Here is a 56,926-nt window from a genome sequence, read left to right as displayed (position 1 = left end):
GGTCGCCCGCGACATCGCCGTCTTCCTGCTCGACGCCGGGCTGTTGTTCGAGGGCTTCTTCCAGCAGGCGGCCCGGCTGGTGCTGCCGGCCTTCGCCTTCCTGACTTTCTATTCCCTGTGCATCATCATGTTCGGCGCCTTCTACACCATCCTCGACCGCTTCATGGTGGAGCCGAACTTCATCATCGACGGCGTGCGCCGCGACCTGACCTTTCCGGAGGGGCTGTACTTTTCGCTGGTCACCTTCGCCACGGTCGGCTACGGCGACATCCACCCGGTGACGGGGGCGGTGCGGCTGATCTGCGGGATCGAGATCGTGATGGGCGTCCTGCTCCTGCTGTTCGGCTTCAGCGCCATCATCGGCCACGCGCCGCCTCGGGACCGCCGCGACCGCGATCGCGACGGTCCCCTCTGAACCGCGTCACGGAGCCAGGAACACCGTCTCGGCGTGATGGACCGTGCCGTCCGACAGGCGGGTCAGGGTGAGGGTCAACGGCATGGAGCCGGCCACCGCGGCCCCCGCCGGGGCGCGGACATGGACGCGGTGGGTCTGCACCGTGTCGGGCTCGGCGCCCAGCACCGGCGCCGCGCCGTCGGCCCCCGCACCGCCGGCCGCCGTCACCGTGGCGCCGCGGGGGCCGGAGACGGTCAGGCGGTAGCTCTGCGGAGCGCGGGTCATGTTGGAGATCTTGACCGTGTAGCTGTTCTGGATCGCGCCGTCGGACAGGGTGACGTAGAGCGGCGCCCGGTCGCGCAGGACGGAGACGTCCACCGTCGGCTCCAGCAGCACGCCCAGCGTCATCATCCCGCCGACCACCAGCATCACCAGCGAGTAGATGATGGTGCGCGGGCGGACCAGCCGGTAGGGCTCCGGCTTGCGGGCCACCGCCTTGGCCTCCTGGGCGGACTGGGTGTCGTAGCGGATCAGCCCGCCGGGGCGCCCGATGCGGCCCATCACGTCGTCGCAGGCGTCGATGCACAGGCCGCAGCTGATGCAGTCCATCTGGAGGCCGTCGCGGATGTCGATGCCGGTCGGGCAGACCTGGACGCAGGCCCTGCAGTCAATGCAGTCGCCCAACCCTTCGGCGGAGCGCTCCGCCCAGCTCTGCTCCTTGCGCAGCGGTGCCCGGCCGTCGCCGCGCCAGTCCTGATAGGTGACGGTCAGGCTCTCGTCGTCGAGCAGGGCGGCCTGGATGCGCGGCCAGGGGCAGACATAGACGCACATCTGCTCGCGCATGAAGCCGGCCATGGCGTAGGTGCAGGCGGTCATGAACAGGATCCAGCCGGTCGCCACCGGCCCCGGCTGGAAGCGCAGCAGGTCCGTGACGTAGCCCGGCGCGTCCACGAAGTAGAAGAGGGCCGAGGCCCCGGTCGCCAGGGCGATCAGCAGCCAGACCGCGTGCTTGGCCGTCTTCTTGGCCAGCCAGCCGGCGTCGCGCGGGCCCTTGTCCAGCCGGATGCGGGCACCGCGGTCGCCCTCGATCCATTCCTCCACCTTGACGTAGAGGTCCGTCCACACCGTCTGCGGGCAGGTGTAGCCGCACCAGACGCGGCCGGCGAGTGCGGTCGCCAGGAACAGGCCGACCGCCGCCAGGATCATCGCGCCCGTCAGGTAGTAGATGTGCTGCGGCCAGAGTTCGAGGGCGAACAGGTAGAAGCGCTGGCTGTCGAGATCGAACAGGATCGCCTGGTTGGGCAGGCCGGCCCCGCGATCCCAGCGCAGCCAGGGCAGCAGCATGAACAGCGCCAGCAGGCCCACCATCAGCGCCGACTTGATGCGGCGGAACCGGCCGCGCGCCGCCTTCGGATAGATCTTCTGGTGCGAAGCGTAGAACGGAGCCGGGGTCGAGGAAGCCGGGCTGGACGGGGCCGTAGGAGAGTGGGCCGGAGCGGAGGGCGGCGGGGGAAGGCTGGACGAGCGGGCGAGATTCTGCATGGCGTGCCTCTGCGCAAACATCCGCACCACCCGAGCGGTGGCTTGCGGCATGGCGCCGACTGTATGCCTTCAATCGCCGACTCTGCAAGCGCGATTGAATGCATTCAATAAAGGCCGTGTATGGAAATCCTTGATTCTTCAGGGGGCGATCCCAGCAATGCGACACTCTGAAGCAGGCTTTGATGGGCCTCAGATGATCACGCCGGCGGTGGCGGGGGGCAGGACCAGGGCGTCGGCCAGGATCTCCAGCGCGCGGCGGGTCTCGTCGCGGTCGAGCGGGGCGCCCAGGCAGAAGCGCAGGGCCGCGGGCACGTCCGGCGTGGTGGCGAAGGCCTCCGCGGCCACCGCCGAGATGCCCCGGCTGCGCAGATGGGCGGTGAACTCCCCGCCGGCCCAGCCGTCCGGCAGGGTGAGCCAGAGGTGGAAGGCCTCGCGCTTGGTGACGATCCGCTCCGCCGGCAGGAGCGATTCGGCGAGCGCCCGGCGGGCCATGGCCTCCGCCCGGATGGCGTCGCGCACGGCTTCGGCGGTGCCGTCGGCGATCCACAGCCGGGCGATGGCGGCGGACAGCGGGGCGGCGATCAGCGTGGTCGCCCGCTGCGCCACCGCCACCCGGCGGGCCTGCCGGGCGTCGGGCGCCGCCACATAGGCGATGCGCAGCGCCGGGGACACGCATTTGGCAAGCCCGGCGACGTGGTAGGCCAGCTCCGGCGCGAAGGCGGCGAGCGGCGGCGGCGCCGATTCCGGCAACGGGCCGTAGATGTCGTCCTCGATCACCGGAACGCCGTGCTCGCGCAACGCCGCGACGACCGCCCGCCGCCGCTCCTCCGGCATGGTCGCGGTGGTCGGGTTGTGGAAAGTCGGGATGCAGTAGAGCGCCTTGGGCCGGTGCTCGGCCAGCGCGGCGCGCAGCGCGTCGGGGTCGATGCCGTCCGCGTCCATCGGGACGCCGACCACCCGCAGCCCGAGCTGGGCCGCGGCGGCGCGGAAGCCGGGATAGGTCAGCGCCTCCGCGCAGACCGTATCGCCGGGGCGGGCCAGGGCGGAGAGCAGGGCGAGCAGGGCGGCCTGCGTGCCGGGCGCCACCAGCACCCGCTCCGCCGTCAGGCCGGGCAGGCGGTGGCGCAGCCAGCGCACCGCCGCTTCGCGGTCGTCCGGGCTGTCGGCCCCGTCCGGGTAACGCAGCAGGTCCGGCAAGCCCAGAGCCGCCGTGGCCGCAGCGACCCCGCGGGTCATGCGGGCGGTGAGGGAGGCGGAGTCCTCCGGCTGCGGCGGCTGGTTCATCGCCATGCTGACGGCCAGCGGCACGGTGCCCGCGGTGGTGTGCGGCTCCGCGGCGAAGGGCGGGGGAACATGGCTGGTCTTGCGCACGAAGGTGCCCTGCCCGACCCGCGCGTCGACCAGCCCGCGGTGGCGCGCCTCCCCATAGGCGCGGCTGACGGTGGTGAAGTCGATGCCCAGCCGGTCGGCCAGGATCCGCTGCGGCGGCAGCCGGTCGCCGGGCCTCAGCCGCCCCGCCCCGATGTCCGCCGCGATGGCGTCCGCGATGGCGATGTAGACGGGCCGGCTGCGGTCCTCCAGGGACGGCGCCCAATCGACGGCCTGGGCGGCGGGGAGGGAGGAGGTTTGGGGGGTGGAAAACGGTGGCATGGCGATCCTTGCAGGGAGACGGGGCACTCCCTTCCAGACATTACACCCCGCATTGTATGGATTGTCAATGTGCGCGACACGGCAACGCGCCCGCCGAGTCCAGCGCCGCATTGGTGCGGACGGCCTTGATCAGGTCACGCGTCAACGTTCGGTGCGGGCGTGGAGCGGAAGGCCGCGCCGGTTGCGGCGCCCTTCCGTGTGAGGCGCTCCGGTTCGTAAACCATGCCGGCCGCCTCCTCGCCCATCACACGGATGGCCTTGCGGAGCATGAGGCGGGTTTCGACGATGTCGGAGTCGTGGCGCTCGCGGCGGTTCATCACGAAGCGGCAGCCCTCCGACAGCGGGGCAAACGTGCCGTCCGGTCTGGAGTCGCGCGGCATCGGATGCATGGGACCTCCTTTCCTCCCATCACGATAACAGGCTCCACAGCCAAAGCGTGCACAGAAAAAAGGCCACCGGGGTGGTCCCCGATGGCCTTCGAGTCTAGGGAGGAAACGTCCAGGACGTCGCACCAGCCGCCGCAACGGCGGCCCACAACGCTTGAACACAAGAAGAAACATACTAGTATATTACTACGAACGCAAGTGCGAAATCGGGGATGGCAACCCTTTTCCCCGTGCATTTTCGGTGGCGCCCTCCCGATGCGCCACACCACACCATCCCGCCGGAGCGACGGGATGGCGCGGTGCTCGCGGGATCAGCCGCTGTTGCGCAGGCCGGCGGCGACGCCGTTGATCGACATCAGGATGCCGCGCCGCACCCGCTCGTCGCTGCTGCCGGCGCGGTGGCGCCGCAGAAGCTCGACCTGGACGTGGTTCAGCGGGTCCATGTAGGGGAAGCGGTTGCGGATCGACCGCGCCAGCAGCGGGTTCTCGCCCAGCAGCTCGTCATGGCCGGCGATGGCCAGCAGATGACGGCGGGTGCGCTGCCACTCCTCGCGGATGCGGCCGAAGATGCGCTCGCGCAGCTCAACGTCCTCCACCAGCTCGGCGTAGCGCGAAGCGATGGCGAGGTCGCTCTTGGCCAGCACCATGTCCATGTTGGACAGCAGCGACTTGAAGAAGGGCCAGGCGCGGTTCATGCGCTGGAGCAGGGCCAGCCCGTCCGGCTCCTCCTTCAGCCACGCCTCCACGGCGCTGCCGAAGCCGTACCAGCCCGGCAGCATCAAACGGCATTGCGCCCAGGAGAAGACCCAGGGAATGGCGCGCAGGTCCTCGATGCGGTCCGACTTGGTGCGCGAGGCCGGGCGGCTGCCGATGTTCAGCGTGGCGATTTCCGAGATCGGCGTCGCCGTGCGGAAATACTGGGTGAAGCCCGGCGTCTCGTAGACCAGCCCGCGGTAGGCGCCGAAGGCCAGCTCCGACAGCCGCTCCATCGCCGCGTAGAAGGACTCCGCCGGCTCGACGCGGTTCTCCAGGTCGAGCAGCGTGGCCTCCAGCGTCGCCGCGGTCAGGACTTCCAGGTTGCGCTGCCCGACCTCGGGGCGCCCGTACTTCGACGCGATGACCTCGCCCTGCTCGGTGATGCGGATCTGGCCCGACACCGCGCCGGTCGGCTGGGCCAGGATGGCCTGATAGCTGGGGCCGCCGCCGCGGCCGACCGAGCCGCCGCGGCCGTGGAACAGCCGCATGCGCACGCCGTGGCGGTCGAACAGCTTCGCCAGCTCGATCTCCGCCTTGTACAGCTCCCAGCCGGAGGTCAGGAAGCCGCCGTCCTTGTTGCTGTCCGAATAGCCGAGCATCACCTCCTGCTCGTCCCCGCGCGAGGTGACCAGGGCGCGGTAGGCGGGCAGGGTGAACAGCCGCTCCATCGTCGCCGGGGCCTGCCGGAGATCCTCGATGGTCTCGAACAGCGGGACGATGTTGAGGCCGAGCGCCGGCTCGCCGCCCGCCTCCGGGCGCAGCAGGCCGGATTCCTTGAGAAGCAGCGCGACCTCCAGCAGGTCGGACGCGCCGTCCGTCTTGGAGATGATGCTGTTCGGCAGGGCGGCGGGTCCGTAGGTCTCGCGCAGCTGGCGGGCGGCGAAGAAGATCGCCAGCTCGCCCGCCGTCTCCTCCGAATAGGCGTGGTAGGGCGAGTGGAGCGGGCGCGGGCTCTGGATTTCCTCGGCCAGCAGGGCGATGCGCTCGTCCTCCGACAAGGCGGCGTAGTCGGCGCAGCGCCCGGCGACGGCCAGCAGCTCCGCCACCGTGCGCTGGTGGACGTCGGAGTTCTGGCGCAGGTCGATGGGCGCCAGATGGAAGCCGAAGGTCTTCACCGCGATGATCAGGCGGCGCAGCCGCCCGGCGGCCAGACGGCCCGCCCCGTGGGCCTTCAGCGAGGCGGCCAGCACCTCCAGGTCGGCCAGCAGCTCGGCGCTGGTGGCATAGGGATCGCCCTTGCCGACCGCGTTGCGCAGCGCCTCATGCTGGTCGAGCGTGCGCGAGGTCGCCGCCAGACGGGCGTAGATGCCGGTCAGGGCGCGGCGGAACGGTTCGTCGGCGCGGTGCGGCGAATGGTCGGGCGAGCGCTTGGCCAGGTCCTCCAGCTCCGGAGAGGTGCCGAGCAGCAGCTCGGACAGCGGCAGTTCGCCGCCCAGCTCGTGGATCTCGGTCAGATAGTGGTCGAGCGCGGCGGTCGATTGCAGGCGCATCGCCTCCCGCAGGATCGGTGCCGTGACGAAGGGGTTGCCGTCGCGGTCGCCGCCGATCCAGGAACCGATGCGGAAATAGGGCGGCAGCGACCACTCCCGCTCGGGGAAGCGCTTGGCCAGCAGATCCTCGAAGCGGCAGAACAGCTTCGGCAGCTCGGAGAAGAAGGTGTCGGTGTAGTAGGAGATGCCGTTCTTCACCTCGTCGATCACGGCGAGGCGCTGAGGGCGCAGCATGCGGGTGCGCCACAGGGTCAGGATGGCCTCCTGCAGCGCGTCCATGTTGGCCTCCGCCTCCTCCGGCGTCAGGCGGGACCGGTCGCGGGTGTCGAGCAGGGACGCCACCTTGTGCTCCAGCGCCAGGATGCTCTTGCGCTGGACCTCGGTCGGGTGGGCGGTCAGCACCGGGCTGACCTGGGCGATGTCCAGCATGCCGGCCAGCCGGTCCGGGTCGACGCCGGCGGCCTCCAGCCGCTCCAGCGCGTAGGGCAGGGTGCCTTCGCGCGCCGGCGAGCCGGCGATGGCGTGGTCGCGGGTGCGCCGGATGTGGTGCTGGTCCTCGGCGATGTTGGCGAGGTGCAGGAAGTAGGAGAAGGCGCGCACCACCGACATCATCGTGTCGCGCGGCAGGCCGTTCAGGATCTCGGCCATCTCGCGGCGGGCGGAGTCGTCGTCGTCGCGGTTGAAGCGCACCGAGGCCTGGCGCACGCTCTCGATGACGCCGTAGACGCCGTCGCCTTCCTGCTCGCGCACCGTGTCGCCGAGCAGGCGGCCGAGCAGGCGGATGTCCTCGCGCAGCGGGAAATCCTTGTCGTCGATGCCGGTGTCGGTGCCGGTATCGATGGTGTTGGCCGGAGCGTCGGGACGGAGGGCGGCGTCGGTGGTCATCGTGGGTCGCTCCGGCTGTGCGAAGGTGGAACCGTCGAAAGGATCGGCGTGCAACTGTAAAGCAGTTTGCTGCACCCGCTAAAGCCCTTTTTCCCTTGTGGGAGAACGGCTTCGGCACGGTTGCGGACGCCGCCGCCCGGGGGCGACGGTTGCGCTGCGGCGTACGCACAGATCTATCACTTGGCGGAAGGGCCCGCCACGATGGCGCGCGATCCTTCCGCCATGCGGTGACGGCTGCTGGTCAGCGTCGCATTTATACTAGTATATCAAATCCGCTGGCAAGGCTCGAGCCTGGGACCGGCGGCGTGTTCAGGGCACGCCGAACCGACCCGCCGGCAGCCCGGCGACTCCGGGCGTGCAGGCGAACAGCCCGCCGGCCAGCGGTTCCCCGGCCGGCGCGTCCTGGCTGGTGGCAGCGGCGGTGGTGATGAACAGCCGGTCCAGCCCCGGCCCGCCGAAGGCGCAGGAGGTCACGTTGGACACCGGCAGCCGCACCACCCGGTCCAGCGTCCCATCGGGCCGGAAGCGGCTGACCCGCCCGCCGCTCCAGTGGGCGACCCAGAGATAGCCCTCGGCGTCGCAGGTCATGCCGTCGGGATAACCATCGTCCTCGCCGAAGCGGATGTGGGCGCGCTTGTCGGACAGTGAACCGTCCCCGGCCAGGGTGAAGGCGAAGATGGTCCGGGACGGGCTGTCGGTGTGGTAGAGCGTCCGGCCGTCCGGGGACAGGGCCGGGCCGTTGCTGACCGTGTAGCCCTCGTCCACCCGCGCCACGGAACCGTCATCCGGCCCGACGCGGTAGAGGGCGCCGGAGGCTTCCTGTTCCGCGTCGTCCATGCTGCCCACCCACAGCCGGCCCGCCGCGTCGGCCATGGCGTCGTTCAGCCGGTTGCCGGGCCTGTCCTCCTCCAGCCGCAGCAACTCGGCTCCGACCGAGAGCCGGTCGCCGTCGAGCGTCAGGCCGACCAGCCGGCGGGAGCGCAGCCCGGCGACGAAGCCGGCGCCGTCCGCCCGCTCGACCAGCCAGCAGGCGGCCTCCTCCAGCGGCCAGGAGCGCCCCTGGCCGTCGGCGGGGGTGTAGCGCAGCAGGCGCGACCCGCGGATGTCCACGGCGAACAGGGCGGCGCGCGAGGGCGACCAGACCGGCCCCTCGCCGAGCTGCGCGCCCGCCTCCCAGACACAGTGAGCGTCCATGGTCCGGTCTCCTTGCTGTTGCTGTCCCGCGCGGTGCCGCGGGTCTTTTCGTCACAGGTCCAGGGTGGCTTTCGCGGCAAGTCTTTTGCAGCGTTCCGGCGCGGGAAGTGGCAAAAAGAGCGCGTGGCGTTCGCCGGTCCCATGCCCATATGGGGCTTGGCCGAACGATCGAACCGACGTTTGAACCAAAGTTTCAAGGCAGTATTTTTCCGAGGGAGGAATTCACCCATGTCTGCCCCGACCCGACTGAAGCCCGGCGTCGTGACCGGAGAGGACTACCGCGCGCTGATCGCCGCCTGCCAGGACGGCGGTTACGCTCTGCCGGCGGTCAACGTGGTCGGCACCAACGGCATCAACGCCGTCCTCGAGGCGGCGGCGAAGAACCGCTCCGACGTGATCGTGCAGCTCTCCAACGGCGGCGCCCGCTTCTACGCCGGCGAGGGCATGAAGGACGCGCTCCAGGCGCGCATCCTCGGCGCCGTGTCGGCGGCCCAGCACGTCCATCTGCTGGCCGAGCAGTATGGCGTCTGCGTCGTCCTGCACACCGACCACGCCAACAAGGGCCTGATCCCCTGGGTCGAGGGCATGATCGACCACGGCGAGGAGCATTTCCGCCGCACCGGCCGCCCGCTGTTCAGCTCGCACATGCTCGACCTGTCGGAGGAGTCGCTGGACTTCAACCTGTCGGAATGCGCCCGCGTCCTCAAGCGCCTCGCCCCGCTGGGCATGAGCCTGGAGATCGAACTGGGCGTGACCGGCGGCGAGGAGGACGGCATCGGGTCGGAGGACCTGGACGCCGCCAACAACGCCCACCTCTACACCCAGCCGGAAGACGTGCTGCGCGCCTATGAGGAGCTGTCGCCCATCGGCCACTTCTCGGTCGCGGCCTCCTTCGGCAACGTGCACGGCGTCTACGCGCCGGGCAACGTCAAGCTGCGTCCGGAGATTCTCGGCGCCTCGCAGGCGCTGGTGGCGGAGCGTCACGGCGGCGGCGCCAAGCCGCTGGCCCTGGTGTTCCACGGCGGTTCGGGGTCGGAGAAGGAGAAGATCGCCCAGGCGGTCGGCTTCGGCGTGTTCAAGATGAACATCGACACCGACACCCAGTTCGCCTTCGCCGAGTCCATCGGCGGCTTCGTGCTGGAGAACGAGGCGGCCTTCCGCCATCAGATCGACCCGCAGTCGGGCAAGCCGCTGAAGAAGCTGTACGACCCGCGCAAGTGGCTGCGCCTGGGCGAGCAGGGCATGGTCCGCCGCCTGGACGAGGCCTTCGCCGATCTGGGCGCTTCCGGCAAGTCGCTGGCCGGCTGATCCGTCGGGGATTGGGGGTGGGGGGCCGTCATGGCCGCCCCCCCCCTACGCCGACGGCACCACCCCGATCACCGGCTCCGGCGGCGTCGTGACCGCCGCCGGAGCCGGGGTTGGAGTCAGAACCGGCGTCGGTGGCGCCGCGAAATCCACGGCCAGCTGATCGACCGTCATCGATCCGGCGCCCGCCGCGACCTCGGCGCCGAACTGGAAGCCAAGAACCCAGTCCGTCTCGCTGACGATGCCACGGGTCTGAAGCTCGTCCAGCAGCCCGTCCAGGTCCAGCGTTCCGGCCAGCCGGTCGTCGCCGTATTGCAGGACCGTGTATTCCCAGTCGATCGGGTTGCCGTCGACCCCGCCGCTGAACACCGGCTTGTTCCACAGCGTGGCGTCCCCCTGCGCGTCGGTCAGCGTCGCGACCGGCTCCCCGGCGGGGGTGAAATAGCCGCTGTGCAGCCACACCATCACCTCGTCGGTCACCCCCTCGATCCCCTTGTTCGGGTCGTCGCCGATCCACAGGCTGACGGCAACGTTGTAGAGGTTCGGGGGACCGGTCAGGCCGACCTTGTAGGTCACGTCGAAATTCGGCAGGTCGGCGATCCGCGCCGGCAGGACCGTGCTGGTGGACGGCGCGCCGTTCCACGGATTGATCCCGTGGGTCAGCTCCGGGTAGGCCCGCACCGGGTAATTCTCGTAGGTCAGGGCGCGCCGGCTGTCGTAGGGCCAGTTCCAACTGATCACCGTCCCGTTCGGGAAGGTCGCCTCATCGATGGCGATGGACTGGGTGAAGTCCTTGCCGTTGCGGTAGCCGCCCGGATTCCAGACGTTGCTGCTGGCCGCCCAGCCGCCCGCCTCCAGGCGGTCGGCGCTTCCCGTCAGCGTCGTGGTCATGGTGGGTCCCCGCTCCGTCCTGTTCTGTCCGGCGTCGGGGCTTCAACACGGGCGGGCGGCGATGATCGCGGTGGCGGTCAGCCCCCCAGGGACAGCCGGCGGTCAATGTCGCGGGCGAGCCGATCCATAGGGCTCGTCGGCTCGATAACGTCGCGCCACTTGTTGTGCCAATGGAAGCAGAAGGCGCCGGGGAAGAAGCTGTCGAGGTCGAAGGCGACCGGCGACGCCCTCATGAAATCCTTGAAGTGCAGAACGGGATTATCGATCCACCCGGCGTCGAACCAGGGGCACGGCAGCACGAGGATGTCCAACGGCGTGTCGTAGACCAGGCCGGCCTGCTGGAAGCCCCAGCCGCGGCCGCGGTTCCGGATGAACGCGATGTTGCCCTTCATCGCCTCCGACCGCGGCGTCGGGGAGATGTAGAGCGCGCCGTTGGGATAGCTCTGCCGCTCCCAGCGGTAGGCCAGGATCTTGCCGGGAAACTGGTTCAGGAGGGGTGTGACGCTCCGCAGGAACAGGCAGTCGAGGTCGAACCACACGCCGCCGTGTTTGTAGAGCAGGATGTAGCGGACGATGTCGGAATAGAAGGACGCGTCGAGCGACCGCCCGAAATCATAGCCTTCAAGAAAGGTCCCGCGGCATTCGTCGCGCTCGGAGAAGGCACGGATCTCCGCGTATTTTGCGATTTCATTCCGATACGCGTTGTCGACGCCGTTCTGCGTCCAGACGATGATCCTGTTTGCCTTGCCGCGCACATTGAACAGATGGCAGCTTTTCACCGAAATCAGGTGCTTCTCGTTCAGCGCGCCGTCCCAATAGGCATGGAAGGTGAGCGGTTCGGCCGGAGGCGTTTCGTCCTTGATGAGCTTGGCGACTTCGAGCGAGAGAAGTTCGTCGGAGAAGTCCTCCGGCGCGAATCGCAGCACTTCCATCGATGGACCCTTCACGACGCCGTTCGCGGGGGAGGTTCCCGGCGAACGCCGTTATGCACCAGGTCCGGCGCTCCAGGCAACCGGCCCCCCGGGCGGAAGGAGGGCGCCCGGGGGACCGGACACCCGCCTCGCCGCCGAAGCGGTCACTTGCCCTTGCGGGTCAGCAGGAAGGCGAAGACGCCGATGGTCACGACGAACACGCTGAGGGCGCCGACCAGGGCGATGTAGGTGGTGGTGTCGAAGTTCATGGCACGCTCTCCTTGGTGGACGAGGAAGAGGGGATCAGGGACCGAGGAAGACGGTCTCGTGCTGGACGGTCAGCCCGTCCGGCTGGCGGGTGACGACGAAGGCCGTTGGGGTCGAGGGCTGGCGCAGCGCCCCCTGCGGCACGCGGACCAGCACGCGGTGGGTCGCCACGCTGTCGGGATCGGCCTGGACCAGGACGGAGCCCTCCGCCGCCTCGCCCTCGCCGCCGGCCACCGACAGGACGGCGCCGGGAAGCCCGCTGAAGGACAGGCGGTAGGTCTGGGCCTCCCGAGTCATGTTCAGAACCTTGACCGTGTAGGCGTTCTGGACGTCGCCGTTGGACAGGGTGACGAACAGCGGCGCGCGGTCGCGCAGGATGTTCACGTCCACCTTCGGCGTCAGCACCAGCCCGGCGGCCATCATCCCGCCGACGACGGTCAGCAGCAGCGCGTAGATGATGGTGCGCGGGCGGATCGGCTTGAAGGCCGGCTTGGCGCCGTTGGCCCGCGCGATCTGGGCGTTCAGGGAATCGAAGCGGACCAGATCGCCGGGCCGCCCGATCTTCGCCATCACGTCGTTGCAGGCGTCCACGCACAGGCCGCAGCCGATGCAGGCGAGCTGCGGGCCGTTGCGGATGTCCACCCCGGTCGGGCAGACATGGACGCAGGCCCCGCAGTCGATGCAGTCGCCCAGCCCCGCCGCCCGGCGCTCCTCCCAGCTTTGCGAGCGCTTCAGGTGGCCGCGGCCCTCGCCGCGCCAGTCCTCATAGGTGACGGTCAGGCTCTCCTCGTCCTGCATCGCCGCCTGGAAGCGCGGCCAGGGGCACATGTAGATGCACACCTGCTCGCGCGCGTGGCCGGCCAGCAGATAGGTGGTCGCGGTGAACAGCCCGATGAACAGCAGCACGCTTGAGGACGCCTCGAACCGCAGCATCTCCAGCGCCAGGGTCGGGGCGTCGTTGAAGTAGAAGACCCAGGCGCCGCCGGTCAGCAGCGCGATCAGCAGCCACGCGGCGTGCTTGGCCGCCTTCCTGCCCAGCTTGGCCGGCGACCAGGGGGCGTTGTCGAGGCGGATGCGGTCGCCGCGGTCGCCCTCGATCCGGCGCTCCACCCACAGGAACAGGTCGCTCCACACCGTCTGCGGGCAGGCGTAGCCGCACCAGACGCGGCCGGCCAGTGCGGTCGCCAGGAACAGGCCGATGGCCCCCAGGATCAGCGCGCCGGTCAGGTAATAGACCTGCTGCGGCCACAGCTCGATGAAGAAGAAGTACAGGCGGCGGCCCGGCATATCCACCAGCACTGCCTGGTCCGGCGCGTTGGGGCCGCGATCCCAGCGAATCCAGGGGGTGACGTAGTAAAGGCCGAGCAGAAGGATCAGCGTCAGCCATTTCAGCCGGCGGAAGGCGCCGGCGACCGACTTCGGGTAGATCTTGTTGTGCTTGGCGTAGAGGCCGCCCTTGCGCGCGGGGTCCGCGGGGTGCGTGGCGGTCTGCCGGTCGGTGGTGGAAACGCTCATCATGCTCGTCCGTGGTTCGGCCCGTCCCCGCAGGCTAGCGGGACGGTGCGGCGGCGCCTTTGCGAATCCGCAAACGGCTGGGAGAGGGGCGTTCCATCACGGTATGGCTGCCGCGCCAAGATGCCGAAAAGTGGTTTTGCATTTGGCGCGAATGCCCATAGGATTTGCCGCTCGGAACGGTTTCCCGCAGAAGGCGGTGGTTGCATGGCGGATTTGCGCGTTCAGATGTCGGGGGATGGGCTGCTGTGCGTCGACGCCGCCCCCGGCGGCCGCACCGTGGTCCGGCCCTTCGGACCGGCGGGCCTCGCCCGGTTGACCGGCTGGTCGCGCGCCTACGGCACGCTGGTGCGGACGCGCGACCCGGACGGGCTGCCGGCTATCGGTCGGGAGATCGCCGCCTTTTTGAACGGCGGCGACCGTTGGCTGGACGCATGCATCGAGGGCAGCACCGGCCCGGTCACGCTGGAGGTCCTCGCCTCCGGCGCGCCGGACGAGGGCGCCCGGGCGTTGCTCGACGTGCCGTGGGAGTTGCTGACCCACCAGGGCTTCTTCCTGGCGGAGGACGCGCGGCGGCTGTTCCTCGTCGCCCGCCGGCTGGGCGGCGCGGCGGTGGCGGGGAGCGGAGATCCCCCGGCGTTCGGCGACATCGCCGCCCTGTTCATGGCGGCGGAGGTCGAGGGGCAGAAGGTTCTCGATTACGAGCGGGAGGAGCTGGCCTTCCTGGAGGCCACGCAGGGGCTTGGCGCCCATCTGTCGGTGGAGGAGAGCGGCAGTCTGGAGGGGTTGCGGCGGCGCCTGCGGCAATCGGCCCGCTGGGACGTGCTTCACCTCACCGGCCACGGCGACGTGGGGGAAGCGGAGCCGTTCCTGGCGCTGGAAACCCCGGAGGGCGGGCTGCACCGGGTGTCCCCCGGCGACCTGTGCGGAATCCTGGGCGATTCGCGGCACCGCCCGAAGCTGGTCTTCCTGTCGGCTTGCCGCACCGCGGAGCAGGCGGCGGGCGGCGCCGGGTCCTTCGTTCAGGCGCTGGTGCAGAGCGGGGTGCCCAACGCGCTGGGGTGGGATGGCTCGGTCCACGATCTGGACGCCACCCGCTTCGCCGCCCTGTTCTACGGCGAACTGGCCGGCGGGCAGAGCGTTGTCCACGCCGCCGCCGTGGCCCGGCGCGGCGTGCTGGCCGACCATCGGAGGGACCGGACCCAGGGCAGCCACTGGCATCTGGCGCGCGTCTGGCTCGGGCCGGGCGGCGGCGGGGCGCTGTGCGATCCCGCCCTGGACACGCGGGCCTTTCCGGAACGCAAGGCCGGCGCCTATCTCGACAAGGAGGAGCGGGTCAAGGTCGCGACCCCGGAGCAGTTCGTCGGCCGCCGCCGCTCCATCCAGGCGGCGTTCCGGGCCTGGGCGGGCGGCGCCACCGGCCTGCTGATCCAGGGCATGGGCAACCTCGGCAAGTCGAGCCTCGCGGAGCGCATCGCCGACCGGCTGAAGGACACCCACGCGGTGGCCGTCCTGTTCGAACGCTACGACGCCCACGCGGTGCTCCGCGCGCTGGTCGACGCCCTGCCGGAGGACGCCCAGCAAGGCGTTCTGGACGCCCATGAGGCGGACATCCTCCGCTCGCCCGCCGCGCTGAAGCCGGTCATCCGGAAACTGTTGAAGAATGACTTTAGCGGGCATGGCGGAACGCGCCCGGTGCTGCTGATCGTGGACGATCTGGAGCGATGCCTCGCCGACCCCCGGACGGACGAGGCCGCGACGCCCTTCCGCACGCCGGAGGCGGCGGCGGTCATGGCGGCCATCGTCGGCGCCTTCCGCGAGACCGGGCGGGCCACCAAATCGCGGTTGCTGATCACCAGCCGCTACAGTTTCGCTCTGGGCGACGCGACCGGCAAGGATCTGGCGGCGAGCCTGACGGCGGTCCCGCTGCCGCCGATGGACGAGGCGCAGCGCACCAAGCAGATGCGCGCCGCCGTCCGCATCAGGCACAAGGAGCGCCCCGCCGGGAAGGACCCCGCGCTGGACGCGCTGGAACAGCGGATTCGCGCGGTGGCGGGCGGCAATCCGGGATTGCAGGAAATCCTGACCCGCCCGCTGCTGGACATCGCCGACCCTGCCGCCGCCCGGGCCGCGGCGGAGCGGGCGGTGGCGGCGGTGGAGGGCTATCTGGACAGCGGCGCCGTGCCGGAGGGGGACAGCGCCGCCAAGGAGTTCTTCGACCGCGTGTCGCTGGGCGCCTGCCGCGCCATGCTGACCCCGAGCGAAGCCCGCCAGTTCGCCGCCGCGGCGCTGTTCGAGCGTCCGGTCCCCCGCACGGTCCTGGAGGCGGCGGGCACCGCCGCCACGGTCGCCAACCCGCGCGCGGCGGTGGAGCGGCTGCACGGGCTGGGGCTGCTCGACCGCTATGGCGGGGCGGGGGCGGACAGCGCGGTCAACCCGCTGGCCCGCCCGCTGGCGCCCGGGCTGTCGGAGGGGGATCAGGCGCATCTCGCGGCGGCGGTGGTGGGGCCGCTGCACGCGGCCTGGGTCGATGGGGATGGCGATCTGCCGTTCGATCCGCGCGCCGTGGAATTGGCCCGGCTGGCGTTGCTCGCGGGTGGGCCAGCGGGCATCCTGGACACGGCGGCTCATGAGGGGGGGCGGTACCTGTTCAACGGGATTCGCGAGGCAGAGCAGGCGTGGCAGTTGGTCGAGCAGGCGATCGGGCAACTGGACCACATGGGAGCCCCACCCAGCCTGCCGCTGCTGCGGCTCGGCGTGGAGTGCGCCGAACGTCTCGGAAAAGTTGAATATCAAGAAAATTTTCTCGCGCGGGCGACGGGGATGGCCGGCGCCGACCCGCGCACGGATGCGATGGTGTTGGTTAATTGGGCGAACCGCCTGATTCAGACCGGGCATGTGGAGAAAGCGGAGGGTCTGCTTCGGGACGCCGTGCAGCGCTTCGGATCGCTGGACGATGCGCGGTCGCGCGCTGCCATCATGGGCCGGATCGCCGACATCCTGACTGACCGTGGCGAAGTGGACGAGGCTTTGCGCATCCGGCGTGAGGTAGAGTTACCGGTATTCGAACGTTTGGGCGACGTACGGTCGCGCGCTGTCACCATGGGCCGGATCGCTGACGTTCTGACCGAGCGGGGCGAGATGGATGAAGCTCTTCGCATTCGGCGCGAGGAGCAGTTGCCGGTTTACGAGTATCTGGGAGATGTGCGTGAGTATGCCGCTACAATGGGCCGGATCGCCGACATCTTGGTCGGTCGAGGGGAGATCAATAAAGCACTGAGCATCCGATACGAAGAGCAACTGCCGATCTTTGAACGTCTGGGCGATGTGCGCTCGCGTGCTATTGCCATGGGCCAGATTGCCGACATCCTGACTATTCGCGGTGAGAAGGACGAAGCTTTGCGCATCCGGCGCGAAGAGGAACTGCTGGTTTATGAGCGTCTGGGCGATGTGCGGTCGCGCGCCGTTACTATGGGCAAGATCTCCGACATCCTGACCAGCCGTGGCGAGACGGACGAAGCTCTGCGCATCCTGCGTGAGGAGCAATTACCGGTTTTCGAGCGTCTGGGATATGTGGGAGACCGCGCCATCACCATGGGCCGTATCGCCGACATTCTTACCCGCTGTGGCGAGATTGACGAAGCTCTGCGCATCCGACGCGAAGAAGAACTACCGGTATTCGAGCGTCTGGGTAATGTGCGAGAGCGCGCCATTACCATGAGCAAGATTGCCGATATCCTGACCGGCCGCGGCGAGACGAACGAGGCTCTGCGCATCCGGCGCGAGGAGGAACTACCGGTGTTCGAGCGTCTGGGTGACGTTCGGTCATGTGCCATTACCATGAGTAAGATTGCCGATATCCTGACCAGCCGTGGCGAGATAGACGAAGCTTTGCGCATCCGACGCGAGGAAGAGCTGCCGGTATTCAAGCGTCTGGGCGACGTGCGGTCATGTGCCATTACCATGAGTAAGATCGCCGACATCCTGACCAGCCGTGGCGAGATAGACGAAGCTCTGCGCATCCGACGCGAGGAAGAGCTGCCGGTATTCAAGCTTCTGGGTGACGTGCGGTCATGTGCCATTACTATGGGAAGAATCGCTGATATCCTGACCAACCGTGGGGAAATAGACGAGGCTCTGCGCATTCATCTGGAAGAACGCTTGCCGGTCGCCCAGCGGCTTTGGGATATGGATAGTCTTGCCCATATCCGCTTCTCCTGCGCTTCCCTTCGCTTGGAGCGGGGAGGGCTGTACAACGGGGAGGCCGGTATGATCGCCGACGAGTTGGCGGAGAGCTACGCCCATAGCCGAAAGCTGGGGCGGGTCGATTTCATCGGGCCGGTCGGGGCGTTGCACGGCCAAGTTCTGGCGATGGATGGAAAAACCGACGAGGCCCTGCGCGTGCTCGACGAGGCGGAGGGGGCTTACGCCAAGCTCAAGGATGCCGACGGACTCGCCCATGTCCGTACACTTCAGGCAGAGATTCGAAAGGCCGCACCATGACCGTCACCATCCACATCGCCGGCCCCAATGCCGGCGCTCTCGCCATCGAGTTGGAGGCTTTCTTCGCGGAGGCGCTCGGTGCCGTGCCGGAGCGGCGGGGGGCGCCGGCGGCGGCGGGGACGCAGCGCGGCGATCTCGCCGATTACGCCGCCGTCGCCGCGCTGGTGCTGGCGCTGCCGGGGGCCATCACCGCGACGTTGGACCTCGCCGTCCGCGCCCGGCTGGCGGAGCGGGCCGACCGGCTGCTGGAGCGGCTGCGCGGGCTGGCGGGGGCCGGGGACAGCGTCAGCCTCTCCGCCGGGACGGCGCTGCCGCTCGACCTGACTCGCGCCGGGCGGGACGAGCTTCTCGACCGGCTGGAGCGGCCGACGGACACCGATTGAGAGCGCCGTCGCCGCCGCTCTCCCGCCCTTCGCCGCCGGCTCAGGGCAGCAAGATCGCCGACTGCCATTGCTGGAGGAAGCGCTCCCGCTTTAGCCGGTCGAGGAAGACCAGCAGGGCCGGGCTGAGGGCGATGGGGTGCAGCGGTGCCGCCGTGCTGGAGCGCAGGCCCGACGCCGACGCCTCCCGCTTGATGCCGGAGGAGATGGCGTAGAGGGCGGAGCGGTCGGCCACCACCTCCTGCCCGCGCGGCGACAGCAGATAGTCGATGAATTCCCCGGCGAGCTGCGGGCGGGGCGCCGTCCGGGGGATCACCGCGACGCGGGAGATGACCAGCGTGTAGTCCTCCGGCACCACGATGCCGATGGGCGCCCCGGCGGCGGCCCGCGCCCGCGCATAGGAGCCGAGGACGTTGTAGGCGATCAGCACCTCGCCGCGCTCCACCAGGTCGAGGATGTCGCCGGAGCAGCAGGCCAGCCGTGCCTGGGCGTTGCCCATAACCGCGACGAGCTGCCAGTACTGGCCGAACAGCAGGGCGTCGTGGGCGGCCAGCAGATAGCCGATGCCGCTGGTGGCGGTGTCGTAGGTGGCGACGCGCCGGCCGAAGCGCACCGGGTCGTCGCGCAGCAGCCGGATCAGCGCCGGGCGCGTGCGCGGCACCTCCGTGTCCGGCAGACGGTCGCGGTTGTAAGCGATCACCGCCGGCTCGAAGGTAAAGCCGAAGGCCTCGTCCCGCCAGTTCGCCCAGTCCGGCAGGGCATCCGTCAGGGCGGAGCGGTGGGGCTGGGTGTAACCGTCGTTGACCAGCTTCACCTGCAGGTCGGAGGCGGAGCTGATGAGCAGGTCGGGCGTCTCCGCCGTCGCACCATTGGTCGCCGCCCCCTTGGCCGGCGCGGCGACCGCCTCGGCGTAGAGGTCGGCGGTGTCCATGTCCTTGTACTCGATGGTGACGTCGGGGCGGAGCTGCTGGAAGTCGAGGACCAGCGGCTCGATGGCCTGCCGGTCGGTGGCGGAATGGATGCGCAGCCGCTCCCGTTCGCCGCCGGGGGCCGGGTAGGTGAGCAATTGCGCCGCCTGCGCGGACGGCGCCCAGGGGGACCACAGCAGGGCGCAGAGGACCAGCAGGGGAAGCAGCGCCCGCGCGGCCCCTCCTCCGCCCGCCGGGGTGGTGCCGCCCACCTCCGGGAAGTCGATGCGCGCGACCAGCCCGCCGCCGGGACGGTCGAGCAGCGTGAAGGCCGCCCCGTGCGCCTCCACCACCGAGGTGACGATGGCGAGGCCGAGCCCGCTGCCCGCCACCCCGGCGGCGGAGCTGCCGCGCCCGAACCGCTCCAGCACGCGGCGCTTCTCGGCGTCCGGCACGCCGGGGCCGCGGTCGGCGATCTCCACGCGCAGGCCGCGCCCGGCCGGCCGCGGGGTCAGCGTCAGGTCGATGGGGCCGGACGGGCCGGCGTACTTCACCGCGTTGTCCAGCAAATTGGTCAGCGCCTCGCGCAGGCTGATGGCGTCGCCGGGGACGGTGGCCGGCTCCGCCGCGCGGTCGATGTCCAGGCGGATCGCCGTGTCGCCGGCCACCGCGCGGGCGCGCTGGAACACCTGCTCCAGCAGGGCGCCGAGATCGACGTCCTCCGGCTTCAACGCCTCGCTGCGGTGGATCACCATGGCGTGGTTGAGGAGCTGGCTGGTCAGCTGGCTGGCCTCCACCGCGTTGCGGTGCACGCGCTGGGCGATGCGGTGGAGCGCGTCGGGATCATCCTCGTCGATGGCGAGTTCGGCCTGCAGGCGCAGGCTGGCCAGCGGCGTGCGGATCTGGTGGGCGGCGTCGGCCAGGAAGGTCTGCATGGTGTCGAGGTTGGATTGGAGCCGGGCCATGAGCTGGTTGATCGCCTGGACGAGCTGGGAGACCTCCTGCGGCGGCGGCATGGCGATGGGGGAGAAGTCGTGGGGCTGCCGCTCGCGGATCATCCGCTCCAGCGACCCCAGCGGGGCCAGCGCCTGCCGCACCCCGAACCAGATCAGCCCGCCCGCCGCGACGACGGTGAAGGCGATGGGCAGGAAGGCGTTCGCCAGGATGTCGCGGGCCAATGCCCCGCGCTCCTCCCGCGTCTGGGCGACGGCGATGGTGACCCAGCCGCCAAGCTCCGGCTGCGTGGCGAAGCGCTTCAGGACGGCGACGCGCACCGGCATGCCGCGGAAGCTGGCGTTCTCGAACCGCGTGGCGGACTCGCCGCCGGCCGCGCCGGCGACCCCAGTCTTGGCGGGAGCCACCGGCAGGTCATGGTAGCCGGTGACCAGTTCGCCGTCCGGGGCGGTGATCCGGTAGAACACGCGGTCGCGCCGCGCCTGGGCCAGGATGCCCAGCGAGGAGTAGGGCAGGTCGACGGAGAAGCGACCGTCCTCCACCCGCACCGTGTCGGAGATCGACAGGGCCGACGCCATCAGCAGCCGGTCGAAGGCGGCGTCGGCGGCGCGCTGGGCGTAGGCGCTGATGAACAGGAACAGCCCGGCGGTCAGGACGGCCAGCACGCCGAGCAGCCGGATGAACAGCCGCCGCCGCAGCGAGAATCCCTCAGCCTTCGGCACACACTTCCGCCACATACCCCAGCCCCCGAACCGTCCGGATCTCCACCGACGCGCCCTCCAGCTTGCGCCGGAGGCGGGAGACATACAACTCGATGGCGTTCAGCGCGGTCGGCTGGTCGAGGCTGAACAGCCGGTCCATCAGATCCTCCTTGGACAGGACGGTGTTCAGGTTGCTGAGGAACAGCTCCAGCAGGCGGAACTCGCGGCCCCCCAGATCGACGGGCCGGCCGTCGACCAGCACCTTCTTGGCCGCCGCGTCGAAGATCAGATTGCCGAACTGCGTGCGCGAGGAGGCGAGCCCGTGCGAGCGGCGCAGCAGGGCGCGGCAGCGGGCCTCCAGCTCCCGCAGGTCGAAGGGCTTCACGATGAAGTCGTCGGCGCCGAGGTCGAGCAGGTCGACCCGGACATTCACCTGGGAGCGGGCGGTCATCACCAGCACCGGCGTGGCGTCGCGGCGCTGGCGCAGGCGGTTCAGCAGGGTCTGCCCGTCCACCCCCGGCAGCATGATGTCGAGCAGGACGAGCTGGTACGCCTCCTGGCGCAGCAGCTCCTCCGCCTCGTCCCCGGTCGGCGCCCAGTCGACGGCGTAGCCCAGCTTGCGCAGCCGGTGGACGATGGCGTCGGCCAGATCCTCGGTGTCCTCGACGACGAGTATGCGCATGGTCCGTCTCCGGCCTTCATGCCCCCTCCCAGAGGAGAGAGGGGGCACGAATCCATGTATCAGTGCGCCATGAAGATGGGAAGGATGGGCGGCTCGCGCAGCACGTCGAGCGTCACGCCGCCCCACACCCGTTCGCGGACACGGCTGTGGCCGTAGGCGCCCATCACCAGCAGATCGCAGCCGGCCTCCGCCGCCGTCTCCTGCAAGGCCCGCCCGACCGCGCGGCCCGACGCCGCGACCCGGCGGATCGACACCGCGACGCCGTGCATGGCGAGGTAGGCCGACAGGCGGTCGGGGTCGGACGCGCGCCCGGGATCGGCGACCTCGGCCGACAGGATGACCGCCTTGCCGGCGCGCTGCAGAAGCGGCAGAGCCGCAGCGACCGCCCGCGCGGCGGCCGCCCCGCCGTCCCAGGCCACGGCGACCGCGGAGCCGACCGACGCCGGTTCGGCCGCCGGAGCCAGCAGCAGCGGGCGGCCGGAGCCGAACAGGGTCGCCTCGATGGCCGGACCCATGGCGTTGGTGCCATCGGAGGTCTGGGCGATCACCACCAGATCGGCGAGCCGCGCCTCCTCCGCCAGCGTCTCGGCCAGCGGGCCGGTCGCCTGCTGCCAGGAGGCGGTCGGACCCTCCGCGCCCGCGACGCCGCCGGTCAGGCTGTCCGCCTCGGCGGCGGCGAAGCGGCTGCGGAACTCCTCGAACAGCGCGTGGGCGGAATCGACCACCCGAGCCTGATCCTCCTGCCCGATGCGGATGAGCTGCTCGACCAGCGCCTTGGGGATCGCGGCGCTTTCGACGGAGGTGCGGATTTCGACCTGCGGCATGACGCTCAACCCCTCCACATGGGCGCGGAAGCGGTCGGCGAGCAGAAAGGCCGTGGCGATGGCGCGGCGGTCCAGCGGCCGCCCGGTCAGGGGAACGAGAACCTTCTTCATCATCGGAGTCGCTCCGTCACGAGAGCCAGGAGGTGTGCATGAGGACTTCGTTGCTGCCGCGCCAGATCATGTCGAGCGCCACATAGGTGATGATGGCGAGACCGACCCAGCCGATCCAACGATGCTTGTGCAGGACATGCGCGATCATGTTGGCCGCCGCCCCCATCAGCACGACGGAGAGCAGCAGGCCGATGACCAGGATGGTCGGGTGGTCCTTGGCCGCACCGGCCACCGCCAGAACGTTGTCGAGCGACATCGACACGTCGGCCACGACGATCTGCCAGATGGCCGCACCCACCGTGACGCCCCCGACCGCGGCACCAGCGGCGGTGTTTCCCGCCACGCCCACCGGCGCGTCGGGGGCGTCCATCGCCTCGTCGGGCGCCACCTCGTCCGAGCCGTGGGAGCGCAACTCGCGGAACATCTTCCAGCAGACCCAGAGCAGCAGCACGCCGCCGGCGAGCGTCAGCCCGATGATGGCGAGAAGCTGGGTGGTGATCAGCGCGAAGAAGATGCGCAGGACGATGGCGGCGCCGATGCCCCAGAAGATCACCTTGCGGCGCTGCGCCAGCGGCACCGCGGCGGCGGCCATGCCGACCACGATGGCGTTGTCGCCGGCGAGAACGAGGTCGATGGCGACCACCTGCCCGAGGGCGGCGAGCTGCGACCAGAGATCAACGCTTTCCATGGAGAAGTCCTTCGCGGGATGGCGGTCTTACGTCGCGGGATGGCTGCCGGAGGGCGAGGCGCCGTCGCTCTTGCCCGCCCCGTTGCCGCGGTAGCGCAGGACCATCGGACCGATCACCAGCAGGGCGGCGATGATCAGCAGGACCGCCGAGATCGGGTGGGTCAGGAAGACCGACGGGTCGCCCTGGCTGATGGCCAGCGCCCGGCGGAATTGCTGTTCGGCCAGCGGACCCAGGATCAGCCCGACCACACAGGGCGCCACCGGCACGTTCAGCACGCGCATCCCGAAGCCGGCCAGCCCGATCACCCACAGGATGACCAGATCGATGACGTTGTTGTTCAGCGTGTAGGAGCCGAGCGACGAGAAGACCAGAATGCCGGCATACAGCCAGGGCCGCGGAATCAGCAGCAGCTTCACCCAGAAGCCGACCAGCGGCAGGTTCAGCACCAGCAGCAGCACGTTGCCGATGTAGAGGCTGGCGATCATGCCCCAGACCAGCTCGGGGTTGTTGTCGAACAGCGTCGGGCCGGGCTGCAGGCCGTACTGCTGGAAGGCGGCCAGCATGATGGCGGCGGTCGCCGAGGTCGGCAGGCCGAGCGAGAGCAGCGGCGCCAGCACGCCGGCGGCCGACGCGTTGTTGGCGGCCTCCGGACCGGCGACGGCCTCGATGGCGCCCTTGCCGAACTCCTCCGGCTTCTTCGCCAGACGCTTCTCGACCAGATAGGACAGGAAGGTCGGGATCTCGCTGCCGCCGGCCGGCAGGGTGCCGATGGGGAAGCCCAGCAGCGTGCCGCGCAGCCACGGCTTCCACGAGCGCGACCAGTCCTCGCGGCTCATCCATTTGGAACCCTTGAGCGCGTAGATCTCCTCCGTCTCGAAGCGGTGGCGGGAGGCGACGTAGAGCGTCTCGCCGACCGCGAACAGGCCGACCGCGACGACCACCGTGTCGATGCCGTCGAGCAACTCCGGCACGCCGAAGGCCAGCCGCGCCTGACCGGTCTGCATGTCGATGCCGACCAGCCCCAGCGCCAGCCCGAGGAACAGGCTCGCCAGACCGCGCGCCAGCGAGCTGCCCAGCACCGCGGTGACGGTGGTCAGCGCCAGAACCATCAGCGCGAAATACTCGGCCGGGCCGAACAGCAGGGCCATCTTGACCATCAGCGGGGCGACGAAGGTCAGCGCCGCGGTGGCGATGGTGCCGGCGATGAAGGAGCCGATGGCGGCGGTCGCCAGCGCCTGGGCGCCGCGGCCCTGGCGGGCCATGGCGTGGCCGTCGATGGCGGTGACGATGCTGCCGGACTCGCCCGGCGCGTTCAGCAGGATCGAGGTCGTCGAGCCGCCGTACATCGCGCCGTAATAGATGCCGGCGAACATGATGAAGGCGGAGGTCGGCTCCAGCCCGTAGGTGACCGGCAGCAGCAGCGCCACGGTCAGCGCCGGGCCGATGCCGGGCAGCACGCCGACCGCGGTGCCGACCGTCACGCCGATCGCCGACCACAGAAGGTTGTAGGGGGTCAGCGCCACGAGGAAGCCGTGGCCCAGGGCGGCAAGGGTGTCCATTGTGCAGTTTCCTTCCCGAGGCGGGGCTTATTCGGCGTCGGCTGACGTGAGCCGTTCGACGATGCTGCCCTCGGGCAGGTTCAGGCCGAGCCCGTAATTGAAGGCCACGAAGGTGAAGGCGGCGAGCGCCAGCCCGATGGCGAGATTGACCACCAGCCGCCGGCCGCCGAAGGCGCGGGAGACCGCGGCGAACAGAATGGTGGTGGAGGGGATCCAGCCCAGCGTGTCGAGCAGCAGGAACTGGACGGCCAGCCCCGCCGCGACCAGCGCCACCGCCCAGAGGTCCAGCTCCAGCCCTTCGGCGTGGGCGACGGCCCCGGCGAAGGCCTCGCGCAGCAGGGACAGGCCGACCAGGACGAGGCCGCCCGAGATCAGGTAGGGGAACAGGGCGGGGCCGACCACCGCCCGGCCGACGCTCGGGGTCAGCATGGTTTCGACCGCGATCAAGCCCCCCAGGGCGATCAGCCCGCCGCCCAGCACCGCCTCTCCGGCGCGCATGCTCCGACCGGTGGTCATTGGTTCATCCTCCCAGACTGTTTTTTGCGGACCGGTGGGCGCGGCGACCGCGCCCACCCCTTGCGGTCCTTACTTCACGAGGCCGATGTCCTTCAGCGTGCCTTCGATCTGCGCGCGCTCCTGCTTCAGGAAGGAGGCGAACTCGGCGGAGGGCTGGTAGAGGTCGATCCAGCCGCGCTGCTTCACGGCCTGCTTCCACTCGTCGCTGGCGACGGCCTTGGCGACGGCCTCCTGGAGTTCCTTCAGCTCGGCCGGCTTGGCGGAGGACTGGGCGAAGACGCCGCGCCAGTTCACGAACTCCAGGTCGACGCCCTGCTCCTTGAGGGTCGGCGTGTCGGAGCCCGGAAGGCGTTGCGGAGCGGAGACGGCGATGGCGCGCAGCTTGCCCGCCTGGAACTGCGGGGCGAACTCGCTGTAGCCGCCCATGCCCAGCGTCACATGGCCGCCGAGCGCCGAGGCCAGCAGCTCGCCGCCGCCCGCGGTGGCGACGTAGTTGACCTTGTTGGGATCGACGCCGACCGCCTTGGCGATCAGCCCGGCGAGGATCTGGTCACTGCCGCCCGCCGAGCCGCCGCCCCAGGAGACCGAGCCGGGGTCCGCCTTGAACTTCTTGATCAGGTCGTCGAAGGTCTTGATGGGCGAGTCCGGCGGGACGACGATGGCGGTGTATTCGCCGGTCAGGCGGGCCAGCGGGGTCACCTGGTCGAGCGTCACCGCCGACTTGTTGGTGACGATGGCGCCCAGCATGATCTGGCCGCCGACCAGGATCGTCGGCGAGCGCTTCTTGGCGGTGACGAACTGGGCGAGGCCGACCGTGCCGCCGGCACCGGGGATGTTCACGACCTGGATGCCGGAGGCCAGCTTCTGGTCCTGGAGAACCTGCTGGAGGGTGCGGGCGTGCTGGTCCCAGCCGCCGCCGGGGCTGGCCGGGGCGATGATCTCCAGCCCCTTGATCTCGGCCAGCGACGGGGTGGCGGCGAGGGCGGCCGTGGCGAGGACGGCGGCGGTCAGGACGCCCTTCACGGCGCCCGGCATGCGGATGGTCATGACGCTTCGCTCCATGGGTGTGTTTTGTTCTGAGACCCGGCGGATCACCGCCGGCTGTTGGTCACTTGACGAGGCCGAGTTCCGTCAGGACGCCTTCGATCCGGGTCCGCTCGTCCTTCACGAAGGCGGCGAATTGGTCGGGCGGCAGGTAGAGGTCGATCCAGCCGCGCTCTTCTGCGATGCGCTTCCACTCGTCGGTGCGGACCATGGCGCCGACCGCGTCCTCCAGCACCTGCTTCTCCGACGCCTTCAGGTTGCCCGGCGCCATCACGGCGCGCCAGTTCACCAGCTCGACGTCCACGCCCTGCTCCTTGAAGGTCGGGACGTCAATGCCGGGAAGACGCTGCGGGGCTGAGATCGCCAGGGCGCGCAGCTTTCCGGCCTGGAGCTGCGAGGCCATCTCGTTGTAGCCACCGGTTGCTACGGTGATGTGGCCGCCAAGCACCGAGGCCATCATCTCGCCGCCGGCACCGGCGGCGATGTAGTTCATCTTGGAGACGTCGCCGCCGATCGCCTTGACCAGCAGGCCGTAGAGGATGTGGTCGGGGCTGCCGACGGCGAAGCCGCCCCAGGAGACCGAGCCGGGGTCGGCCTTGAACTTCTTCACGAGGTCGTCGAGCGTCTTCAGCGGCGAATCCGCGGCCACGACGATGGGCTGGTACTCGCCGGTCAGGCGGGCCAGCGGGGTCACCTGATCGAGCGACACCGGCGACTTGTTGATCAAGATCGCCCCGATCATGCCGAGGCCGGAGATCATCAGGCCGGGGTTGCGCTTCTTGGCGGTGACGAACTGGCTGAGGCCGATGGTGCCGCCGGCCCCCGGGATGTTGACCACCTGGACGCTGGAGGCCAGCTTGTGCTCCTGCAAAACCTGCTGCATGGCGCGCGCGTGCTGGTCATAGCCGCCGCCGGCGTTGGCCGGCGCGATGATCTCGAGATTCTTGATCTCCGCCGACGCGGGAGCGGCGAACAGGGCGGCAGCGGCCAGCACGGCCGCCGCCAGCATCCCCTTGGCGGGGTTGCCGAGGCTCATGGTGTTTCCTCCGAGTGGGCTTTTTGCTTTTTTGGACGGCGCTTGCTGCGCCTTACAGGGCCTTGGCGGTGGAGCTCTGCGGGCGCGCCTCGTAGAGGAGGACGGAGCCGCCGGCCCCCGCGCCGCAGGCGGCGCCGTAAAAGAGCGGGGTCCGCTCGTCCGCCGATGCGGTCTTCGCCGTGGGTTCCGCCGGCTTTCGGGCTGCGGATTCGGTCGCCATGGTGGAGGTTCCGGGAACGGTGGTTGGTTGTTCCAACTGTTTAGCAGGCGAACCTGTCATGAACCTGTCAGCCACCACCCAGGCACGCAAATTTTCGGCGCTCCACCCGGAAGAGGCGGAGACCGGTTCGTGGCGGTTTTCCCCCCGCCGGGGTGATGGGGAGGAGCGTTTTGCCCCCTCCCTAACCCTCCCCTGCGAAGCGGGGGAGGGCCGGGGTGGGGGCAAACGCCCCCGGAAGCTACCGCACCACCAGCAGGAACAGGCCCTGGCCGAGATAGACGGTGCCGGTCAGGGCGACCAGACGCTGGCTCCAGCTGCGGAACTGGGCGTCGCTCATGGCGTCGAGCACGCGGCGCGACAGGTTCGTCCCCAGAACCGCCATGCCGATGCACAGGGCCGTCACTGTGATGTCCAGCGCCTCCGCCTCCGACGCCGCGACCAGGGAGCCGAAATAGACCGTCTTGAACAGGTGGCCGAAGACCTGCATCGTCGCCTTGGTCGCGACGACGCTCTGCCGCGACAGGCTGGACTTCACGAAGAAGACGTCGAGCAGCGGCCCCGAGATGCCGGCGATCAGCTGCACGCCCATGCACAGAAGACCGGCCAGCGTGCTGTGGCCGCGCCGCGATACGTTCGGCGACCAGTGCGACGGAACCGCCATCGCCATGAAGGGCGACAGGCCCAGCAGGATCAGCGATTCCGCCTTGCCGGGCACGTAGCGGATCAGGGTGAAGACGCCGACCGCCACCGCCCCGCCCAACAGGAACCGGACCACGATCCCCCATTGCACGTGCCGCCGCCACAGCCACGCCCGCCAGCCGTTGGCGGTCATCTGCGTGATCCCGTGCAGCAGCATCGCCGAGGACACCGGCAGCAGCACCAGCAGCAGCCCCATCAGCACCATGCCGCCGGCCATGCCGAACAGGCCCGACAGGAACGAGGTCACCAGCGCCGCAAGGCCGAGTCCGAGGGTCAGGGGAACCGTCAGCATCCCGCTCATCCGAAAGTTTTCTTTGGCTGTGGACGGCATCATGCCCCTGGCGCGCTTGCGCCGCAAACGGGATTGTCTGATGCTGACCCCCAGGAAATGTTGGGGTGCGTGAGGGAGGGATCGGATGCGGCGCCTGCCATCGCTGAACGCCTTGCGGGCGTTCGAGGCCGCGGCCCGGCACGGCAGCTTCACCGGGGCGGCGGGCGAGCTGAACGTCTCGCAGGCCGCGGTCAGCCGCATGGTGCGGCTGCTGGAGGAGCGGATGGGCTTCCCGCTGTTCGAGCGGCGGGCCAACGCGCTGGAGCTGACCGACCGCGGGCGGGCGTTGCAGCCCGGCCTGACCGGCGCCTTCGACGCGATCGCGGACAGTGTGGAACGGGTCGCCACCATGCGCGACGGCCCGGTGCTGACGCTCGGGGTGGGCGCCACCTTCGCGGTGCGCTGGCTGATCCCGCGCCTGTCGGCCTTCCACGAGAGCCACCCCGACGTGGAGGTGCGCATCGCCACCGGCGGCGCCGGTGCGCCGATCCGCGAGGACTGGACCTGCGCCCTGCTGCTGGGCGACGGGCATTGGCCGGGCTACGAGGTGGAGGAGCTGTTCACCGCCGACATGCTGCCGGTCTGCGCGCCGGCCCTGGCGCGGAGCCTGCGCCGTCCGGAGGATCTGCTGTCGGCGACGCTGCTCTCGGTGTCGCACTGGGCGGACGACTGGCCGCACTGGTTCGCCTCGGCCGGGCTGACGCCGCCGGCCGCGAAGGGGCTGTCCTTCGGCAGCTACGCCATGACCTTGCAGGCGGCGGCGGACGGGGTAGGGGTGGCGCTGGGGGCGCGGCTCTACATCGCCGACGATCTGGCGGCGGGCCGGCTGGTCACGCCCTTCGCGCTGGCCGTGCCGATGGGGCGGGCGTGGTATCTGGTCTCGCGGCCGGCGCGGCACCGGGAGCCAGGCTTCACCGTTTTCCGCGACTGGCTGCGCGCCGCCGCCGGATCGCCGGAGCCCGAAAAGAAAAGACCGCCGGAGCGTGCCCCGGCGGTCTGAAGTCGCACTTTGGAGAAACGTCACTCGGCGGAACCACGCGCATGGTGCGGCCTGCCAACTGGGTTTCAAAGGATAACCGAACGAAAACACTTATACTAGTATATCACTGAGCGCGCAAGCCCTTTCGCTCACATGACGGCGCCCATCTGCCAGGGCGTGAACTCGTCGGAGCCGAAGCCCAGCTCCTCGCTCTTGGTCTTCCGACCCGACGCGGTGTCGAGGATGAGCTGGAAGATCGCCCGCCCGACCTCCTCGATGGTCGCGTCGCCGGTGGCGATGGGGCCGCAGTCGATGTCCATGTCGTCGGGCATCTTGCGGAACAGCGCCGTGTTGGTGGCGAGCTTCAGCGACGGCGTCGGCTTGCAGCCGAAGACGGAGCCACGGCCCGTGGTGAAGCACAGCACGTTGGCGCCGCCCGCCACCTGTCCCGTAGCCGACACCGGGTCGTAGCCCGGCGTGTCCATGAAGACGAGGCCCGGCCCGGTGATCGGCTCGGCGTAGCGCACCACCTCGACGAGGTTGGTCGTGCCGGCCTTGGCGACGGCGCCCAGCGACTTCTCCAGGATGGTGGTCAGGCCGCCCTTCTTGTTGCCGGGGGACGGGTTGTTGTTCATCTCGCCGCCGGTGCGGCTGGTGTAGTCCTCCCACCAGCGGATGCGCTCGACCAGCGCCCCGCCGACCGCCGGGCTGACGGCGCGGCGGGTCAGCAGATGCTCGGCGCCATAGACCTCCGGCGTCTCGCTCAGCACCGCGGTGCCGCCGTTGCGGATCAGCAGGTCCACGGCGTGGCCCAGCGCCGGGTTGGCGGTGATTCCCGAATAGCCGTCCGACCCGCCGCATTGCAGGGCCAGGATCAGGTGGCTGGCCGGCACGGTCTCGCGCGTCACGTCGTTGACGCGGGGCAGCAGGGCGCGGATGCGCTCCACGCTCGCCCGCACGGTGGCGGCGGTGCCGCCGCTCTCCTGGATCGCCAGCGTCTGCAGCGTGTCGCCGACGGTCAGCCCCTCGACCTCGACCAGCTTGTCGATCTGGTTCACCTCGCAGCCGAGGCCGAGCACGAGCACGGCGGCGAAGTTGGGGTGGCGGGCGTAGCCGGCGATGGTCCGGCGCAGCGCGTCGATGGCGTCGCCCTGCGAGCCCATGCCGCAGCCGTAGGAATGGGTCAGTGCGACCACCCCGTCGATGTTGGGGTAGGCGGCCAGCGCGTCGCCGCGGAACTGGTCGGCGATCATCCGCGCGGCGGTGGCCGAGCAGTTCACCGTGGTCAGGATGCCGATGTAGTTGCGGGTCGCCACGCGCCCGTCCGGGCGGACGATGCCCTGGAAGGTGGCGCGCTCCGCCTCCGGCACGAGGTCGGTGGGATGGACGTCGGCGCCGAAGGCGTAGTCGCGCTCGAAGCTGTCGCCGATGCCGATGTTGTGGACATGGACATGGTCGCCCGGCGCGATGGGGGCGGTCGCGAAACCGATGACTTGGTTGTACTTGCGCACCGGCTCGCCGACCGCGATGGCCTGCACCGCGACCTTGTGGCCGGAGGGGATCGTGGTCCGGGCGACGACGTCGGTGTCGGGCAGGGGGGTGCCCTCCGGCAGGTCGGCGCCGGCAACGACGACGTTGTCCGCGGGGTGCAGGCGGATGGTCAGCGATGCCATGGTGGTGGTCCTCTCATGGAGATTCCCTCTCCCCCCTGGGGAGAGGGGCAGGGTGAGGGGGATGCGCGTGGCGGGATGTCCGGCAAAAGCGCAACCCCCTCACCCGGCGCCGTTGGCGCCACCCTCTCCCCGGAGGGGAGAGGGGCTTCACGTCAGAGCTTGTAGGCCTTCTTCGCCAGCGTGTAGGCGAGATCCACCGCCACCTCCGCGGCCTCGTCCTCCTCCAGCCGGTGCTCGGCGACGAGGCGGGCCAGGAAGGCGCAGTCCACGCGGCGGGCCACATCGTGGCGGGCCGGGATGGAGCAGAAGGCGCGCGTGTCGTCGTTGAAGCCGACCGTGTTGTAGAAGCCGGCCGTCTCCGTGATCATCTCGCGGTAGCGGCGCATTCCCTCGGGGCTGTCGTGGAACCACCAGGCCGGGCCGACGCGCAGCGCCGGGTAATGGCCGGCCAGCGGCGCCAGCTCGCGGGCGTAGCTGGTCTCGTCCAGGGTGAACAGGATGATGGTCAGGTCGCGCTCGTTGCCGACGCGGTCCAGCAGCGGCTTCAGCGCCCGCACATACTCGGTGCCGGTCGGGATGTCGGCGCCCTTGTCGCGGCCGAAGCGCTCGAAGAGGTTCGGGTTGTGGTTGCGGAAGCTGCCGGGGTGGATCTGCATGACCAGCCCGTCGTCTAGGCTCATCTTGGCCATCTCGGTCAGCATCTGGCCGCGGAAGAGCTCCGCCTCGGCCGCCGTGATGGTGCCGCGCAGCGCCTTTTCGAAGAGCCGCTCGGCGTCGGCGTCCGACAGGTCCGCGGTGGTCGCCGTGGCGTGGCCGTGGTCGGTCGAGGTGGCGCCGCCGACCTCCTTGAAATACTGGCGGCGGTTGCGCAGGGCGGCGAGGTAGCCGGCCCAGGTGCCGGTGTTCTCACCGGACAGCGCGCCCAGCGTTTCCACATTGGCCTGGAAGCCCTCGAACTCCGGATCGACGACCGGGTCCGGGCGGAAGGCGGTGATGACGCGGCCCTTCCAGCCGCTCTCGCGGATGGCGCGGTGATGCTCCAGCGTGTCGAGCGGCGACTCCGTGGTCGCCAGCAGCTCGATGTTGAAGCGCTCGAACAGGGCGCGCGGCAGGAACTCCGGCTTCTGCAGGCAGGCGTCGATCTGGTCGAAGATGCGGTCGGCGCTGGCCCCGCTCAGCCGCTCCGTCACGCCGAACACCGTCTCAAAGGCGTGGTCGAGCCACATCCGCGTCGGGGTGCCGCGGAACAGGTGCCAGTTCTGGGCGAGCTGGCGCCAGATCTTGCGCGGGTCGCTCTCCACCGCCCCGCCGTCCGTGCGCGGCACGCCCAGGCCTTCCAACGCCACGCCCTGGCTGTAGAGCATGCGGAAGGCGTAATGGTCGGGCACCACGAACAGCGACGCCGGGTTCGGGAACGCCTCGTTCTTGGCGAACCAGGACGGGTCCGTGTGGCCGTGCGGACTGATGATCGGCAGGTGGCCCACCTCCGCGTACAGCCGGCGCGCGATGTCGCGCTGCGTGGGATCGCTGGGGAAGAGGCGGTCGGGGTGGAGCATCGTTCATCTCCGGAAAGAGGGATGCCGGACGGGGGTCCGGTGCCCATTTGAATGGGTGGTTCGGGTGCGGCGCGTGGTGCTGCGCCGGTGGCGCCCCGCATGTCGGAATATATTAATATATCAGTTCCGAATGCAAGGACTTTGTGCGTCCCGCCCACAAATCAGTCGGCGCGCCGCGCAATTCAAGGGGGCCGGCTCGGCGGGGCCGGTCAGAGGCGGCGCGAATCGTGGGCGGCGAAGTCCACAGCCCGCGGGCGGTAGCCGCTGGTGAAGAGGGGGGAGGAGATCACCATGTCGGCGGTCGCCTCGTTGCAGGCCATCGGGATGTTGTAGAGCGTGGCGAGGCGGGTCAGCGCCTTCACGTCCACGTCGTGGGGCTGGGCGGTCATCGGGTCGACGAAGAAGACGAGCAGGTCGATCCGGCCCTCCGCGATCATCGCGCCGATCTGCTGGTCGCCGCCCAGCGGACCGCTCTTCAGCGAGGTGATGTCCAGCTGGGGATGGGCCTCCCGGACCAGCCGTCCGGTGGTGCCGGTGGACCAGAAGACGTTGCCCTCCAGCGCGCGGATGTTGGCGCCGAGCCAGCCGATCAGGTCGGGCTTGCGGGCGTCGTGGGCGACGAGGGCGATGCGTTTGCGGTCCACGGTGAAAGTCCTTGCGGCTGTGCGCTCCGCGGTGGAGCTTCTTTCAATATACTAGTATACTTCCGGACGGTGCAACGCGCTTCCCGGTGGGACAAACTGGCGCGGAACCGGGGCGCCCCGCCGGGCCAAGGCGTTTGACCCACCGCGCCGGGTATTAGTATATTGCGATGAAGGGCGGACCGTCTGCGGCGTGAACCAGCGGGTTCGGCGCCGGCATCCCGGAGCACCGGCGCCCTTGAATCGTCCTGGCAGGAGCGGGTGTTGAAAAAGGCGGCGCAGACATCGACGGCGGATTCGGAACAGGCGGCGGGCGTCAAGGCGCGGACCCGGCGCCGCACGGCGGCGGCGGTCGCCCGCCCGGCCCAGCGCGGCACCACCGTGGCCGCCACGATCTACCGCGACCTGCGCAACGAGATCGTCTCGCTCCGCCGCAAGCCGGGCGAGCCGGTCGCCGAGAAGGTGATCGCCCAGGACTACGGCGTCAGCCGCACCCCGGTGCGCGAGGCCGTGCTGCGTCTGGCGGACGAGGGGCTGATCGAGATCTTCCCGCAATCGGGCACCTTCGTCTCCCGCATCCCGCTGGGCGCCCTGCCGGAAGCCATCGCCATCCGCAAGGCGCTGGAGGAGGCGACCGTCCGCTACGCCGCCAAGCGCGCCACCCGCAGCCAGATCGCCAAGCTGCGCGCCAATCTGGAACTCCAGCGCGAGATGGAGGCAGCCCAGAATTTCGAAGGCTTCCACCAGGCCGACGAGACCTTCCATGCGCTGCTGGCGGAGACCGCCGGCTACCCCGGGTTCTGGAACCTGACGCAGCAGGTGAAGGTGCAGGTGGACCGCTACCGCCTGTTGACCCTGCCGGTTCTGGGGCGTGTGCCGGACGTGATCGCCGAGCATTCGGTCATCATCGAGGCCATCGCCAACAACGACCCGGAGGCGGCGGCCAAGGCCATCGACCTGCATCTGGACTATCTCCAGGTCACCATCGCCGACGCGCAGAAGGCCAACCCGCTCTACTTCACCGCCCCCTCGGAGGACGAGGCCGAGCCGGTCTGACGCCGTTGTGCGCTCTTGGCTTTGGATTGCGGCTGATTTCTAATATATCAGTCACGTTCCTCCCAACACCGCGCAAGACAGCCAGGAGACCGCGATGCAATCGCTCTACCGCGCCGATCCGGCCCGCTACACGGGCATGACCTACCGCCGCAGCGGGCGGAGCGGGCTCGACCTGCCGGCCATTTCGCTGGGGCTGTGGCAGAATTTCGGCGGCACCGACGTGTTCGAGACCGGGCGCGCCGTGCTGCGCCGGGCCTTCGACCGCGGCGTCACCCATTTCGACCTCGCCAACAACTATGGCCCGCCGCCCGGGTCGGCCGAGGAGAATTTCGGGCGCGTCCTGGCGACCGACTTCAAGGCCCACCGCGACGAGATGATTGTTTCCACCAAGGCCGGCTACGACATGTGGCTTGGCCCCTATGGAAGCTGGGGCTCGCGCAAGTACCTGACGGCGAGCCTGGATCAGAGCCTCACGCGGATGGGGCTCGACTATGTGGACATCTTCTACTCGCACCGCGTCGATCCGCGCACCCCGCTGGAGGAGACGATGGGCGCGCTCGACCACGCCGTGCGACAGGGCAAGGCGCTCTATGTCGGTATCTCCTCCTACTCGCCGGAGATGACCCGGCGGGCGGCGGCGATCCTCAAGGACCTCGGCACGCCCTGCCTGATCCACCAGCCGTCCTATTCCATGCTGAACCGCTGGATCGAGGGCGGTCTGCTCGACGCGCTGGAAGAGACCGGGATTGGCTGCATCGCCTTCTCGCCGCTGGCCCAGGGCATGCTGACCACCAAGTATCTGAACGGCCAGCCCACCGACGCCCGCGCCGCCAAGGGCGGCACGCTCAAGGCGCATTTCCTGTCGCCGGAGAATCTGGAGCGCGTGCGCGCCCTGGACGCCATCGCCACACGGCGCGGCCAGACGCTGGCCCAGATGGCCATCGCCTGGGTGCTGCGCGACCCGCGGGTGACCTCCGCCCTGATCGGCGCCCGCAATGTGGAGCAGCTCGACAACTCGCTCGATGCGCTGAAGAACACCGCTTTCACGCCGGAGGAACTGGCCGAGATCGACCGCCACGCCGTCGATGGCGGTCTGAACCTGTGGCAGAACTCGTCGAACGCCGAAGCCGGCTGATCCATCGAAGGCAGACGTCATGAAAAAGGGCCGCGCCGGCATCCCGGCGCGGCCCTTTTTCATGACCCTCGGGACGTCGCTTCGCCGCATGGCGTGCCCGGTGTTGCCGATCCGGGGCCGCGCGGGCAACCCCGGCACAGCCGTGGCGCGAGCCCTTAAAGCAAATGAGAATCATTTTCAGTTTCAAAATTTGAGCGTGCTTGTGTATGTTCACAAACAACCTTCGCGCACCGCTTTTTGGGAGCTGGTCCCTTATCGGAGTCGTGAAGGCCGATGAGCGCAAGGACCGGTGGGGTGATAACCGCTCCTCCGACCGGGGGTCTTGGGCGCAAAAAATGAGAATGACTATTAATATCATTTGATGCCTGCGATCGATGCGGCGTGCCTGTGGGGGGCTTTATGAAGACGTGGAGTGGGCAGGGGCGTGCATGCCCGGCGAATCGGGGGTCGGTCTTGGACGGATTGAAACACGGGGCATCGCGGGCCGTCCTGCTTTGGGCGATCGCCCTGGCCGGACCGGGAATGCTGGCCGGCGACGCCGTGGCCCAGGATAGGGCTCCGGAGGCGAGCCCGCCCAAGGCGGAAGGACCGGCCGTCCTCGACGCCCTGATGGTCGAGGGAACGCCGCAGGCCCGCTACGACAGCCGCCTGTCCGACGTCGGCAGCCGGCTGAACAACGACATCACCGAGATCCCCCGCACGATCGACGTGATCCCCGAGCAGCTGTTGCAGGACCAGCATGCCCGCGAGATGGAGGAGGTTTACCGGTACTTCCCCAACGTCGTGAACAACGATGGTTACGGCGGAACGCGCGAAGACTACATCATCCGCGGCTTTCGTCGCCGTGACGATGTCTACCGCAACGGCGTGCGTTTGAAGAGCAACAGCCGCATCGATCCCAGCACGATCGAAAGCATCCAGATCATCAAGGGGCCGGTGTCCGACATCGGCCAGATGACGCCGGGCGGTCTGGTCAACATCACCACGAAGAAGCCGAGCTGGACCGCGCGCAACCACCTGGAGACCAATTTCGATTCGTATGGCGAGCGGCAGGCCATGTTCGACAGCACGGGCCCGCTGTCGGAGTCCTTCGCATACCGCATCGTCGGCAGCGCCGAATCGAGCGACAGCTTCCGTGACGACACGCTGGTCCAGCGCCAGTTCCTCGCCCCGACCCTGAGCTGGATCGGCGCCGACGGAGCCAGCGTGACGGTGGGCTACGAGTTCAGCAAGGACAAGCGGCCGCTCGACCGCGGCTTCATCACCTATCCGACCGGCGGCGGCCGCCGCGCCGTCGCCGACGTCGCGCGCTCGACCCGCTACGACGCCGGCTTCACCAAGCGGGATTCCACCTACCATCAGGGCGAGGTCGACGTCGCGATCCCGCTGCGGTCCGACCGGTGGATGCTCGAAGGCAAGCTGTTCTACAACCATGAGCGCACCGACGAGATCCACACCGAGGTGCGCAGCATCCAGTCGAACGGGCTGCTGGTCCGCCGGGTCGAAGGCAACGACGACCGCAACCTGGACACGTTCTTCGGCCGGCTGCAGACCCGGGGCGAGTTCGAGGCCCTGCTGCCGGTCAAGGTCGCGACGGGCATCGAGTACCGCCGCCAGAAGGAAAGCTGGATCAATTACACCGGCGCCGACCAGGTGGGCGGGACCGTGGCCAACCCGGCGAGCTGGCGGCTGATCGACAACAGCGCGCGGCCGACGGCGCGGACGGCGCGCCGGGTCGAACAGACCGACTTCGGTCCCTTCGTCCAGGCCGACATCGCCCTGCTGCCGACGGTGACCCTGACGCTGGGCGGCCGTTACGAACTCTCCAAGGGCAGCGCGCGCGTCGAGAATCTGCTGGGCCGCGGCACCACGGTCGGCTCCTATCCGGTCGACCGCAACCTGACCAAGACCGCCGGGGTGATGTGGAAGGCGATGGAGGACGTCTCCTTCTTCGCCAACTACGCCGACACCTTCCAGCCGCACAATTTCTACAACGGCGACACCCAGGTCTTCCCGGCGGAGAAGGGGCGCCAGTACGAGGTCGGCTCCAAGATCAACCTGATGGGCGAGCGGCTGTTCATGACCGCGGCCCTGTTCGACATCAAGCAGAGCAACGTCGTCGAATCGTCCAACGGCGTCGCCGTGCTGACCGGGGGGCAGAGGTCGCGCGGCGCCGAGCTGTCGGTGGTCGGCAACCCGGTCGAGGGCTGGAACATCCGCGCCGCCGTCGGCTATGTCGATGCCGAATTGGAGAGCGTCGACCGGACCATCGACGGCAACCGGCCGACGAACGTCCCGACCCACAACGCGAGCCTGTGGTCAAGCTACGAGTTCAAGGACCCGTCGAGCCCGCTGGTCGGCCTTGGCCTGGGGGCGGGCGTGACGCTGGTCGGCAACCGTTACGGCGATGCCCAGCACAGCTTCGAACTGGGCAGCTACACGCTGGTCGACACCGGCGTCTGGTATTACATCCCGGTCGGCGAGAAGAAGGTCCGCCTGGACCTCGGCGTCAAGAACCTCACCGACAAGTCCTACCTGACCGCGTCGGGCGGCACCTACCGGGTGTCGGCGGGGGCGCCGCGCACCGTCTATGGCGGCGTCAGCTTTGACTTCTAGGCGGCATCCGCTCGACCGGCGCGACCGCCGCCGGCTGTGGGGCGTCCTCTGGGCGCTCCAGGCCGTGCTGCTCGCCGTGGCGGTCGTCAGCCTGGGGTGGGAGGCCGGCCTGTTGCTCGGGGTGATGGAGGCGGGGCTGATCGGCAGCGCGCTGACCGCCCTCCTGCGCGAGCCGCCCCGGCCGGAGCGGCGGCGATGACACGGGATGCCCTCCGCGTCCTCCTGGTCTCGCTGGTCGGCCTGCTGGTCGGTCTGCCGCTGTCGCTGGCGGCCGTCTCCGGCCTGTGCGCCGCGGCCGGGGTCGCCGGGGTCGATCGTGTCCACATCGTGATGGTGGCCGGGCCCGTCGTCTGGACATGCCTGTTGTTCGTCATGCTGTGGATCGCCGGTCCGCGGCCGGCCAAGCCGCAAAGCGGCCGCAAGGACCTCAGCCGTTAGGGAAGGCCATGCTCAGCCAGTCAGCGTCCGCGCGCCTGTTGTCGATCCACCGCCTGATCAGCCTGCTGTTCTGCCTGTTGATCTCCTGGTCGCTGTGGACCGGGGTGCTGGCGTTCTACGCCGATTTCGTGCGTCCCTGGATGATGCCGGGTCTGGCGGAGGCCGCCGGACGGCCGCTTCCCACCGCGGCCGAGGCATTGCGCGCGGTTGCGGCGCGCCACGCCGTCGGTCTCGACTGGACCATGATGGCACCGACGCCGTTGCGCGACTTCTTCATTGTCTCGGGCCGCTTCGGAGAGGGCGCGCCCCTGACGAATCTGATGGTGAATCCCGCCGCCGACGTCATGGCGCCGTGGAACGGCGTGCTGACCGACTCCCTGTTCCGCCGCATCCACACCGACCTGCTGCTGCCCAAGCCCTACGGGCGCTTCCTGATGGGCGTGGCGGGCGTTCTGATCGTCCTGCTCGTCGGGACGGGCCTGTTCATCCACGGCAAGGTGATCGCCGAGGCGTGGAGCTGGCGCCGCCGGTCCCGCCTGATCGACCTCAGCGACGCGCACAAGCGGTTTGGTTTCTGGCTGATCCCGTACCTGTTCCTCATGGGGTTGAGCGGCGGCATTCTCGGGCTGAAGGTGGCCAGCCAGCCGCTCGACGCGGTGCTGCAGGCCGGTGGAAGCCCGCAGGCGGCCCGCGCCCTGCTGAGCGATGACGGCGACGCTCCCGCAGCCCCGGGGCGCAGCGTGACCGACGTGGTGCCGGACGGGCTGGCCCTGTGCCTCGACGGTTTCGCGGAGCGCTTTCCCGACAGCCGCATCGGGCGCCTGCAGCGGCAGGGGGACCGGCTGATGGTCGAGGGCATCCCCCGTGGACGGCTCACCTGGGCGGGCGAGGGGGCCGGCAGCCTGCGCGCCATGTGCAGCCTTGCCGACGGGACGATCGGCACCGTGCGCGATTCCCGTGACGGCGGCTGGGGGGGCGTGGTGGAAAGCGCGCTGCGGCCACTGCACTACGCCCGCTTCGGCGGTGCCGGCACGGCGCTGATCTATTGCCTGCTCGGCGTTCTGTGCCTGTGGATCGTGGATTCCGGCATGAAGCTGCTCTGGTTGCGGGCGGCGAAGGAGGAGCGGCGGCCGCAGGACCAACTCACCCTGTCCCGCCGCTTGTTCAATGCCAACAACGCGCTCTATCTGCTGCTGCCGTTGCTGCTGCTGGCCGACAATCTGCTGACCGGCGCGACCCATGGCGGAATTCTGTTCGCCGCGTCGGCGTCGGTGATCCTGTTTTATCTGCTGCCCTGGCTGGATCGCCGGCGCGCGTCGCTGGAGCGGGTGGCCCTGCCCATGCTCGCCCTGGCCTACGCCGGTTTGCCGCTTTTGCGGCTGGGGCTCTCTCCGGCCGTACCCTGGTTCGGGGTGACGGCGGTGATGGTGGTGGATGGGACGGCCCTGCTGATCGGAGCCTGGCTTGCCGCCGTCGCCTTCCGGCGACAGCGGCAGGGAAGCGTCCTTCCAGAGCGGGAGCGGGCGGACCGTCGCCTCAGCGCATGAGGAGATGGGGGAGCCAGAGGGAGAAGGCCGGGACGTACGTGACGAGGAGGAGGGTGACGAACAGGGCGCCGTAGAAGGGGAGGATGGAGCGCATGACCTGCCCGACGGAGATCTCGCCGATGGCGCAGCCGATGAACTGGGTGGTGCCGACCGGCGGCGTGTTGAGGCCGAGCGCGCAGTTGATCAGCATGACGATGCCGAACTGCACCGGGTCCATGCCGTACTGCATGGCGATGGGCAGGAAGATCGGCGTGCAGATCAGGATCGTGCTCGCCATGTCCATGAAGGTGCCGAGCAGGAACAGGATGATGTTGATCAGCAGGAAGATGACCAGCGGGTTGGTCGAGATGCCGGCCATCAGCTCGCCGGTGATCTCGGCCACCTGATACAGCCCCATGATGTACTGGAACATCGTCGAGACGCCGATCAGCAGCAGGACCACGCCGGTCGTTTTGACCGTCTTGGCGGCCGCCGCCAGGAAATGCTCCCAGGTCAGCGTGCGGTAGACGAAGGTGGTGAGCAGCAGCGCGTAGATCACCGCGATGGAGGCGGACTCGGTGGCGGTGAAGACGCCCGACGTGATGCCGGCCAGGATGATGACGACGATGAGCAGGCCGGGGGCAGCGGCGGCGAAGGAGCGGCCCAGGATGGACCAGCCGGGGAAGGTGCCGGGGGGATAGCCGCGCTTGACCGCGACGTAGTAGGCGGCACCCAGGTTGCAGACCATCAGCAGCAGGGCCGGGACGATGCCCGCGGCGATCAGCGCGCCGATGGAGGCTTTGCCGCCGGCGGCCAGCGCGTAGATGATCATGTTGTGGCTGGTCGGCATCAGCGCGCCGACGAGAGCGGCGTGGGTGGTGACGTTGACGGCGTAGTCGGCGTGGTAGCCCTCGCGCTTCATCATCGGGATCATCACCGCGCCCATGGCCGAGACGTCGGCGACGGGGGAGCCGGCGACGCCGCCGAACAGCGTGCAGGCGACGACGTTGGACATGCCGAGGCCGCCGCGGATGTGGCCGACCATGTTCTTGGCGGTGGCGACGATCTTGTCGGCGACGCCGCCGTGGAGCATCAGCTCGCCGGAGAAGACGAAGAAGGGGATGGCGAGGAAGGAGAAGACGTTCATGCCGGACATCATCTGCTGGAAGATGACGGCGACGGGGAGGCCCTCGTAGAGGATGGTGCAGAGCGCCGACAGGCCGATGGCGAAGGCGACCGGGATGCCCAGGACGAGGAAGCCGAAGAAGCTGATGGAAAGGATGGTCAGTTCCATGACGGCGCGACCTCCTCGCCGCGGATGATGGCGACGACGTGTTCGATGGCGAAGAGCACGATCAGGACGCCGGAGAGCACGAGCGGGATGTAGCGGACGGCTTCGGAGACGTGCAGGTTGGGGATGTAGTAGGCGGCGACGGAGGTGCCGAGGACCCAGCCGTTGTAGGCCATGCAGGCGCCGAAGACGCCGACGAGGGCGTAGATGACGATCTCGACCTTGCGGCGGATGGCGTCGGGCAGCATGACGAGGAAGGATTCCAGGCCGATGTGGCCGGCGTCGCGGACGCCGACGGCGGCGCCGATGAGGGTGACGTAGAGGACCAGCACGATGGCCAGGCTCTCCGCCCAGGTCGGCGAGTCGTTCAGCACGTAGCGGCCGAAGACCTGATAGAACACCACACAGACGATGGCCATCAGGCCGACCATCGCCACGCACATCCCCGACCATGCCAGCCGCGCGTTCACCCGCGTCAGCAGGCCCGCGCTCTGCGGGGGGCTGTGATCCATTGCTTGCAGCTCGATTTCCATGCCGCCGGCTCCCCTCAAAGGACGCGGCGCCGCCCTTCGGTCCGCCGAAGGGAAGCGCCGCGTTCGACTGTGCTTACTTCGTGTCCTGGATGCGCTTCACGAGGCCGTCCAGCTTCGGCGTGCTCGCGAACTGCTTGTAGACGGGAGCCATCGCGTCGATGAACTCCTGCTTGTTCGCGACCTCGACGATCTGGGCGCCGGCCTTCACGACGACTTCCTTGGACTTCATCTCACGCTCGTCCCACAGCTTGCGCATGTAGGGCACGGAGTCCTTGGCGGCCTTGCGGATGGCGGCCTGGTCGTCCTTGGACAGGCGGTCCCACGAGACCTTGGAGAAGACCAGCACTTCCGGCGCCATCGCGTGCTCGGTCAGGGTGAAGTACTTGGCGGCCTCGAAGTGGCGCGAGGACTCGTAGGACGGGTAGTTGTTCTCCGCCGCGTCGACGATGCCGGTCTTCAGCGCGGTGTAGACCTCGCCGAAGGGCATCGGCGTGGCGTTGGCGCCCAGCGCCTGGATCATGGCGACGAACAGGTCGGACTGCTGGACGCGGATCTTGGCGCCCTTCATGTCAGCCAGCGTCTTGTAGGGCTTGGCGGCCGAATACATGCTGCGCGAGCCGCTGTCGTAGAAGGCCAGGCCGACCATGCCCTGGCTTTCCATGGCGGCCAGGATCTCGTCGCCGATCGGGCCGTCCAGCACGGCGCGCATGTGCTCGGTGGAGCGGAAGATGAAGGGCAGGGCGGTGACCATCGTCTCCGGGACGACGTTGTTCAGCGGCGCGACGTTGATGCGCATCATGTCGAGCCCGCCGATCTTCAGCTGCTCGATGGTGTCCTTCTCGGTGCCGAGCGCGCCGTTCGGGTAGACCTTCACGCCGAGCTTGCCGCCGGTCCGCTCCTTCAGGAGCTTGTCGACGTACTTCACGGCCTCGACGGTCGGGTAGTCGGCCGGGTGGATGTCCGCGGAGCGGAAATCGCGGGCCACGACCGGGGTGGCGAGCAGGGTGCAGGCCGCGCAGGCGGCGAGAAGGGCGGCGCGGATACCGCGGGTCGAAAGATGCATAGCGTGTCCTCCTGGCGATTGTTCGGCAGCTTCAGGCTGGTTCTTTGGTTTGGACGGTTGGGTCCGGGAGCCGTCCGGCGCGTGTTCCCGCGCGCCGGACGGCGGGTGATGTCAGGGGTGATCCGTCAGGCGAGGAAGTCCTCGCGCGGGGGTGTGAAGATGTCGAGCAGGACTCCCGGCTCCAGCGCCACGACGCCGTGCAGGGCGTTGGACGGCACCATGTAGCCGTCGCCGGTGCCCAGCCGCCGGGTGACGCCCTCGATGGTGACGTCGAAGGCGCCCTTCTCGACCACGGCGCACTGGACGTGCGGGTGGCGGTGCTGCGGCCCGATGGCGCCGGTCTCGAACTCCACGCGCACCATCATCATGGCGTCGTTGTGGCCGAGGATCTTGCGGCGCACCCCGGCGCCCAGGTCCTGCCACGCCACCGCCTCGTCGATCACGAAAACGTCCGTGCTCATCCTCGTCTTCCCTTTACTGCTACCGGCGACTCGTCAGCGGGCGAGCCAGCCGCCATCCACCGGCAGGATCGTGCCGTGGACGTAATCGGACGCATCGGACGCCAGGAACACCGCGGGACCGCCCATATCGGCGGGCTCGCTCCAGCGTCCGGCGGGGATGCGGGCCAGAATTTCGGCGTTGCGGCGCTCGTCGGCGCGCAGCGCGGTGGTGACGCTGGTCGCGACGTAGCCCGGCGCGATGGCGTTCACGTTGATGCCCTTGCCGGCCCATTCGTTGGCGAGCAGCCGGGTGATCCCGGCGATGCCGCTCTTCGACGCCGCGTAGGAGGGCACGCGGATGCCGCCCTGGAAGGACAGCATGGACGCGATGTTGATGATCTTGCCCTTCCGCCCGTTGCCCAGCGCGTAGCGCCCGAAGGCCTGGCAGAGGAAGAAGACCGACTTCAGGTTCACGTCCATCACCGCGTCCCAGTCGGCCTCGGTGAAGTCCAGCGGGTCGTCGCGGCGGATCAGCCCGGCGTTGTTGACCAGGATGTCCAGCCCGCCGAGCGTGCCGACCGTCTCCTCCATCAGTGCGGGGACCGGGGCGATGCTCGACAGGTCGGCGGGGATGGCGGCGAAGCGGCGGCCCAGCCCCTCGACCAGCGCCCGCGTCTCATCCGGCGGGGTGCGCCCGGCCACGGCGACGTCGGCGCCGGCCCGCGCCAGGGCGACCGCGATGGCCTGCCCGATGCCGCCGTTGCCGCCGGTGACCAGGGCGGTCTTGCCGGTGAGGTCGAAGGGGTTGGTCATGACGGGGTGCTTTCTTTCTTCGTCTTCGACGGGTCGTCCGGCTGCGCGCCGGAGAAGAAGAAGGGGTTGGCCCCCTGGGTGTTCGGAACGGACTCCAGCAGGGCGCCGAGATGGATCGTCATCAGCCGCTCCGCCTCGGCCGGGTCGCGCGCGGCGATGGCGTCGACGATGCCGCCGTGCTCGGCCAGCACATGCGGGATGCGGCCGGGCTCCGGCAGGGTCAGGCGGCGGTAGCGGTCCACCTGCATCTTCACCTGCTGGGCCATGTTCCACAGGCCGGGGAAGCCGGCGATCTCGGAAATCAGGCTGTGGAACGCCTCGTCCGCCTCGTGGAAGCCGTCGAGGTCGCCCGCCGCCATCGTCTCCTGCTGGAGCAGGATGTTGGCCCGCAGCGCTGCGATCTGGCTGCGCGCGGCACGGACGGCGGCGTAGCGGACCGCGGTGCATTCCAACGAGGTGCGGATCACCACCGCTTCGGGCAGGGCGTTGACCGGGATGCGGGCAACGAAGGTGCCGGACTGCGGGAAGATCTCGACCAGCCCGTCGTCGGCCAGCCGCAGCAGAGCCTCACGCACCGGTGTGCGGCTGACGCCGAAGGACTCCGCGACGTGCTTCTCCACAATGGGCTCCCCCGGCTTGCGCCGCATGGCCACGATGTCCCCGCGCAGCGACCGGTAGATCTCCGCGGTGGCCGTGGCGCGGGCGGACAGGCGCGGTTCCTTCGCGGTTCCCAAAACGGTTTTGGGCGCCTTGCCGGGCACGGTCCCCGGAGCGGTTCCGGGCGGTTGGGCGTCCAGGGCGGGCCTGGAGGTCGAAGCCATTGCAGTCCTCCCCATGCGCCGGCCCGTGCCCCATCCGAGGCCGTTCCGTGCTGTTCCTTGAGAAAGAGCATATTAATATATCAGCGCGTCGCGCAAGCCGATTTTGAGGAAGGGGCGAACATTTTTTCAGGGAGGAGGGAAGGCGGCGATGCCGGAGAGTTCCGCCAGCGCAAGCGGCCTCCGGGCGTTCCGATGTTGCGGCTGGAGCCGGTGTGTGTTTGCGTGGCGTTCGCCCGGAGATTGCGAGGATATCCATGCCGCATGAGATGCACGAGGCCAATCGCAGGTCCTGGAACGCAGCAACCGTTGCGCACAACAGCCACAAAGGCGATCAGGCCGATTTCTTTCGGAAGGGCGGCAGCACGCTTTACGATGAAGAGTTGACTCTGCTTGGTGACATTGCCGGCATGGATCTCCTGCACCTTCAGTGCAACGCCGGGCAGGACAGCGTGAGTCTCGCGAATCTTGGCGCCAGGGTGACCGGTGTCGACATCTCCGACGAGGCCATCGATTTCGCCTCCCGGCTTTCCGATGAAAGCGGCATTCCCGCCCGCTTCGAGCGTGAGGACCTGTTCGAATGGTTCGAGCGGGCGACCAGGGACGGGCGGACGTTCGATCGCGTCTTCGCCTCCTATGGAACCATCTGCTGGCTGTCCGACATCGACACATGGGCGCGGGGCATCTCTTCTGTGCTCAGGCCGGGGGGACGCTTCGTCCTTGTGGAATTTCACCCCTATGCCATGGTTTTCGATGAGCAATGGCAGCCGCACTACGATTACTTCCGAACCGAGCCCATCAGGGAGTCCGGGGTCGGCGATTACGTGGCAGAGTCGGGCGGCGGCTTGGCTCTTGACGGTTATCAGGCCGGAATTGAGGGCTTCGTCAATCCGCACCCTTGTTTCGAGTTCTACTGGGGGATCGGCGACGTCGTGTCAGCGCTCATCCGAGCCGGACTGACTCTCGACCGGTTGGTCGAGTATCCCTACTCGAACGGTTGGCGCGGTTTCGAGGGCATGCGTGCGCTTGACGGCAAGCGCTGGAAGCCGCCGGAGACTATGCCCAGCATTCCGCTCATGTATGGGGTGGCAGCAAGCAAATGAAGCGTCGCCCGCGCTCTCTGCCTGCGCGCGACCGCCTCTTGACAGCGCCTCGCTCCACCCGCTCGGCGGCGCGCCCGGCCATCCCGCTGGCCAGTCCGTTCGGCGGGATGGCGCGCTTCCGGTCCTCCTGGAGTCAGTGATTGTCGCGCGGGATGCCCATGGTCTGGGCGACGCGCTGGTACTTGACGGCGGGCTTCAGCACCATGCCCTCGTCGAGCTGGTCGACGATGCCGCGCTGGATCTCCTGCCAGGGCGTCTGCGACGGCGGGATCGGATAGCCGCCCGCGGCCTCCAGCGCGGCGCGGCGGTCGGCCAGCTCGCCCTCGGAAATCAGGATGTCGGCGCTGCCGCGGCGCAGGTCGATGCGCACCCGGTCGCCGCTGCGCAGCAGGGCCAGCCCGCCGCCCGCCGCCGCCTCTGGGGACGCGTTGAGGATGGAGGGCGATCCCGACGTGCCGGACTGGCGGCCGTCGCCGATGCAGGGAAGGGAATGGACACCCTGTTTGATCAGCGTGGCGGGGGGCCGCATGTTGACCACCTCCGCCGCCCCTGGATAGCCGATGGGGCCGGTGCCGCGGATGACCAGGATGGTGTAGGCGTCGATGCCCAGGTCGGGGTCGTCGATGCGGTGATGGTAGTCCTCCGGCCCGTCGAAGACGACGACCTTGCCCTCGAACGCCTCCGGGTCCTGGGGGTTGGACAGGTAGCGTTCGCGGAACTCGTCGGAGATGACGCTGGTCTTCATGATGGCGGCGCCGAACAGGTTGCCACGCAGCACCACGAAGCCGGCGTTGGGCATCAGCGGCTCGTCGATGGGGTGGATCACCCGCGTGTCGAGGATCGGCTGGTGGCGGCAGTTCTCGCCGATGGTCCGGCCGTTGACGGTGGGCGCCCCCTCGCGGATCAGCCCCTTGCCCATCAGCTGGGCGACGACCGCGGGCACCCCGCCGGCGCGGTGGAAGTCCTCGCCCAGATACTCGCCGGCCGGCTGGAGGTTGACCAGCAGCGGCACGTCGTGCCCGTGGGTCTGCCAATCCTCCACCGTCAGCGGCACGCCGATGTGCTTGGCGATGGCGTTGATGTGGATCGGAGCGTTGGTCGAGCCGCCGATGGCGGAGTTGACGACGATGGCGTTGAGGAAGGCGTCGTGGGTCAGGATGTCGGAGGGCTTGAGGTCTTCGCGGACCATCTCGACGATGCGCTTGCCGGTCTCGTAGGCGGCCTGCTGGCGCTCGCGGTAGGGGGCGGGGATGGCGGCGGAGCCGGGAAGCTGCATGCCCAGCACCTCGGCCAGCGAGTTCATCGTGGAGGCCGTGCCCATCGTGTTGCAGTAGCCGGTCGAGGGGGCCGACGACGCCACCAGCTCGATGAAGCCCTGATAGTCGATCTCGCCGGCCGCCATCATCTGGCGCGCTTTCCACACGATGGTGCCCGAGCCGGTGCGCTCGCCGCGGAACCAGCCGTTCAGCATCGGGCCGACCGACAGGGCGATGGCCGGGATGTTCACGGTGGCCGCCGCCATCAGGCAGGCGGGGGTGGTCTTGTCGCAGCCGATGGTCAGCACCACCCCGTCGAGCGGGTAGCCGTGCAGCACCTCGACCAAGCCGAGATAGGCGAGGTTGCGGTCGATCGAGGCGGTCGGCCGCTTGCCGGTCTCCTGGATCGGGTGGACGGGGAACTCGATGGCGATGCCGCCGGCGGTGCGGATGCCCTCGCGCAGCCGTTCGGCCAGGACCAGATGGTGCCGGTTGCAGGGGCTGAGGTCGGAACCGGTCTGTGCGATCCCGATGATCGGCGCGCCCGACTGCAGCTCTTCCCGCGTCAGCCCGAAATTCAGGTAACGCTCCAGATAGAGCGCGGTCATGTCGGGGTTGTCGGGGTTGTCGAACCACGCGCGCGACCGCAGCCGCCGGCCGGAGCCGATTTCCGGGTGCTGGGGAGAGGGCTTCGTATCGGACATGTCGGCACCAATTCGGGTTGGGGGCGCGGACCGGGGGCGGCCGGCGCCGGGGTCGTTCGGAGCCTCGTTCGGGGCGTCGTTGGGAGTCGGCCGGGCGGTGCGCCCGGCGCTTTACCAGTGAAAGGCGTCGGCGGTGCGCCAGCGCCCGACCAGACAGGCGTCGGCGACCAGTTGCAGCGGACGGGCGTCGACGTCGCCGGCCGTGTCCGCGATCAGATGGTGGAAGCGGCGGTAGATGCCCTGGTACTCGGCGTCGGGTTCGGCCAGCACGGGCACGCCGTTCACGCTCAGCCGCGTCCCGCCGTGGGTCAGGTCGAGCCGTCCATTCTCCGTCTCGATGGCGATGGTCCAGGTCTGCTCGCCCTCCTGGAGGAAGTCGAAGGCGGCGGTGACCGTTCCGACGGCGGAGCCCGCAACGCCTTCCATCCTCAGCGTCGCGGCGATGGGCGTGTCGCGGTTGGCGGGGACCCGCAGCTCGGCGTCGCGGACGACGACGGGGGCCGGCAGGATCTCGGTCAGGATCGACAGGGCGTTGATGCCCGGATCGAAGACGCCGAAGCCCCCCGCCGCGAAGATCCAGTCCTGGCCGGGATGCCAGCGGCGCACGTCCTCCTTCCAGGTGATGGCGGCGTGACGGACGGTGGCGCCGGCCAGCCGCCGCCGCGTCTCCTCGACCGCCGCGTTGAAGCGGGAGTGCCACGCGGCGAACAGCGTGCGCTTGGCGCCCTCCGCCGCGTCGAGCAGGAGGCGCAGCTCCGTCAGGGTGGCGGCCGGCGGCTTCTCGATCAGGACATGCTTGCCGGCGCACAGCGCCTCCACCGTCAGGGCGTGGCGGACGGCGGGCGGCGTGCAGATCGCCACGGCGTCGAGGCGGGGCAGGGCGGCCAGCATCTCCCCCTGGCTGCGGAAGACCGGCACGTCGCCGAGCCCGGTTTCCTCCGGGGTGGCGCCGTGCGGGCTGACCACCGCGGCGAGACGGAACAGGCCGGTGGCGGCGATGGCCGGGACATGCTGGTCGCGGGCGATCTTGCCGAAGCCGACAATGCCGAGTGTGAGCGGGCCGGGGGGAAGGGGGGTGGGACGGGTCATGACGGTCCTCACGCCTTGTTCTTGTTGTAGACGTCGATGGTGACGGCGGCGAGCAGCACCATGCCCTTGATGACCTGCTGCCAGTCGATGCCGATGCCCAGGATCGACATGCCGTTGTTCATCACGCCCATGATGAAGGCGCCGATCACCGCCCCGGTCACCCGGCCCACCCCGCCCGACGCCGACGCGCCGCCGATGAAGCAGGCGGCGATCACGTCCAGCTCGAACGAGACGCCGGCCTTCGGCGTGGCGGTGTTCAGCCTCGCGGCGAAGATCAGCCCGGCCAGCGCCGCCAGCACCCCCATATTGACGAAGGTGTAGAAGCTGAGCCGCCGGGTGTCGATGCCGGACAGCTTGGCCGCCTTCTCGTTGCCACCCAGCGCGTAGACGCGCCGCCCCACCGTGGTGTTGCGGGTGACGAAGCTGTAGAGCGCGATCAGCACGCTCATGATGATCAGCACGTTGGGCAGGCCGCGGTAGGAGGCCATCAGCTGCCCGACATAGATCAGCACGGCGGCCAGCGCGACGTTCTTCGCCACGAACAGCGGCAGCGGCTCCTGCTCGATGGCGACGCTCTGCCGGCGCAGGCGCGCCCTGGTGTTCATCGCCACCAGCGCGGCGGCCACGGCCGCGCAGAGCAGCAGGCTGGTCAGGTGGAACTTGCCCAGGTTGAAAGCGTCCAGCGCCAGGAAGTCCGGGATGAAGCCGGAGCTGAGGCGTTGGAACTCCACCGGGAAGGGGCCGACCGACTGACCGGCCAGCAGGATCAGGCACAGGCCGCGGAAGACCAGCATGCCGGCCAGCGTCACGATGAAGGAGGGGATGCGCAAATAGGCGACCCAGAAGCCCTGCACCGCCCCGATCGCCGCCCCGGCCAGCAGACACAGCAGCGTCGTGGTGACGAAGTCCAGGTGAAGCCGCACCATCAGCGTCGCCGCCAGCGCGCCGATGAGGGCGACGACCGAGCCCACCGAGAGATCGATGTGCCCGGCGACGATCACCAGCAGCATGCCCAGCGCCATGATGACGATGTAGCTGTTCTGCAGCACGAGGTTGGTCAGGTTCAGCGGCTGCAGCAGCGTGCCGTCGGTCATGTACTGGAAGAACAGGACGATGGCGACGAGCGACAGCAGCATGCCGTACTCGCGCATGTGCGCCTTCACGAACCGTCCCATGGACACCCGCGGGCCGCGCGCCGGAAGGTTGAGTTCGGCACTCATGGCAGAGCCTCCCCGGACATCAGCGTCTCGCCGGAGCGCATGATCGCTCCCATGATTTTCTCCTGGCTGGCTTCGGCCGCCGGCATCTCGGCGACCATTTCACCGGCGTTCATCACATAGATGCGGTCGGCGACGCCCAGCAGCTCCGGCATCTCCGAGGAGATCAGCACGACGCCCCGGCCCTCGGCGACCAGCTGGTTGATGATGGTGTAGATCTCGTACTTGGCGCCGACGTCGATGCCGCGGGTCGGCTCGTCGAGGATCAGCACCTGCGGGTCGGCGAACAGCCACTTGCTGAGCACGACCTTCTGCTGGTTGCCGCCCGACAGGTTGACCGTCTCCTGGAACACGTCGGCGCAGCGGATGCGCAGCCGACGCCGGAACTCCTCGGCCACCTGGACCTCCTGCTCATGGTCGATGACCCAGCGCTTCGCCACCCCCTTGAGGTTCGCCAGCGTGACGTTGTGGCGGATGTCGTTGTCGAGCACGAGGCCGAGATGCTTGCGGTCCTCCGTCGCGTAGGCGAGGCCGTTCGCCATGGCCCGGCTGATGGTGGAGACGTCGATCTCCCGCCCGTCGAGGAAGGCCTGCCCGCGGATGTTGCGGCCGTAGGAGCGGCCGAACAGGCTCATCGCGAACTCGGTGCGGCCGGCGCCCATCAGCCCGGCGATGCCCACCACCTCGCCGCGGCGGACGGTCAGGTTCACGTCGCGGACGATGCGCCGGCCGGGATGGGCCGGGTGGTCGGCGCTCCACCCCTTCACCTCGAACAGCACCTCGCCGGGTACGGTAGTCCGTTTGGGGTAACGGTCGGACAGGGCGCGCCCAACCATGCCGCGGATGATGCGGTCCTGGCTGACCACGGCCTCGCGGCAGTCCAGCGTCTCCACCGTCGTGCCGTCGCGCAGGATGGTCACCCGGTCGGCGACCTTGGCGATCTCGTTCAGCTTGTGCGAGATGAGGATGGAGGCGATGCCGCGCGCCTTGAAGCGCAGCAGCAATTCCAGCAGGGCGTCGCTGTCGCTCTCGTTCAGGCTGGCGGTCGGCTCGTCCAGGATCAGCAGCTTGACCTCCTTGGACAGCGCCTTGGCGATCTCCACGAGCTGCTGCTTGCCGACGCCGATGTCGGTGATCAGGGTCTCCGGCGGGTCGTGCAGCCCGACGAGGCGCAGCAGCTCCCGCGCCCGCAGCGTGGCGGCGTCCCAGTCGATCACGCCACGGCTCGCCTGCTCGTTGCCGAGGAACAGGTTCTCGGTGATCGACAGCAGGGGAACCAGGGCGAGTTCCTGGTGGATGATGATGATGCCTTGCCGCTCGCTGTCGGCGATGCCGCGGAAGGCCTGAGGCTGGCCGCGGAAGCGGATCTCGCCGTCGAAGCTGCCTTGCGGGTAGACCCCGCTCAGCACCTTCATCAGCGTCGACTTGCCGGCGCCGTTCTCGCCGATCAATGCGTGGATCTCGCCCTCGCGGACCGACAGGTTGACGTCGTCCAGCGCCTTCACGCCGGGAAACGTCTTGGTGATGCCCTTCATCTCCAGTATCGGCATCGCCAGACTGGACCGCTCCAGGATGGAGTCCATGAGAATCCTCCGATCGCGCGATCAAACTCAGGCCGGTTGCGGGGGGCGCCGCCCGGCGCCCGCCCCGCGCCGCTTCGTCACTTGACCTGGGCTTCGGTGTAGTAGCCGCTGTCGACCAGCGTGCTTTTCCAGTTGGACGCGTCCACGCTCACCGGCTTCAGCAGGTAGGCCGGGACGACCTTCTTGCCGTTGTCGTAAGTCTTGGTGTCGTTGACCGGCGGCGTGCCGCCGCCCAGAACCGCGTCGACCATCTCGACCGTGACCCGGGCCAGTTCGCGGGTGTCCTTGAAGACGGTGGCGCGCTGCTCGCCCGCCAGGATCGACTTGATCGAGGGCACCTCGGCGTCCTGGCCGGTCACCACCGGCATCGGCTGCGACGGCGAGCCGTAGCCGACCCCCTTCAGCGAGGAGATGATGCCGATGCTGATCCCGTCGTAGGGCGACAGCACGGCGTCGACGCGGCGGTTGCCGTAGAAGGCGCTCAGCAGGTTGTCCATGCGGGCCTGGGCGGTGGCGCCGTCCCAGCGCAGGGTGGACACCTTGTCCATCCCCACCTGACCGCTGCCCACCTTCAACCTGCCGCTGTCGATGTGGGGCTGCAGCACCGACATGGCGCCGTTGTAGAAGAAATAGGCGTTGTTGTCGTCGGGGGAGCCGCCGAACAGCTCGATGGTGAAGGGACCCTTGCCGTCCTTCAGGCCCAGCGCGTCGACGATGTAGCTGCCCTGGAGAACGCCGACCTGGAAATTGTCGAAGGTCGCGTAATAGTCCACGTTCTCCGACCCGCGGATCAGCCGGTCGTAGGCGATGACCTTCACCCCGCGGTCCTTGGCCTGCTGGAGCACGTCAGTCAGAGTCGTGCCGTCGATGGCGGCGATCACCAGAACCTTGCTGTTCTTGGCGACCATCGTCTCGATCTGGGCGAGCTGGTTGGGGATGTCGTCCTCGGCGTATTGCAGGTCGGTCTTGTAGCCCTTGGCCTGGAACTGCTTGACCATGTTGTTGCCGTCGTCGATCCAGCGGGCCGAGGACTTGGTGGGCATCGCGATGCCGACGGTCGGCTTGTCCTGCGCCAGGGTCGGCGCGGCGGCGACGGTGAGGGCCAGCACGCCGACGGCCATCCCGGCCAGTGTGGTCGTGAACGAAGAAGACATGGGCCGATTTCCTCCCCCTTCTGCGGCACCGGGTTGGCCACACCCGCGGCTCTTGAACGGGTGTCGGGTGGCGCAATGTTTGTAAGGCTAGCAATCGGCCGAAAAACCATAACTGTCAAATACGATTATTGGCGGAATCCATATGCATTTGTATATCGCTTGAAGGGCTCGGCTGCGGCGTTTCCAGCGCGCGGCGCATCTTGGCGTCGGACGCCGCGCGCAAGGCGGCCAGGGCGGTGCGGGCGCCCGGCGACAGCGGGCGGTCCTTCAGCCAGAAAATGCCGTAGGGCTCGACGCTGAAGCGCTTGTGGAAGGGCACGATGGTGCAGCTGCCGGTGGGGGAGAACACCTGGGCGAGCGCGCGGGCGAAGACGGTCACCGAATCGTTCTCGGCCACCATCGCCAGGGAGATGACCGGGGAGGCGCTTTCGATCACCTTGCGCGGCGGCGGCACCCCCTCTGCGCGGAACAGCGCCTCGACCCGGCTGCGCAGCAGGCTTCCCGAGGGCTGGAGAATCCAGGTGGCGTCCACCAGATCGGCGGCGGTCAGCGGGCGGCCGAGCCGCAGCAGCGGGTGGCCGTCGCGGCAGACGAAGCACAGCTCCTCGCTGCTGATCTCCTGATACTCGAAGCACGCGGCGTCGACGTGGCCGGGCAGGCGGCCGACCGCGAAATCCATGACGCCCTGCTGCACCCGCTCGGCCAGCACGTCGCTGGTTTCCACCGCCACGGCGATCTTCAGGTCGGGATGGTCGCGGGTCAGCGTGGTGATCACCGGCACCACCAGTTCCACCGCCGGGGCCATCACCGTGCCGATGGAGACGCTGCCGCTGTGGCCGGCCAGCAGGTCGTTCAGCTCCTCCCCCGCCTCCTGCAGGCCGCTGAGGATCGCCCGCGCGTGCCGGATCATCAGGCCGCCGTACCAGTTCGGCTCGACGCCGCGGCCATGGCGCTCGAACAGGGTGACGCCCAGCGACTCCTCCAGATCGCCCAGCAGCTTCGAGGCGGCCGGCTGCGACATGGTCAGGCTGGCGGCGGCGCGGTGCAGGTTGCGGTGCTCGTCCAGCGCCACGAAGAGCTGGAGATGGCGCAGCTTCAGCCGGGCCTTGAGGAACCAGTTGGCCGGGAAACGGTGCGGGGTCACGGGCGGGGGCCTCCGGTCTGGCGACGACGCCGATATACGAAATCTCGTATCGCCGGCGCCGATATTCGTATTGGACGAGTATCAGAACGCTCTCTATTGTTCGCATGGTCAACAAAATTCGGAACGGGACCGCAAGGGGGAGGCGAGACGGCATGCCGCAGGAGGTTCGTTGCGTCTGGCCCGCCCGCGCGCTCCTGGGCGAGGGCCCGCTGTGGTCGCCGGGGCAGGGCGCCGTCTTCTTCGTCGACATCCACGGGTCGCGGATCCTGCGCCACGGGCTCGACGACGGGAGCCAAACGGATTGGGCGCTGGAGGACGCCGCCTGCTGGCTGGTGGAGTGCGCCGATGGCGACGGCTTTATCGCCGGGCTGCGCTCGCGCCGGGTGGTGCGGTTGCGGCTGGAGCCGGGCCGCGTGGTGATCGCCGGGGAACTGGCGCGGATCGACCCCGACCGGCCGGGCAACCGGCTGAACGACGCCAAGGCCGACGCGCAGGGGCGCTTGTGGATCGGCAGCATGGACGACGGGGAGGAAACGCCGTCCGGCGCCTTCCACCGGCTCGACCCCGACGGGTCGATCGCGCGCGTGGACGAGGGCTACACCGTCGCCAACGGCCCGGCGCTGGCGCCGGACGGGCGGACGCTCTACCACACCGACAGTGCGGCGCGGACGATCCACGCCTTCGACCTGGACGGCGCGGGGCGGCTGTCCGGCAAGCACGCCCACATCCGCTTCGCCGAGGCCGACGGCTATCCCGACGGCATGACCTGCGACGCCGAGGGCGGCCTGTGGGTGGCCCATTGGGACGGCGGGCGGGTCAGCCGCTTCCGGCCCGACGGCACGCTCGACCGCGCGATCGCGCTGCCGGTGTCGCGGGTCACCTCCTGCGTTTTCGCCGGCGCCGCCCTCGACCGGCTGTTCGTGACCACCGCAGCGCACGGCATCGGGCGCGACGGCCGACCGGACGAACCGCTGGCCGGCGCGCTGTTCGAGTGCGATCCCGGCGGCGTTCGCGGCCTGCCCCCCGGCCGCTTCGGGCATCCGCCCGGCTGACCCGGCCTGCAATTCACCCGACAGAAGGACCCCAACGGCCATGGCTACCAGCGCCCGTCCCTATCGGGGAGTGTTCCCCGTTGTTCCCACCATCTTCACCGAAACGGGGGACCTCGACCTCGCCGGGCAGACGCGCTGCGTCGATTTCATGATCGACGCCGGCTCCGACGGCCTGTGCATCCTCGCCAACTTCTCCGAGCAGTTCGTGCTGACCGACGCCGAGCGCGAGCTGCTGATGGAGACGATCCTCGGCCACGTCGCCGGGCGGGTGCCGGTCATCGTCACCACCACCCATTTCAGCACCGCCGCCTGCGCCGCGCGCAGCCGCCGCGCCCAGGAGCTGGGGGCCGCCATGGTGATGGTCATGCCGCCCTACCACGGCGCCACCATCCGCGTGCCCGAGGCGGGCATCGTCGCGTTCTTCCAGCGGGTGTCCGACGCCATCGACATCCCGATCATGATCCAGGACGCCCCGGTCAGCGGCACCGCTCTGTCGGCGGAACTGCTGGCCCGCATGGCGCGGGAGATCGCCAACGTCGCCTATTTCAAGGTCGAGGTGCCGCAGGCCGCCGCCAAGCTGCGCCGGCTGATCGAGCTGGGCGGCGACGCCATCGAAGGGCCGTGGGACGGCGAGGAGGCGATCACCCTGTTGGCCGACCTCGACGCCGGGGCGACCGGCGCCATGACCGGCGGCGGCTATCCCGACGGCATCCGCCAGATCATCGACCCCTTCCTGGCCGGCGACCGCGAGGCGGCGGTGGTGGCCTACGGGCGCTGGCTGCCGCTGATCAACCACGAGAACCGCCAATGCGGGCTCGCCACCGCCAAGATCCTGATGAAGGAGGGCGGCATCATCGCCTGCGACTCCGTGCGCCACCCGCTGGCGGACCCGCAACCGGCCAGCCGCGCCGGCCTGCTCGACGCCGCCCGCCGCCTCGACCCGCTGGTCCTGCGCTGGGCGCGCTGAGGACGGCGTCCCCCTCGCCAAACCGGGAGACCCATGATGACCATCACCGGCGAGATGCTGATCGGCGCCGAGAGCCACCGCGGTTCCGACGGCGCGTTCCGCGCCGTCGATCCCGCCACCGGCGCGGAGCTGGAGCCGGTCTTCGGCGGCGGCGGGGCGGCGGAGGTCGAGCGCGCCTGCGCGCTGGCCTGGGCCGCCTTCGACGCCTTCCGCGAGACTGGGCTGGAGGCGCGGGCCGCCTTCCTGGAAACCATCGCCGCGAACATCCTCGACCTCGGCGACGCGCTGATCGTCCGCGCCATGGCCGAGAGCGGCCTGCCGCGCCCCCGGCTGGAGGGGGAGAGGGGCCGCACCGTCGGCCAGCTCCGCCTGTTCGCCCAGACGGTGCGCGAGGGCGGCTGGCTGGAGGCCCGCATCGACCCGGCCCAGCCGGAGCGTACGCCGCTGCCGCGCCCCGACGTCCGGCAGCGCCACATCCCGCTCGGGCCGGTTGCGGTGTTCGGCGCGTCGAATTTCCCGTTGGCCTTCTCGGTGGCCGGCGGCGACACCGCGTCGGCGCTGGCCGCCGGCTGCCCGGTGGTGGTCAAGGGCCATTCCGCCCACCCCGGCACGTCGGAGCTGGTCGGCCGGGCCATCCAGGCGGCGGTGGCGTCCTGCGGTCTGCCCGAGGGCGTCTTCTCGCTGCTGTTCGGCGTCGGCAACCCCATCGGAACGGCGCTGGTCACCGACCCGCGCATCA

At 69.3% G+C, this 56,926-nt stretch carries 48 protein-coding genes (2 of these 48 only partly in view); 15 read left to right on the top strand and 33 right to left on the bottom strand.

Going from position 1 to position 56,926, the window contains the following annotated elements; all coding sequences use genetic code 11:
- A protein-coding gene (locus tag FBZ83_RS20105; RefSeq protein ID WP_145687378.1) for a potassium channel family protein crosses the window boundary here: on the top strand, positions 1 to 415 show its end. 578 nt of this gene lie to the left of the window's left edge; 415 of the gene's 993 nt are visible here — the last part of the coding sequence; the start codon falls outside the window, past its left edge; it ends in the stop codon at positions 413 to 415.
- Positions 416 to 421: 6 nt separating this feature from the next.
- On the opposite strand, the gene ccoG (FBZ83_RS20100) is transcribed toward FBZ83_RS20105, so the two are convergent.
- The 5 genes from ccoG (FBZ83_RS20100) to FBZ83_RS20080 form a co-directional block, all read right to left on the bottom strand.
- Positions 422 to 1,936, bottom strand: coding sequence for a cytochrome c oxidase accessory protein CcoG (gene ccoG, locus FBZ83_RS20100; RefSeq protein WP_145687377.1), 1,515 nt, complete (start codon positions 1,934 to 1,936; stop codon positions 422 to 424).
- Between the two features lie 189 nt (positions 1,937 to 2,125).
- The gene (locus FBZ83_RS20095; protein ID WP_145687375.1) at positions 2,126 to 3,586 is read right to left on the bottom strand and encodes a PLP-dependent aminotransferase family protein; all 1,461 of its coding nucleotides are present in this window, start codon (positions 3,584 to 3,586) and stop codon (positions 2,126 to 2,128) included.
- Between the two features lie 134 nt (positions 3,587 to 3,720).
- Positions 3,721 to 3,975 (bottom strand): hypothetical protein, encoded by a 255-nt coding sequence (locus FBZ83_RS20090; protein WP_186466140.1) that lies wholly within the window; start codon positions 3,973 to 3,975, stop codon positions 3,721 to 3,723.
- A gap of 308 nt (positions 3,976 to 4,283) precedes the next feature.
- A complete protein-coding gene (ppc, locus tag FBZ83_RS20085) occupies positions 4,284 to 7,103 on the bottom strand; it encodes a phosphoenolpyruvate carboxylase (protein ID WP_145687373.1) in 2,820 nt (939 codons plus the stop codon).
- A gap of 309 nt (positions 7,104 to 7,412) precedes the next feature.
- Complete coding sequence (locus FBZ83_RS20080) at positions 7,413 to 8,297, bottom strand: SMP-30/gluconolactonase/LRE family protein (protein WP_145687371.1); 885 nt, start codon at positions 8,295 to 8,297, stop codon at positions 7,413 to 7,415.
- A 228-nt stretch (positions 8,298 to 8,525) separates the two neighbouring features.
- Here FBZ83_RS20080 and fbaA point away from each other — a divergent pair, with 228 nt between their 5' ends.
- The gene (fbaA, locus tag FBZ83_RS20075) at positions 8,526 to 9,605 is read left to right on the top strand and encodes a class II fructose-bisphosphate aldolase (RefSeq protein WP_145687369.1); all 1,080 of its coding nucleotides are present in this window, start codon (positions 8,526 to 8,528) and stop codon (positions 9,603 to 9,605) included.
- Positions 9,606 to 9,650: 45 nt separating this feature from the next.
- On the opposite strand, the gene FBZ83_RS20070 is transcribed toward fbaA, so the two are convergent.
- From FBZ83_RS20070 to ccoG (FBZ83_RS20060), 3 genes are all read right to left on the bottom strand, one after another.
- A complete protein-coding gene (locus tag FBZ83_RS20070) occupies positions 9,651 to 10,493 on the bottom strand; it encodes a GH12 family glycosyl hydrolase domain-containing protein (protein ID WP_145687367.1) in 843 nt (280 codons plus the stop codon).
- Positions 10,494 to 10,570: 77 nt separating this feature from the next.
- Positions 10,571 to 11,425: a glycosyltransferase gene (locus FBZ83_RS20065; RefSeq protein ID WP_145687365.1), complete on the bottom strand. Its 855-nt coding sequence runs from the start codon at positions 11,423 to 11,425 to the stop codon at positions 10,571 to 10,573.
- 282 nt (positions 11,426 to 11,707) lie between these two features.
- Entirely contained in the window at positions 11,708 to 13,186 is a 1,479-nt protein-coding gene (gene ccoG / locus FBZ83_RS20060; RefSeq protein ID WP_145687363.1) for a cytochrome c oxidase accessory protein CcoG, read from the bottom strand.
- A 204-nt stretch (positions 13,187 to 13,390) separates the two neighbouring features.
- Here ccoG (FBZ83_RS20060) and FBZ83_RS20055 point away from each other — a divergent pair, with 204 nt between their 5' ends.
- Positions 13,391 to 17,686, top strand: coding sequence for a CHAT domain-containing protein (locus tag FBZ83_RS20055; RefSeq protein ID WP_145687361.1), 4,296 nt, complete (start codon positions 13,391 to 13,393; stop codon positions 17,684 to 17,686).
- On the top strand, positions 17,683 to 18,069 hold the full coding sequence (locus FBZ83_RS20050; protein WP_145687359.1) for a hypothetical protein: 387 nt from the start codon (positions 17,683 to 17,685) through the stop codon (positions 18,067 to 18,069). Before FBZ83_RS20055 ends, FBZ83_RS20050 begins: the two co-directional genes overlap by 4 nt.
- Positions 18,070 to 18,109: 40 nt before the next feature.
- On the opposite strand, the gene FBZ83_RS20045 is transcribed toward FBZ83_RS20050, so the two are convergent.
- The 10 genes from FBZ83_RS20045 to FBZ83_RS20005 form a co-directional block, all read right to left on the bottom strand.
- On the bottom strand, positions 18,110 to 20,650 hold the full coding sequence (locus FBZ83_RS20045) for a sensor histidine kinase (RefSeq protein ID WP_145687357.1): 2,541 nt from the start codon (positions 20,648 to 20,650) through the stop codon (positions 18,110 to 18,112).
- The gene (locus tag FBZ83_RS20040) at positions 20,637 to 21,311 is read right to left on the bottom strand and encodes a response regulator transcription factor (RefSeq protein WP_145687355.1); all 675 of its coding nucleotides are present in this window, start codon (positions 21,309 to 21,311) and stop codon (positions 20,637 to 20,639) included. The genes FBZ83_RS20045 and FBZ83_RS20040 overlap by 14 nt, the downstream gene beginning before the upstream one ends.
- A 59-nt stretch (positions 21,312 to 21,370) precedes the next feature.
- Positions 21,371 to 22,249 (bottom strand): universal stress protein, encoded by an 879-nt coding sequence (locus FBZ83_RS20035; RefSeq protein ID WP_145687353.1) that lies wholly within the window; start codon positions 22,247 to 22,249, stop codon positions 21,371 to 21,373.
- Between the two features lie 13 nt (positions 22,250 to 22,262).
- Entirely contained in the window at positions 22,263 to 22,934 is a 672-nt protein-coding gene (locus FBZ83_RS20030; protein ID WP_145687351.1) for a TerC family protein, read from the bottom strand.
- A 27-nt stretch (positions 22,935 to 22,961) separates the two neighbouring features.
- Positions 22,962 to 24,494, bottom strand: coding sequence for a tripartite tricarboxylate transporter permease (locus FBZ83_RS20025; RefSeq protein WP_145687349.1), 1,533 nt, complete (start codon positions 24,492 to 24,494; stop codon positions 22,962 to 22,964).
- 27 nt (positions 24,495 to 24,521) lie between these two features.
- The gene (locus FBZ83_RS20020; RefSeq protein WP_040138208.1) at positions 24,522 to 25,010 is read right to left on the bottom strand and encodes a tripartite tricarboxylate transporter TctB family protein; all 489 of its coding nucleotides are present in this window, start codon (positions 25,008 to 25,010) and stop codon (positions 24,522 to 24,524) included.
- 69 nt (positions 25,011 to 25,079) lie between these two features.
- The gene (locus FBZ83_RS20015) at positions 25,080 to 26,057 is read right to left on the bottom strand and encodes a Bug family tripartite tricarboxylate transporter substrate binding protein (RefSeq protein ID WP_247888387.1); all 978 of its coding nucleotides are present in this window, start codon (positions 26,055 to 26,057) and stop codon (positions 25,080 to 25,082) included.
- 61 nt (positions 26,058 to 26,118) lie between these two features.
- Positions 26,119 to 27,090 carry a Bug family tripartite tricarboxylate transporter substrate binding protein gene (locus tag FBZ83_RS20010; protein ID WP_145687348.1) on the bottom strand — a complete coding sequence of 324 codons (972 nt, stop codon included), beginning with the start codon at positions 27,088 to 27,090 and terminating at the stop codon, positions 26,119 to 26,121.
- A 52-nt stretch (positions 27,091 to 27,142) separates the two neighbouring features.
- Positions 27,143 to 27,310: a hypothetical protein gene (locus FBZ83_RS31505; protein WP_186466138.1), complete on the bottom strand. Its 168-nt coding sequence runs from the start codon at positions 27,308 to 27,310 to the stop codon at positions 27,143 to 27,145.
- A 238-nt stretch (positions 27,311 to 27,548) separates the two neighbouring features.
- Positions 27,549 to 28,301, bottom strand: a complete 753-nt coding sequence (locus tag FBZ83_RS20005; RefSeq protein WP_247888386.1) for a TSUP family transporter — start codon at positions 28,299 to 28,301, stop codon at positions 27,549 to 27,551.
- Positions 28,302 to 28,425: 124 nt separating this feature from the next.
- On the opposite strand from FBZ83_RS20005, the gene gcvA reads away from it, so the two are divergent.
- Positions 28,426 to 29,340 (top strand): transcriptional regulator GcvA, encoded by a 915-nt coding sequence (gene gcvA, locus FBZ83_RS20000; protein ID WP_145687344.1) that lies wholly within the window; start codon positions 28,426 to 28,428, stop codon positions 29,338 to 29,340.
- 128 nt (positions 29,341 to 29,468) lie between these two features.
- On the opposite strand, the gene FBZ83_RS19995 is transcribed toward gcvA, so the two are convergent.
- The 3 genes from FBZ83_RS19995 to FBZ83_RS19980 all read right to left on the bottom strand — a co-directional run bounded on the left by FBZ83_RS19995 (position 29,469) and on the right by FBZ83_RS19980 (position 33,192).
- On the bottom strand, positions 29,469 to 30,992 hold the full coding sequence (locus tag FBZ83_RS19995; protein WP_145687342.1) for a UxaA family hydrolase: 1,524 nt from the start codon (positions 30,990 to 30,992) through the stop codon (positions 29,469 to 29,471).
- Between the two features lie 152 nt (positions 30,993 to 31,144).
- Positions 31,145 to 32,548 (bottom strand): glucuronate isomerase, encoded by a 1,404-nt coding sequence (uxaC, locus tag FBZ83_RS19990; protein WP_145687340.1) that lies wholly within the window; start codon positions 32,546 to 32,548, stop codon positions 31,145 to 31,147.
- Between the two features lie 209 nt (positions 32,549 to 32,757).
- Positions 32,758 to 33,192 (bottom strand): methylglyoxal synthase, encoded by a 435-nt coding sequence (locus tag FBZ83_RS19980; RefSeq protein WP_145687336.1) that lies wholly within the window; start codon positions 33,190 to 33,192, stop codon positions 32,758 to 32,760.
- Between the two features lie 261 nt (positions 33,193 to 33,453).
- On the opposite strand from FBZ83_RS19980, the gene FBZ83_RS19975 reads away from it, so the two are divergent.
- The 6 genes from FBZ83_RS19975 (at position 33,454) to FBZ83_RS19950 (ending at position 39,981) form a co-directional block, all read left to right on the top strand.
- Positions 33,454 to 34,245, top strand: coding sequence for a GntR family transcriptional regulator (locus FBZ83_RS19975; protein ID WP_145687334.1), 792 nt, complete (start codon positions 33,454 to 33,456; stop codon positions 34,243 to 34,245).
- 94 nt (positions 34,246 to 34,339) lie between these two features.
- Positions 34,340 to 35,380 carry an L-glyceraldehyde 3-phosphate reductase gene (gene mgrA / locus FBZ83_RS19970; protein ID WP_145687331.1) on the top strand — a complete coding sequence of 347 codons (1,041 nt, stop codon included), beginning with the start codon at positions 34,340 to 34,342 and terminating at the stop codon, positions 35,378 to 35,380.
- Between the two features lie 453 nt (positions 35,381 to 35,833).
- Positions 35,834 to 37,996, top strand: coding sequence for a TonB-dependent receptor (locus tag FBZ83_RS19965; RefSeq protein WP_247888385.1), 2,163 nt, complete (start codon positions 35,834 to 35,836; stop codon positions 37,994 to 37,996).
- Positions 37,986 to 38,195, top strand: a complete 210-nt coding sequence (locus FBZ83_RS19960) for a hypothetical protein (RefSeq protein WP_145687327.1) — start codon at positions 37,986 to 37,988, stop codon at positions 38,193 to 38,195. The genes FBZ83_RS19965 and FBZ83_RS19960 overlap by 11 nt, the downstream gene beginning before the upstream one ends.
- Entirely contained in the window at positions 38,192 to 38,434 is a 243-nt protein-coding gene (locus FBZ83_RS19955) for a hypothetical protein (RefSeq protein ID WP_145687326.1), read from the top strand. The genes FBZ83_RS19960 and FBZ83_RS19955 overlap by 4 nt, the downstream gene beginning before the upstream one ends.
- An 8-nt stretch (positions 38,435 to 38,442) precedes the next feature.
- Positions 38,443 to 39,981, top strand: a complete 1,539-nt coding sequence (locus tag FBZ83_RS19950; RefSeq protein WP_145687324.1) for a PepSY-associated TM helix domain-containing protein — start codon at positions 38,443 to 38,445, stop codon at positions 39,979 to 39,981.
- Here FBZ83_RS19950 and FBZ83_RS19945 read toward each other — a convergent pair.
- The 6 genes from FBZ83_RS19945 to FBZ83_RS19920 form a co-directional block, all read right to left on the bottom strand.
- On the bottom strand, positions 39,971 to 41,254 hold the full coding sequence (locus FBZ83_RS19945) for a TRAP transporter large permease (protein ID WP_145687322.1): 1,284 nt from the start codon (positions 41,252 to 41,254) through the stop codon (positions 39,971 to 39,973). The genes FBZ83_RS19950 and FBZ83_RS19945 overlap by 11 nt on opposite strands.
- Positions 41,245 to 41,784, bottom strand: a complete 540-nt coding sequence (locus FBZ83_RS19940) for a TRAP transporter small permease (protein WP_145687320.1) — start codon at positions 41,782 to 41,784, stop codon at positions 41,245 to 41,247. The genes FBZ83_RS19945 and FBZ83_RS19940 overlap by 10 nt, the downstream gene beginning before the upstream one ends.
- A gap of 73 nt (positions 41,785 to 41,857) precedes the next feature.
- A complete protein-coding gene (locus FBZ83_RS19935) occupies positions 41,858 to 42,847 on the bottom strand; it encodes a TRAP transporter substrate-binding protein (RefSeq protein ID WP_145687318.1) in 990 nt (329 codons plus the stop codon).
- Positions 42,848 to 42,972: 125 nt separating this feature from the next.
- Complete coding sequence (locus tag FBZ83_RS19930) at positions 42,973 to 43,308, bottom strand: cupin domain-containing protein (RefSeq protein WP_137142896.1); 336 nt, start codon at positions 43,306 to 43,308, stop codon at positions 42,973 to 42,975.
- Between the two features lie 33 nt (positions 43,309 to 43,341).
- On the bottom strand, positions 43,342 to 44,100 hold the full coding sequence (gene kduD, locus FBZ83_RS19925; protein ID WP_145687316.1) for a 2-dehydro-3-deoxy-D-gluconate 5-dehydrogenase KduD: 759 nt from the start codon (positions 44,098 to 44,100) through the stop codon (positions 43,342 to 43,344).
- Positions 44,097 to 44,921: a GntR family transcriptional regulator gene (locus FBZ83_RS19920; protein ID WP_145687314.1), complete on the bottom strand. Its 825-nt coding sequence runs from the start codon at positions 44,919 to 44,921 to the stop codon at positions 44,097 to 44,099. Before FBZ83_RS19920 ends, kduD begins: the two co-directional genes overlap by 4 nt.
- Positions 44,922 to 45,175: 254 nt before the next feature.
- Between FBZ83_RS19920 and FBZ83_RS19915 the strand changes: the two genes are divergently transcribed.
- Entirely contained in the window at positions 45,176 to 46,021 is an 846-nt protein-coding gene (locus tag FBZ83_RS19915) for a class I SAM-dependent methyltransferase (RefSeq protein ID WP_145687311.1), read from the top strand.
- 133 nt (positions 46,022 to 46,154) lie between these two features.
- Here FBZ83_RS19915 and FBZ83_RS19910 read toward each other — a convergent pair whose 3' ends face one another.
- From FBZ83_RS19910 to FBZ83_RS19885, 6 genes are all read right to left on the bottom strand, one after another.
- Positions 46,155 to 47,981, bottom strand: coding sequence for an IlvD/Edd family dehydratase (locus FBZ83_RS19910; protein WP_145687308.1), 1,827 nt, complete (start codon positions 47,979 to 47,981; stop codon positions 46,155 to 46,157).
- A gap of 111 nt (positions 47,982 to 48,092) precedes the next feature.
- Positions 48,093 to 49,070, bottom strand: coding sequence for a Gfo/Idh/MocA family protein (locus FBZ83_RS19905; RefSeq protein ID WP_186466137.1), 978 nt, complete (start codon positions 49,068 to 49,070; stop codon positions 48,093 to 48,095).
- Positions 49,071 to 49,078: 8 nt separating this feature from the next.
- A complete protein-coding gene (gene mmsB, locus FBZ83_RS19900; protein WP_145687304.1) occupies positions 49,079 to 50,290 on the bottom strand; it encodes a multiple monosaccharide ABC transporter permease in 1,212 nt (403 codons plus the stop codon).
- Positions 50,287 to 51,870 (bottom strand): multiple monosaccharide ABC transporter ATP-binding protein, encoded by a 1,584-nt coding sequence (gene mmsA, locus FBZ83_RS19895; RefSeq protein ID WP_145687302.1) that lies wholly within the window; start codon positions 51,868 to 51,870, stop codon positions 50,287 to 50,289. The genes mmsB and mmsA overlap by 4 nt, the downstream gene beginning before the upstream one ends.
- A 77-nt stretch (positions 51,871 to 51,947) precedes the next feature.
- Positions 51,948 to 53,024: a multiple monosaccharide ABC transporter substrate-binding protein gene (gene chvE, locus FBZ83_RS19890; protein ID WP_145687300.1), complete on the bottom strand. Its 1,077-nt coding sequence runs from the start codon at positions 53,022 to 53,024 to the stop codon at positions 51,948 to 51,950.
- 115 nt (positions 53,025 to 53,139) lie between these two features.
- Positions 53,140 to 54,168, bottom strand: coding sequence for a LysR family transcriptional regulator (locus FBZ83_RS19885; RefSeq protein WP_145687296.1), 1,029 nt, complete (start codon positions 54,166 to 54,168; stop codon positions 53,140 to 53,142).
- Positions 54,169 to 54,320: 152 nt separating this feature from the next.
- Here FBZ83_RS19885 and FBZ83_RS19880 point away from each other — a divergent pair, with 152 nt between their 5' ends.
- The 3 genes in view from FBZ83_RS19880 to FBZ83_RS19870 are tightly spaced (at most 40 nt apart) and all read left to right on the top strand, a layout consistent with a single transcriptional unit that may run on beyond the window.
- Positions 54,321 to 55,220, top strand: coding sequence for an SMP-30/gluconolactonase/LRE family protein (locus tag FBZ83_RS19880; RefSeq protein ID WP_145687294.1), 900 nt, complete (start codon positions 54,321 to 54,323; stop codon positions 55,218 to 55,220).
- Positions 55,221 to 55,260: 40 nt separating this feature from the next.
- A complete protein-coding gene (locus FBZ83_RS19875) occupies positions 55,261 to 56,187 on the top strand; it encodes a dihydrodipicolinate synthase family protein (RefSeq protein WP_145687292.1) in 927 nt (308 codons plus the stop codon).
- A 36-nt stretch (positions 56,188 to 56,223) separates the two neighbouring features.
- A protein-coding gene (locus tag FBZ83_RS19870) for an aldehyde dehydrogenase (NADP(+)) (RefSeq protein WP_145687516.1) crosses the window boundary here: on the top strand, positions 56,224 to 56,926 show its 5' portion. It continues 878 nt past the right edge of the window; only the first 703 of its 1,581 coding nucleotides appear in the window; it begins with the start codon at positions 56,224 to 56,226; its stop codon lies off the right edge, out of view.

Source organism: Azospirillum brasilense, assembly GCF_007827815.1.
GTDB lineage: Bacteria > Pseudomonadota > Alphaproteobacteria > Azospirillales > Azospirillaceae > Azospirillum > Azospirillum brasilense_C.
Note: the sequence above shows the minus strand (reverse complement) of the source record. Positions and strands in the feature narration are given on the sequence as shown.

Coding starts and splice junctions, on each gene's coding strand:
- ccoG (WP_145687377.1), bottom strand. CDS start 1,936: ATGCAGAATCTCGCCCGCTCGTCCAGCCTTCCCCCGCCGCCCTCCGCT.
- FBZ83_RS20095 (WP_145687375.1), bottom strand. CDS start 3,586: ATGCCACCGTTTTCCACCCCCCAAACCTCCTCCCTCCCCGCCGCCCAG.
- FBZ83_RS20090 (WP_186466140.1), bottom strand. CDS start 3,975: ATGCATCCGATGCCGCGCGACTCCAGACCGGACGGCACGTTTGCCCCG.
- ppc (WP_145687373.1), bottom strand. CDS start 7,103: ATGACCACCGACGCCGCCCTCCGTCCCGACGCTCCGGCCAACACCATC.
- FBZ83_RS20080 (WP_145687371.1), bottom strand. CDS start 8,297: ATGGACGCTCACTGTGTCTGGGAGGCGGGCGCGCAGCTCGGCGAGGGG.
- fbaA (WP_145687369.1), top strand. CDS start 8,526: ATGTCTGCCCCGACCCGACTGAAGCCCGGCGTCGTGACCGGAGAGGAC.
- FBZ83_RS20070 (WP_145687367.1), bottom strand. CDS start 10,493: ATGACCACGACGCTGACGGGAAGCGCCGACCGCCTGGAGGCGGGCGGC.
- FBZ83_RS20065 (WP_145687365.1), bottom strand. CDS start 11,425: ATGGAAGTGCTGCGATTCGCGCCGGAGGACTTCTCCGACGAACTTCTC.
- ccoG (WP_145687363.1), bottom strand. CDS start 13,186: ATGAGCGTTTCCACCACCGACCGGCAGACCGCCACGCACCCCGCGGAC.
- FBZ83_RS20055 (WP_145687361.1), top strand. CDS start 13,391: ATGGCGGATTTGCGCGTTCAGATGTCGGGGGATGGGCTGCTGTGCGTC.
- FBZ83_RS20050 (WP_145687359.1), top strand. CDS start 17,683: ATGACCGTCACCATCCACATCGCCGGCCCCAATGCCGGCGCTCTCGCC.
- FBZ83_RS20040 (WP_145687355.1), bottom strand. CDS start 21,311: ATGCGCATACTCGTCGTCGAGGACACCGAGGATCTGGCCGACGCCATC.
- FBZ83_RS20035 (WP_145687353.1), bottom strand. CDS start 22,249: ATGATGAAGAAGGTTCTCGTTCCCCTGACCGGGCGGCCGCTGGACCGC.
- FBZ83_RS20030 (WP_145687351.1), bottom strand. CDS start 22,934: ATGGAAAGCGTTGATCTCTGGTCGCAGCTCGCCGCCCTCGGGCAGGTG.
- FBZ83_RS20025 (WP_145687349.1), bottom strand. CDS start 24,494: ATGGACACCCTTGCCGCCCTGGGCCACGGCTTCCTCGTGGCGCTGACC.
- FBZ83_RS20020 (WP_040138208.1), bottom strand. CDS start 25,010: ATGACCACCGGTCGGAGCATGCGCGCCGGAGAGGCGGTGCTGGGCGGC.
- FBZ83_RS20015 (WP_247888387.1), bottom strand. CDS start 26,057: ATGACCATCCGCATGCCGGGCGCCGTGAAGGGCGTCCTGACCGCCGCC.
- FBZ83_RS20010 (WP_145687348.1), bottom strand. CDS start 27,090: ATGAGCCTCGGCAACCCCGCCAAGGGGATGCTGGCGGCGGCCGTGCTG.
- FBZ83_RS31505 (WP_186466138.1), bottom strand. CDS start 27,310: ATGGCGACCGAATCCGCAGCCCGAAAGCCGGCGGAACCCACGGCGAAG.
- FBZ83_RS20005 (WP_247888386.1), bottom strand. CDS start 28,301: ATGCTGACGGTTCCCCTGACCCTCGGACTCGGCCTTGCGGCGCTGGTG.
- gcvA (WP_145687344.1), top strand. CDS start 28,426: ATGCGGCGCCTGCCATCGCTGAACGCCTTGCGGGCGTTCGAGGCCGCG.
- FBZ83_RS19995 (WP_145687342.1), bottom strand. CDS start 30,992: ATGGCATCGCTGACCATCCGCCTGCACCCCGCGGACAACGTCGTCGTT.
- uxaC (WP_145687340.1), bottom strand. CDS start 32,548: ATGCTCCACCCCGACCGCCTCTTCCCCAGCGATCCCACGCAGCGCGAC.
- mgrA (WP_145687331.1), top strand. CDS start 34,340: ATGCAATCGCTCTACCGCGCCGATCCGGCCCGCTACACGGGCATGACC.
- FBZ83_RS19955 (WP_145687326.1), top strand. CDS start 38,192: ATGACACGGGATGCCCTCCGCGTCCTCCTGGTCTCGCTGGTCGGCCTG.
- FBZ83_RS19950 (WP_145687324.1), top strand. CDS start 38,443: ATGCTCAGCCAGTCAGCGTCCGCGCGCCTGTTGTCGATCCACCGCCTG.
- FBZ83_RS19945 (WP_145687322.1), bottom strand. CDS start 41,254: ATGGAACTGACCATCCTTTCCATCAGCTTCTTCGGCTTCCTCGTCCTG.
- FBZ83_RS19940 (WP_145687320.1), bottom strand. CDS start 41,784: ATGGAAATCGAGCTGCAAGCAATGGATCACAGCCCCCCGCAGAGCGCG.
- FBZ83_RS19935 (WP_145687318.1), bottom strand. CDS start 42,847: ATGCATCTTTCGACCCGCGGTATCCGCGCCGCCCTTCTCGCCGCCTGC.
- FBZ83_RS19930 (WP_137142896.1), bottom strand. CDS start 43,308: ATGAGCACGGACGTTTTCGTGATCGACGAGGCGGTGGCGTGGCAGGAC.
- kduD (WP_145687316.1), bottom strand. CDS start 44,100: ATGACCAACCCCTTCGACCTCACCGGCAAGACCGCCCTGGTCACCGGC.
- FBZ83_RS19920 (WP_145687314.1), bottom strand. CDS start 44,921: ATGGCTTCGACCTCCAGGCCCGCCCTGGACGCCCAACCGCCCGGAACC.
- FBZ83_RS19915 (WP_145687311.1), top strand. CDS start 45,176: ATGCCGCATGAGATGCACGAGGCCAATCGCAGGTCCTGGAACGCAGCA.
- FBZ83_RS19910 (WP_145687308.1), bottom strand. CDS start 47,981: ATGTCCGATACGAAGCCCTCTCCCCAGCACCCGGAAATCGGCTCCGGC.
- FBZ83_RS19905 (WP_186466137.1), bottom strand. CDS start 49,070: ATGACCCGTCCCACCCCCCTTCCCCCCGGCCCGCTCACACTCGGCATT.
- mmsB (WP_145687304.1), bottom strand. CDS start 50,290: ATGAGTGCCGAACTCAACCTTCCGGCGCGCGGCCCGCGGGTGTCCATG.
- mmsA (WP_145687302.1), bottom strand. CDS start 51,870: ATGGACTCCATCCTGGAGCGGTCCAGTCTGGCGATGCCGATACTGGAG.
- chvE (WP_145687300.1), bottom strand. CDS start 53,024: ATGTCTTCTTCGTTCACGACCACACTGGCCGGGATGGCCGTCGGCGTG.
- FBZ83_RS19880 (WP_145687294.1), top strand. CDS start 54,321: ATGCCGCAGGAGGTTCGTTGCGTCTGGCCCGCCCGCGCGCTCCTGGGC.
- FBZ83_RS19875 (WP_145687292.1), top strand. CDS start 55,261: ATGGCTACCAGCGCCCGTCCCTATCGGGGAGTGTTCCCCGTTGTTCCC.